The sequence below is a fragment of the Cellulomonas sp. P4_H12 genome (assembly GCF_056400905.1).
On the sequence record NZ_JBFUKJ010000013.1, the window covers coordinates 111308 to 152116 of the forward strand.

Annotated in this window: 41 protein-coding genes (1 of these 41 running past the window's edge); 36 read left to right on the top strand and 5 right to left on the bottom strand. The window is 73.0% G+C overall.

The features are described 5' to 3' along the window. The 4 genes in view from AC1DQC_RS09350 to ccsB are tightly spaced (at most 1 nt apart) and all read left to right on the top strand, a layout consistent with a single transcriptional unit that may run on beyond the window. Positions 1–275 carry the 3' end of a TlpA family protein disulfide reductase gene (locus AC1DQC_RS09350; protein WP_477050957.1) on the top strand. It extends 313 nt beyond the left edge of the window, so only the last 275 of its 588 coding nucleotides appear in the window; its start codon lies beyond the left edge, outside the window; it ends in the stop codon at positions 273–275. Beyond that, the gene (locus tag AC1DQC_RS09355) at positions 275–1078 is read left to right on the top strand and encodes a cytochrome c biogenesis CcdA family protein (protein ID WP_477050958.1); all 804 of its coding nucleotides are present in this window, start codon (positions 275–277) and stop codon (positions 1076–1078) included. Before AC1DQC_RS09350 ends, AC1DQC_RS09355 begins: the two co-directional genes overlap by 1 nt. Position 1079: 1 nt before the next feature. Next, positions 1080–2771: a cytochrome c biogenesis protein ResB gene (resB, locus tag AC1DQC_RS09360; RefSeq protein WP_477050959.1), complete on the top strand. Its 1692-nt coding sequence runs from the start codon at positions 1080–1082 to the stop codon at positions 2769–2771. Then, complete coding sequence (gene ccsB, locus AC1DQC_RS09365; protein WP_477050960.1) at positions 2768–3790, top strand: c-type cytochrome biogenesis protein CcsB; 1023 nt, start codon at positions 2768–2770, stop codon at positions 3788–3790. Before resB ends, ccsB begins: the two co-directional genes overlap by 4 nt. A 13-nt stretch (positions 3791–3803) precedes the next feature. On the opposite strand, the gene AC1DQC_RS09370 is transcribed toward ccsB, so the two are convergent. Continuing rightward, the gene (locus tag AC1DQC_RS09370) at positions 3804–4139 is read right to left on the bottom strand and encodes a PLDc N-terminal domain-containing protein (protein ID WP_477050961.1); all 336 of its coding nucleotides are present in this window, start codon (positions 4137–4139) and stop codon (positions 3804–3806) included. Between the two features lie 49 nt (positions 4140–4188). Here AC1DQC_RS09370 and AC1DQC_RS09375 point away from each other — a divergent pair, with 49 nt between their 5' ends. Then, positions 4189–4515: a DUF4229 domain-containing protein gene (locus AC1DQC_RS09375; RefSeq protein ID WP_477050962.1), complete on the top strand. Its 327-nt coding sequence runs from the start codon at positions 4189–4191 to the stop codon at positions 4513–4515. Here the strand turns inward: AC1DQC_RS09375 and AC1DQC_RS09380 are convergent. Together AC1DQC_RS09380 and menE are read right to left on the bottom strand one after the other, a co-directional pair. Next, positions 4465–5337, bottom strand: a complete 873-nt coding sequence (locus AC1DQC_RS09380) for a 1,4-dihydroxy-2-naphthoate polyprenyltransferase (protein ID WP_477050963.1) — start codon at positions 5335–5337, stop codon at positions 4465–4467. The two genes, AC1DQC_RS09375 and AC1DQC_RS09380, sit on opposite strands and share 51 nt — an antisense overlap. Continuing rightward, positions 5334–6485, bottom strand: a complete 1152-nt coding sequence (gene menE / locus AC1DQC_RS09385) for an o-succinylbenzoate--CoA ligase (RefSeq protein ID WP_477050964.1) — start codon at positions 6483–6485, stop codon at positions 5334–5336. The genes AC1DQC_RS09380 and menE overlap by 4 nt, the downstream gene beginning before the upstream one ends. A 93-nt stretch (positions 6486–6578) precedes the next feature. On the opposite strand from menE, the gene AC1DQC_RS09390 reads away from it, so the two are divergent. The 3 genes from AC1DQC_RS09390 (at position 6579) to AC1DQC_RS09400 (ending at position 9117) form a co-directional block, all read left to right on the top strand. Beyond that, on the top strand, positions 6579–7676 hold the full coding sequence (locus tag AC1DQC_RS09390) for a DUF3048 domain-containing protein (protein ID WP_477050965.1): 1098 nt from the start codon (positions 6579–6581) through the stop codon (positions 7674–7676). Between the two features lie 76 nt (positions 7677–7752). Continuing rightward, a complete protein-coding gene (locus AC1DQC_RS09395; protein WP_477050966.1) occupies positions 7753–8838 on the top strand; it encodes a DUF3048 domain-containing protein in 1086 nt (361 codons plus the stop codon). 120 nt (positions 8839–8958) lie between these two features. Beyond that, positions 8959–9117 carry a hypothetical protein gene (locus AC1DQC_RS09400; RefSeq protein ID WP_477050967.1) on the top strand — a complete coding sequence of 53 codons (159 nt, stop codon included), beginning with the start codon at positions 8959–8961 and terminating at the stop codon, positions 9115–9117. On the opposite strand, the gene AC1DQC_RS09405 is transcribed toward AC1DQC_RS09400, so the two are convergent. Beyond that, positions 9118–10086, bottom strand: a complete 969-nt coding sequence (locus tag AC1DQC_RS09405) for a 1,4-dihydroxy-2-naphthoyl-CoA synthase (protein WP_477050968.1) — start codon at positions 10084–10086, stop codon at positions 9118–9120. Between the two features lie 106 nt (positions 10087–10192). On the opposite strand from AC1DQC_RS09405, the gene AC1DQC_RS09410 reads away from it, so the two are divergent. The 5 genes from AC1DQC_RS09410 (at position 10193) to AC1DQC_RS09430 (ending at position 15657) form a co-directional block, all read left to right on the top strand. After that, positions 10193–10519: a DMT family transporter gene (locus AC1DQC_RS09410; RefSeq protein WP_477050969.1), complete on the top strand. Its 327-nt coding sequence runs from the start codon at positions 10193–10195 to the stop codon at positions 10517–10519. Further along, positions 10516–11064 carry a TetR/AcrR family transcriptional regulator gene (locus AC1DQC_RS09415; RefSeq protein WP_477050970.1) on the top strand — a complete coding sequence of 183 codons (549 nt, stop codon included), beginning with the start codon at positions 10516–10518 and terminating at the stop codon, positions 11062–11064. The genes AC1DQC_RS09410 and AC1DQC_RS09415 overlap by 4 nt, the downstream gene beginning before the upstream one ends. A 20-nt stretch (positions 11065–11084) precedes the next feature. Continuing rightward, positions 11085–12044: an o-succinylbenzoate synthase gene (locus AC1DQC_RS09420; RefSeq protein WP_477050971.1), complete on the top strand. Its 960-nt coding sequence runs from the start codon at positions 11085–11087 to the stop codon at positions 12042–12044. Then, on the top strand, positions 12044–13849 hold the full coding sequence (menD, locus tag AC1DQC_RS09425) for a 2-succinyl-5-enolpyruvyl-6-hydroxy-3-cyclohexene-1-carboxylic-acid synthase (RefSeq protein ID WP_477050972.1): 1806 nt from the start codon (positions 12044–12046) through the stop codon (positions 13847–13849). Before AC1DQC_RS09420 ends, menD begins: the two co-directional genes overlap by 1 nt. Positions 13850–13947: 98 nt before the next feature. Then, positions 13948–15657 (top strand): trypsin-like peptidase domain-containing protein, encoded by a 1710-nt coding sequence (locus AC1DQC_RS09430; protein ID WP_477050973.1) that lies wholly within the window; start codon positions 13948–13950, stop codon positions 15655–15657. A gap of 141 nt (positions 15658–15798) precedes the next feature. Here AC1DQC_RS09430 and AC1DQC_RS09435 read toward each other — a convergent pair whose 3' ends face one another. After that, the gene (locus AC1DQC_RS09435; protein WP_477050974.1) at positions 15799–17160 is read right to left on the bottom strand and encodes an isochorismate synthase; all 1362 of its coding nucleotides are present in this window, start codon (positions 17158–17160) and stop codon (positions 15799–15801) included. A gap of 72 nt (positions 17161–17232) precedes the next feature. Between AC1DQC_RS09435 and AC1DQC_RS09440 the strand changes: the two genes are divergently transcribed. The 23 genes from AC1DQC_RS09440 to AC1DQC_RS09550 all read left to right on the top strand — a co-directional run. After that, positions 17233–17931, top strand: coding sequence for a demethylmenaquinone methyltransferase (locus tag AC1DQC_RS09440; protein WP_477050975.1), 699 nt, complete (start codon positions 17233–17235; stop codon positions 17929–17931). A gap of 226 nt (positions 17932–18157) precedes the next feature. Then, positions 18158–18802 carry an alternate-type signal peptide domain-containing protein gene (locus AC1DQC_RS09445; protein WP_477050976.1) on the top strand — a complete coding sequence of 215 codons (645 nt, stop codon included), beginning with the start codon at positions 18158–18160 and terminating at the stop codon, positions 18800–18802. A gap of 30 nt (positions 18803–18832) precedes the next feature. Further along, positions 18833–19369: a hypothetical protein gene (locus tag AC1DQC_RS09450; protein ID WP_477050977.1), complete on the top strand. Its 537-nt coding sequence runs from the start codon at positions 18833–18835 to the stop codon at positions 19367–19369. A gap of 18 nt (positions 19370–19387) precedes the next feature. Further along, positions 19388–19954: a hypothetical protein gene (locus tag AC1DQC_RS09455; protein ID WP_477050978.1), complete on the top strand. Its 567-nt coding sequence runs from the start codon at positions 19388–19390 to the stop codon at positions 19952–19954. Then, a complete protein-coding gene (locus AC1DQC_RS09460) occupies positions 19951–20712 on the top strand; it encodes a signal peptidase I (protein ID WP_477050979.1) in 762 nt (253 codons plus the stop codon). The genes AC1DQC_RS09455 and AC1DQC_RS09460 overlap by 4 nt, the downstream gene beginning before the upstream one ends. A 29-nt stretch (positions 20713–20741) precedes the next feature. Further along, positions 20742–21428, top strand: coding sequence for a hypothetical protein (locus tag AC1DQC_RS09465; RefSeq protein WP_477050980.1), 687 nt, complete (start codon positions 20742–20744; stop codon positions 21426–21428). A gap of 223 nt (positions 21429–21651) precedes the next feature. Then, entirely contained in the window at positions 21652–22917 is a 1266-nt protein-coding gene (locus AC1DQC_RS09470; protein ID WP_477050981.1) for a geranylgeranyl reductase family protein, read from the top strand. Between the two features lie 34 nt (positions 22918–22951). Then, complete coding sequence (locus tag AC1DQC_RS09475) at positions 22952–23314, top strand: NADH-quinone oxidoreductase subunit A (RefSeq protein ID WP_477050982.1); 363 nt, start codon at positions 22952–22954, stop codon at positions 23312–23314. A gap of 24 nt (positions 23315–23338) precedes the next feature. Further along, complete coding sequence (locus tag AC1DQC_RS09480) at positions 23339–23890, top strand: NuoB/complex I 20 kDa subunit family protein (RefSeq protein ID WP_421743496.1); 552 nt, start codon at positions 23339–23341, stop codon at positions 23888–23890. Continuing rightward, positions 23887–24675 (top strand): NADH-quinone oxidoreductase subunit C, encoded by a 789-nt coding sequence (locus AC1DQC_RS09485; RefSeq protein ID WP_477050983.1) that lies wholly within the window; start codon positions 23887–23889, stop codon positions 24673–24675. The genes AC1DQC_RS09480 and AC1DQC_RS09485 overlap by 4 nt, the downstream gene beginning before the upstream one ends. Next, positions 24672–26021, top strand: a complete 1350-nt coding sequence (locus AC1DQC_RS09490; protein WP_477050984.1) for an NADH-quinone oxidoreductase subunit D — start codon at positions 24672–24674, stop codon at positions 26019–26021. The genes AC1DQC_RS09485 and AC1DQC_RS09490 overlap by 4 nt, the downstream gene beginning before the upstream one ends. Beyond that, positions 26021–26857 carry an NADH-quinone oxidoreductase subunit NuoE gene (gene nuoE, locus AC1DQC_RS09495; RefSeq protein ID WP_477050985.1) on the top strand — a complete coding sequence of 279 codons (837 nt, stop codon included), beginning with the start codon at positions 26021–26023 and terminating at the stop codon, positions 26855–26857. The genes AC1DQC_RS09490 and nuoE overlap by 1 nt, the downstream gene beginning before the upstream one ends. After that, on the top strand, positions 26857–28188 hold the full coding sequence (gene nuoF / locus AC1DQC_RS09500; RefSeq protein WP_477050986.1) for an NADH-quinone oxidoreductase subunit NuoF: 1332 nt from the start codon (positions 26857–26859) through the stop codon (positions 28186–28188). The genes nuoE and nuoF overlap by 1 nt, the downstream gene beginning before the upstream one ends. Next, entirely contained in the window at positions 28185–30773 is a 2589-nt protein-coding gene (locus AC1DQC_RS09505; RefSeq protein WP_477050987.1) for an NADH-quinone oxidoreductase subunit G, read from the top strand. The genes nuoF and AC1DQC_RS09505 overlap by 4 nt, the downstream gene beginning before the upstream one ends. Continuing rightward, positions 30770–32116: an NADH-quinone oxidoreductase subunit NuoH gene (nuoH, locus tag AC1DQC_RS09510; protein WP_477050988.1), complete on the top strand. Its 1347-nt coding sequence runs from the start codon at positions 30770–30772 to the stop codon at positions 32114–32116. Before AC1DQC_RS09505 ends, nuoH begins: the two co-directional genes overlap by 4 nt. After that, complete coding sequence (nuoI, locus tag AC1DQC_RS09515; RefSeq protein WP_477050989.1) at positions 32109–32972, top strand: NADH-quinone oxidoreductase subunit NuoI; 864 nt, start codon at positions 32109–32111, stop codon at positions 32970–32972. Before nuoH ends, nuoI begins: the two co-directional genes overlap by 8 nt. Further along, positions 32969–33907: an NADH-quinone oxidoreductase subunit J gene (locus AC1DQC_RS09520; protein ID WP_477050990.1), complete on the top strand. Its 939-nt coding sequence runs from the start codon at positions 32969–32971 to the stop codon at positions 33905–33907. The genes nuoI and AC1DQC_RS09520 overlap by 4 nt, the downstream gene beginning before the upstream one ends. Beyond that, the gene (gene nuoK, locus AC1DQC_RS09525; protein ID WP_477050991.1) at positions 33904–34203 is read left to right on the top strand and encodes an NADH-quinone oxidoreductase subunit NuoK; all 300 of its coding nucleotides are present in this window, start codon (positions 33904–33906) and stop codon (positions 34201–34203) included. The genes AC1DQC_RS09520 and nuoK overlap by 4 nt, the downstream gene beginning before the upstream one ends. 11 nt (positions 34204–34214) lie before the next feature. Further along, positions 34215–36200 carry an NADH-quinone oxidoreductase subunit L gene (gene nuoL / locus AC1DQC_RS09530; protein WP_477050992.1) on the top strand — a complete coding sequence of 662 codons (1986 nt, stop codon included), beginning with the start codon at positions 34215–34217 and terminating at the stop codon, positions 36198–36200. A 15-nt stretch (positions 36201–36215) separates the two neighbouring features. Further along, positions 36216–37763, top strand: coding sequence for an NADH-quinone oxidoreductase subunit M (locus AC1DQC_RS09535; RefSeq protein WP_477050993.1), 1548 nt, complete (start codon positions 36216–36218; stop codon positions 37761–37763). After that, the gene (nuoN, locus tag AC1DQC_RS09540) at positions 37760–39445 is read left to right on the top strand and encodes an NADH-quinone oxidoreductase subunit NuoN (RefSeq protein WP_477050994.1); all 1686 of its coding nucleotides are present in this window, start codon (positions 37760–37762) and stop codon (positions 39443–39445) included. The genes AC1DQC_RS09535 and nuoN overlap by 4 nt, the downstream gene beginning before the upstream one ends. 55 nt (positions 39446–39500) lie before the next feature. Next, positions 39501–40499 (top strand): polyprenyl synthetase family protein, encoded by a 999-nt coding sequence (locus AC1DQC_RS09545; RefSeq protein WP_477050999.1) that lies wholly within the window; start codon positions 39501–39503, stop codon positions 40497–40499. Between the two features lie 54 nt (positions 40500–40553). Beyond that, the coding region (locus tag AC1DQC_RS09550; RefSeq protein ID WP_477050995.1) for a zinc ribbon domain-containing protein at positions 40554–40809 on the top strand (256 nt) is incomplete at its 3' end.

The window sequence follows — 40809 nt, forward strand, 5'->3', positions numbered from 1 at the left end:
ACGGCGTGCAGGTGCTGGGCATCAACCGCACCGACGACGCCGGGACCGCGCAGGCGTTCGAGCGCCAGTTCTCCGTGCCGTACCCGAGCCTCGCGGACACCGACGGGACCGCCATCGCTGCCCTGCAGGGCACCGTGCCGGTGAACGCGGTGCCCACGACGGTCGTGCTCGACCGGTCGGGGAACGTGGCCGGCCGCATCCTCGGCCTGGCGGACCCGTCGACGCTGCGCTCGATGGTCGACGGGCTCCTGGCCGAGCCGGCCCCGACGCCGTGATGCTCGCGGACGCCGGCGACGCCTTCGGCCGGGCGGTGACCTCGGGCTCGCTGCTGCTGGCGATCCCCGTCGCGCTGGTCGCCGGGCTCGTGTCGTTCGCGTCGCCGTGCGTGCTGCCGCTGGTCCCGGCGTACGTCGGGTACCTGGGCGGCATGACCGGGAGCGCCGACCGCCTGGGCTCGCCGGCGGGCACCACGCTCGTCCGCACGGCCCCCGCGCGCAGCCGCGTGCTGCTCGGGGTCGGGCTGTTCGTCGCGGGCTTCACCGCCGTGTTCGTCGCGCTCGCCGCCCTCGCCGGGTCGCTGGGTGGCGTGCTCGTCGAGTACCAGGACCCGATCACCCGGGTGCTCGGCGTGGTCGTCATCGTGCTCGGCCTCGGGTTCCTGGGGCTCATCCCGTTCCTGCAGAACGAGAAGCGCGTCCACCTGGCGCCGCGCGCCGGCCTCTGGGGCGCGCCGCTGCTCGGCGTCACCTTCGGGCTCGGCTGGGTGCCGTGCATCGGCCCGACGCTCGCCGCGATCCTCACGCTGTCCCTCGACGGCGGCTCGGCCGGGCGCGGCGCCCTGCTCGCCGTCGCGTTCTGCGTCGGGCTGGGGCTGCCCTTCCTGCTCGTCGCGCTCGGCATCGAGAGCAGCACCGCGATGCTCGGCTTCCTGCGCCGGCACCGGCTCGCGATCATGCGCGTCGGCGGCGGGCTGCTGGTGGTCCTCGGCCTCGCCCTGGTCACCGGCGTCTGGGGCACCTGGTCGTCCTGGCTGCAGGGCGTCCTCGTCGGCGGCGACCCGTTCGTGCCGGTGGTGTGACATGAGCGTGCACCGCCCCGAGGGCCTCTCCGACGTCTTCATGGACCCGACCGAGGCGCCCGCCTCGCCGCCGCCGACCCTGCCGACGCTCGGGTTCGTCGGCTGGTCCCGCTGGGCCTGGCGGCAGCTGACCAGCATGCGGGTGGCGCTGCTGCTGCTCATGCTGCTGGCGGTCGCCGCCGTCCCCGGCACGGTGTGGCCGCAGCGCGCGCAGGACACCGCCAAGGTCGCGACGTATCTGACCGACCACCCGACCGTCGGGCCGTGGCTCGACCGGTTCGGGTTCTTCAACGTCTACTCGTCGGTCTGGTTCTCGGCGATCTACCTGCTGCTGTTCGTCTCGCTGGTCGGCTGCATCCTGCCGCGCACCAAGGTGCACCTCGCCGGTGTCCGCGGCCGCCCGCCGCGTGCGCCCCGCCGGTTCGGCCGGTTCCCGGCGCAGGGCTCCGGCGCCGCGTCCGTGCCGCCCGAGCGGGCTGCGCAGGATGCCGCGCATGTGCTGCGCGGCGGCTGGCGCTGGCTCCCGTTCGTCCCGACGTACCGCGTCGACACGCGTGACGAGGGCGGCTTCACGTGGTCGGTGTCGGGGGAGCGCGGCTACCTGCGCGAGACCGGCAACCTCGTCTTCCACCTCGCGCTCGTCGGGCTGCTCATCTCCGTGGCCACCGGGCAGGTGCTGCACTACCGCGGGCAGGCGATCGTGGTGCAGGGGCACGGGTTCGCCAACGCGCAGGTCGACTACGACACGTTCGAGCAGGGCACCGCCTACTCGCCGACGAGCCTGGTGCCGTTCACGCTGCGGCTCGACGACTTCGAGTCCCGCTTCGACCCGGACACCCTGCAGTCGCGCGACTTCACCGCGCACGTGACCCTGACCAACCCCGGCGAGTCCCCGGAGAAGAAGACCATCAAGGTCAACCACCCGCTCGACGCCGGCGGCGCCAAGGTCTACCTGCAGGGCAACGGCTACGCGCCGGACATCACCGTGCACGACGCCGCGGGCGAGGTCGCCTTCAGCGGTCCGACGCCGTTCCTGCCGCAGGACAACGTCTACACGTCGCGCGGCGTGCTCAAGGTCCCCGACGTCTCCGGCGACCAGGAGCAGATCGGCGTCGTCGGCTACCTGCTGCCCACGGCGCAGGAGGTCGGCGACGACCTCTACCGCTCCGTGGACCCCCAGCCGAACGAGCCCCTGCTCGTCCTGTCGGTCTGGCAGGGCAACCTCGGGCTCGACACCGGCGTGCCGCAGAACGTCTACCAGCTCGACGAGGCGCGGATGACGCAGGCCGTGGACGCCGACGGCAAGGCGATCACCCTGTACGTGCGACCCGGCGAGACCGTCGACCTGCCGAACGGCCTGGGCACGCTGACCTTCAACGACCTCCCGCGGTACGTCGCGCTCGACCTGCGCCACGACCCCGCGCTGCCGTTCGTGCTCGTCTTCGCGCTCCTGGCGTTCGCCGGGCTCGCCACCTCGCTGTTCGCGCCCCGTCGGCGCGTGTGGCTCCGGTTCGCGCCGGGCGCTCCCGACGGCGACGGCCGTACAGTGGTCACCGCGGCCGGCCTGGCGCGCGGCGACGACGTCGGGCTCCAGCCCGAGCTCGACCGGGTGCTCGCGGAGACGCTCGCCCGATCGCACGACAGACCCCCGGCCGCCCCCGGCGGCCACACCTCAGGAGAGGGCACGCCATGACCACCGGTGACCTGAGCACCTTGCTCGTCTGGGGTGCCGCGACCGCGTTCACCGTCGCGCTCGTCGCGTACAGCGTCGACCTCGCGCGCATCGTGGAGCACGCGCAGAAGCGCGTGCCCGAGGAGGTGCTCGTCGGGTCCGCGTCCACGCGCCCGGCCACCGCCGTCGGCGGGTCGGAGGACCAGCGCGCCCCCGGCCGCTCCGCGCGCGCCGAGGGCATCGCCCGGTCGACCACGCTGCTCGGCCTGGTGATGCTCTTCGCCGGCATCGTGCTGCGCGGCGTCGCCGCCGGTCGGTGGCCCACCGCCAACATGTACGAGTTCACGATCGTCGGCACGTTCGTCGCCGTGCTCGTCCTCACGCTCGTCCAGCGGCGCCGGGTCATCGCGTTCGTCGGCGTGCTCGTCATGGGCATGGCCGTGCTGGCCCTGGTGCTCGCGCTCAACGTGTTTTACATCCAGGCCGACCAGGTCCAGCCCGCGCTGCAGAGCTACTGGCTGATCCTGCACGTGGGCGTCGCCATCACCGCGACGGGCATCTTCACCGTCGCGTTCGCCGCGTCGGTGCTGCAGGTGCTGCGGAGCTACCGCGAGGAGGGTCTCGCCGTCTCCGACGCACCCGCGGTGGCCGTCGGCTCCGAAGGCCGCTCCGACGGGTTCCGACGGACCCTGGCCGGACCGCGGTTCGGCTGGCTCGAGCAGGTGCCCACGTCCCGCGAGCTCGAGGCCATGGCCTTCCGGCTCAACGCCATCGGCTTCGTCCTGTGGACGTTCACGCTCATCGGCGGCGCGATCTGGGCCGAGCACGCCTGGGGCCGCTACTGGGGCTGGGACCCCAAGGAGGTCGGCACGTTCGTCGCCTGGGTGACCTACGCCGCCTACCTGCACGCCCGCACCACCCGCGGCTGGAGCGGCCGCCGCGCCGCGTACTTCGTGTTCGTGGGCTACGCGGTCGTGCTCGCCAACTTCACGGTGGTCAACCTCGTCGTCTCGGGCAAGCACTCCTACTCGGGCATGTAGGCCTCGGGGCTCGTCAGGACGCGGGCGGGCCGTCGCTGGTCGAGCCGCCGTCGGCGCGCTTGCGGTCCTCGTCCAGACCGCGCAGGAAGTCCGGGTCGTCGTCGGGTCCCGCGGTGCGCTGACGTCGCGGAACGCCGCCCGTCGTCCCGCCGGCCTGGCCCGCGTAGGCCGTCCGTCGCGACCACCGGACGGCCAGCCACACGACCACGCCGACGAGCGGCACGAGCAGCACGAGCAGCACCCAGAGCGCCGGGTGCACGCCGAGGCGCTCGTCGTGGCTGCTCCGCACGATGTCGAACACGCAGTACACGGTCAGTCCGATGAGCAGCAGGACGGCCAGGTTCCTCACGTCGCCAGAGTACGTCGGCCGGAGCTGCGGGGTCGGCCTACCCTTGACCGTGCCTCTCGTCGTCTACTCGGTCCTGCGCCTCGCGCTCTTCGGCGTCTGCCTCGGTCTGCTCTGGTGGGCGGGCCTGCGCTCGTGGTTGGTGGCCGTCGTCGCCGCGCTCCTCGCGTGGGCGCTGTCCTACGTGCTGCTCAACGGCCCGCGCGACGCGGCCGCGCGCCAGCTGGCCGAGCGTGCCGAGCGCCGCCGGGACGCGGGCGACCGGCCCGTGCTGAGCAGGCGAGCCCAGGAGGACGCCGACGTCGAGGACGCGGCGGTCGACGCCGGTCTAGAGGGCGAGCCCGAGGCCGAGCAGCACGCCGAACGCGAGCTCGAGTAGCCCGGTGCCGGCGAGCACGGGGACCAGCGCGCGCCCGCGGGCGCCGAGCAGCACGGTGACCGCCAGCACGACCGCGGGCGCCAGCAGCAGGAGCACGAGCAGCGTCCAGACTGACGCGAACGCGCACACCACGCCGCCGAGCAGCACCGGCAGGATCACGAGGACCGCGTACACGCGGCGCGAGCGGTTCTCGCCGAGGCGCACCGCCAGCGTGCGCTTGCCGCCGAGCGCGTCGGTGGGGACGTCGCGCAGGTTGTTGGCCATGAGCAGGGCGCAGGCCAGCATGCCGACCGACACCGCACCCACCCAGGCGGGCCACGACAGCTCGTCGGCCTGCGTGTACGTGGTGCCGAGCACCGCGACGAGCCCGAAGAAGAGGAAGACGCCGACCTCGCCGAGCCCGCGGTAGCCGTACGGCCGCCTCCCGCCGGTGTAGCCCCAGGCCGCCAGGATCGCGGCGGCGCCGACGGCGAGCAGCCACCACTGGCCGGTGAGCACCACGAGCGCGAGGCCGAGCAGGGCGGCGACGCCGAACGACGCGAACGCGGCACCCTTGACGGTGCCCGGGCTCGCCGTGCCGGAGGCGGTCAGGCGCAGCGGGCCGACGCGGTCGACGTCCGTGCCGCGGATCCCGTCGGAGTAGTCGTTCGCGTAGTTCACCCCCACCTGCAGGGCGAGCGCGACGCCGAGCGCGAGCGCGGCCCGGCCGAGGTGGGCCTCGCCGAGCTGCGCGGCGGCACCGGTACCGACGAGCACCGGGGCAGCCGCCGCGGGCAGCGTGCGCGGTCGCGCACCCTGCACCCAGTCGCTGGCAGTCGTCACGTGGGGGTCCTCTCGAGGGAGCGGGCGGCGAGCCGTGCCGTCGCCCGACGGTCGATCTTGCCCGGCCCGCGCACGGGGAGCGAGTCCGTGACCACCAGGCGGCGCGGGGCGTGGGCCGCGCCGAGGCGGTCGGTGACGGCGCGGCGCGCGTCGTCGAGCGTGGGAGGTCGTGCGCCGGCGCGGGGGACGACGACCGCGACCACGGCCTGACCCCACTCCGGGTCGGGGACGCCGACCACGCAGACCTCGCCGACGCCGGGCAGCTCCGCGAGGACCTGCTCGACGGGCGCGGGCGCCACCTTGGTGCCGCCGGTGACGAGCACGTCGTCGGCGCGACCGAGCACCGTGAGCACGCCGGACGACCACCGCCCGAGGTCGGTGGTCCGCAGGTGCCGGACCCCGTCCACCTGCACGAACGCCTCGGCGTCGAGGTCCGGACGCCCCAGGTAGCCGTCCGCCAGCACGGGGCCGGACAGCAGGATCCGGCCCTCGTCGTCGAGGGACGCGCCCACCCCGGCGAGCGGCACCCCGTCGTACACGCAGCCGCCGCACGTCTCGGACATGCCGTACGTCGTCACGACGGGCACGCCCGCGGCCGCGGCGCGCGCGAGCAGCTCGTGCGGGGCCGCCGCGCCGCCGAGGAGCACGGCGTCGAATGTCGCGAGCGCGGCGGTCGCGACGGGGTCGTCCAGGAGCCKGACCAGCTGGGTCGGCACCAGCGACGTGTACCGGGGCACGTCGGTGCCGAGCTGGGCCGCGGCCGCCACGAACCCGGGCGGCCGGAACGGCCCGGGCTCCAGCACCACGGGCGACGTCCCGGCCAGCGCTGAGCGGACCAGCACCTGCAGGCCGGCGACGTGGTGGGTCGGCAGGGCGAGCAGCCACCGCCCGGGGCCCGCGAGCCGCTCGTGGGTGGCCGACGCCGACGCGCGCAGGGCGGTCGCGGAGAGCAGGACCGCGCGCGGCTCGCCGGTCGAGCCCGAGGTCCGCACCACGACCGCTACGTCGTCGCCGACGGCCGGGCCCGTCCCCGGGGCCGCGTCCTCCGGGACGGGGCAGACCGCAGGGCCCGTGCCGTCCAGCGCCGCGACGAGGGCCGGCAGAAGGTGGTCGGGCCCCGCGGGGACGTCACGCAGCGGCCGGATCACGCCCCCAGCGTAGGTCCGCGCAAGCGCGCGCCCGGCCGGGGACGGCGCGCGCAGCCCGTAGAGTGTCGCGCGGTTCGCACCCCAAGGAGCATCGTGTCGTCTGTTCTTGCCCTCCCGCCYGCCCGGCGTCGCCCCGTCGCCCTCCTCGCGTTGGCCACCGGTGCCGCCCTGCTGCTGGGCGCCTGCGGCGGGTCCGCTACGGCCGATCCGACGGCGTCGGCGCCCGTGACGCACGCGCCCGTGATCGAGGCGGCAAAGGGGGCTCCGCCGGCGCCCGTCATCGCGCCGCGCTGGCCCCTGACGGGAGTCACCGCGTCCGAGGTGGCCACCCGCCCGGGTCTCGCGGTGAAGATCGAGAACTCCGGCGAGGCCCGTCCCCAGACCGGCCTCGACCAGGCCGACATCGTCTGGGAGGAGGTCGTCGAGGGCGGCATCAGCCGCTTCGTGGCCGTCTACCAGTCTCAGGTGCCCGCGGAGGTCGGCCCGATCCGCTCGGTGCGACCGATGGACCCGGCGATCGTCGCGCCGATGCACGGGCTCATCGCGTTCTCCGGCGGGCAGCCGGGCTTCGTCCAGGCGCTGAAGAACGCCGGCGTCCAGACCATCAGCCAGGACGCCGGTGCCGCCGGGTTCTACCGCAAGAAGGGCGTCGCGCCCGCACCGCACAACGTCTACGGCACGCCGCAGGCCTTCTGGGACCAGGCGGACAGCGGCCACTCCGCGTCGCCCGCCCCGCAGTTCGTCATGGCCAAGCACCCCGAGCAGGCCAGTGCGGTCGTATCCGGTGGCGCCTCCACGACCGTCGCGGTCCGCCTCTCGGGCTACGCAAAGCCGACGTGGACCTGGGACGCAGGCACCGGCACGTGGCTGCGCGCCGAGGGTGCCACGCCCGCGACCGTCAGCTCGGGCGCCCGGATCGCCGCCACGAACGTGGTCACCCTCAAGGTCCGGCTGGTCAACTCCGGCACCGTCGACCCCGCCGGCAACCCAGTTCCCGAGACGGTGCTCGACGGCACGGGCGACGCCACGGTCTCGAGCGGCGGCCACACCGTCACGGGCACCTGGACGAAGACGGGCGAGAGCGCGGTCCTCACGCTAGCCACTCCCGACGGCGGCGTGCTGACGCTCGCGCCGGGCACCACCTGGGTCGAGCTGGTCCCGCAGGACTCGGGCTCGGTCACGATCGGCTGAGACGGCCTGTGCTCCCCGGCGGCGACGTCCGCGCATGGCAGCCTGGGTCCGTGCCGGACAGCGACGGGGGAACGCGATGACGACCACGACACGACGAGGGGCGCGCGGCGCAGCAGCCGCGCTGCTCGCCGGCCTGGCGCTGGCGGTCGCCGCCTGCAGCCCCAGCACGCCGGAGCCCGCGAGCTCGACGCCCCCGGCCGTCACCCACGGGCCGACGATCGCTCCCGACAAGGGCGGAGCACCGGCGCCGGCGGTGCCCCCGACCTGGCCGCTCACGGGCGTCGCCGGGGAACCCGCGGCTCGTCCGGCGCTCGCGGTGAAGATCGAGAACACCGCCGTCGCCCGACCGCAGACCGGCCTGGACCAGGCGGACGTGGTCTGGGAGACCATCGTCGAGTTCGACGTGTCCCGGCTGGTGGCGGTCTTCCACTCGCAGGTCCCCGACGAGGTCGGCCCCATCCGTTCGGTCCGCCCGATGGACCCCCTGATCCTTGCGCCCATGCACGGGCTGCTGGCCTTCTCGGGCGGCCAGCCGGGCATCCTCGACCTCGTTGCGGCCAGCGGCGTGCAGATGATCAGCCACGACGCGGGCGCCCCGGGGATGTACCGGACCAAGGACCGGGCGGCACCGCACAACGTGTACGGCACGCCGACCACCTTCTGGGGCCTCGCCGACGCGGACCACCAGGCGCCACCGGGCGAGCAGTTCACCATCGCGCGCACCGCGGACGGTGCCGCGGCGATCGTCGCAGGGACGCCGGCGAGCAYGCTCTCGTTCCAGCTGTCGGCGGCCTCGAGCCCGTCGTGGTCGTGGGACGCCGGCACCGGCACGTGGCTGCGCTCGGAGGGGACCGCGCCGGCGACCGCGCGGAGCGGTGCCCGGCTCTCCGCGGTGAACGTGGTGTCGCTGACGGCCGAGCACCCCACTAACACGGGGTTCGCCGCCCAGGGTGGCGCGCCGGTGCCCACCTACACGCTGGTCGGGTCCGGCGACGGCGTCGTCGCGACGGGCGGCAAGACGGTGCCCGTGCGCTGGCAGAAGGACTCCCAGGACGCGCCCCTGCGCCTGTTCACCGCCGACGGCAAGCCGGCGGACCTGGCGCCTGGCAACACCTGGGTCGAGCTGGTACCCGCCCGGTCGGGGTCGCTGACCATCGGCTGACCGCCCGCCGTTGTCCGTCCACGGGATGACGCCGGCGCGCGGGTTGGCCACCCCAGGTCGTGAGCAGGACGGTCCCCGCGACCGATGCCCCGTCCCGGGCGTCCGGGCGAGGCTGGACGCATGGCCACTCTCACGCACCACGACGCCACCGAGCACGACACCCGGTCGCTCGGCGCGGTCGTCGTCTCCGGTCTCGTTCTCGTCGCCCTGCTGGTCGGCGCGGCGGGCGTGCTCGGCGCCGTCGTCGACTTCGCCGGCTGGGCGCTCAGCTCGCGCTAGCTAGTACGCGTACGGGAAGCCCGACCAGTCGGGCTCCCGCCGCTGCAGGAACGCGTCGCGCCCCTCCACCGCCTCGTCGGTCATGTACGCCAGCCGCGTCGCCTCGCCGGCGAACACCTGCTGGCCGGCCAGCCCGTCGTCCGCCAGGTTGAACGCGAACTTGAGCATGCGGACGGCCTGCGGCGACTTCGTCGCGACGATCCGCGCGTACTCCAGCCCCGCCTCCTCGATCTGCGCGTGCTCGACCACGTCGTTGACGGCGCCCCAGGCCAGCGCCTGCTCGGCGGAGTACTCGCGGGCGAGGAAGAAGATCTCGCGGGCCCGCTTCTGGCCGACCTGTCGCGCCAGCAGGGCCGAGCCGTACCCGCCGTCGAACGAGCCGACGTTGGCGTCCGTCTGCATGAACCGGGCGTGCTCGCGGCTGGCGATGCTGAGGTCCGCGACCACGTGCAGGGAGTGCCCGCCGCCGGCTGCCCAGCCGTTGACCAGCGCGACGACGACCTTCGGCATGGTCCGGATAAGCCGCTGGACCTCGAGGATGTGCAGGCGCCCGGCGCGGGCCGGGTCCACGCCGTCGGCGGTCTCGCCCGACGCGTACTGGTAGCCCGACCGGCCGCGGATGCGCTGGTCGCCGCCGGAGCAGAACGCCCACACGCCGTCCTTGGGGCTCGGGCCGTTGCCGGTGAGCAGCACCGTGCCGACGTCGGAGGTCGTGCGCGCGTGGTCGAGCACGCGGTACAGCTCGTCGACGGTGTGCGGGCGGAACGCGTTGCGCACCTCGGGCCGGTCGAACGCGACCCGCACCACGGGCAGGTCGCGAGCGACCGCGCCGGCGGCCAGCTGGTCCGCCGACGGCCGCGCGAACCCCCGGTGGTACGTGAGGTCGGTGAGGTCCTCGAACCCGTCCACCGTGCGCCAGCGGCTCGGGTCGAACGTGTCGGAGACGGCGGCCGGCAGTTCAGGAGTCACGGCGGCAGCCTAGCCGCGTCCGATCATTCTGGTACGCTTGTACCAGAACGTGCGCGGGACGGCGGGGACTGCCACCCGGCGCGCACGCGGAGAGTGGTGCACCACCATGGCCTGGATCGTCCTCATCCTGTCCGGCATGCTCGAGGCCGGCTGGGCCCTGAGCCTCAAGGCGTCCGACGGGTTCAGCAAGCTCGGACCGAGCATCGCGTTCGTCGTCTTCGCGGTCGCGTCGCTGGGCGGGCTCAGCTGGGCGCTGAAGTCGCTGCCCGTCGGCGTCGCCTACGGGGTCTGGGTGGGCATCGGCGCCGCCCTCACGGCGGTGCTCGCCGTCGTCCTGTTCCACGAGACCGTCTCGGTGCTGAAGATCGTGTCGCTCGTGCTCATCGTCGCCGGTGTGGTCGGCTTGAACCTGTCGGGCGGGAGCCACGCGTGACGAGCAAGGGTGCGCGCCGCCGGGACGACCTCGCGCGGGCGGCCGCCGCGCTCGTGCTGCGCGAGGGGCCTGGTGCCCTCACCCACCGACGCGTCGCGCACGAGGCGGGTGCCTCGGTGTCCGCCACGACGTACTACTTCGGCTCGCTCGACGAGCTCGCCGCGGCCGCGGGCGCGGCCCTTGCTGAGGCGTGGGCCGACCACGCTCGCGCGGTGCTCGCGGCCGCTCCGACGAACCTCTCCGGGGACCGGGCGGCCGCGACTCTGGTCGACGCGGTCCTGCCGCCCGGCGACGACGCCCAGGTGCGCAACCAGTACGAGCACCTGCTCAGCGCGGGACGGCGCGCGGCTCTCGCGACCGCGTTCGCCGCGGGCCGTGCGGTCGTCGACGAGGTTCTGGAAAGCCTGGTCGCGCGTGTCGGGGCGCCGACCACCGCCCCCGTCACGATCGCGCTGGTCGACGGCGCCGTCGTCACGGCACTGACCGAGGGCCGGCCGGTGCGCGCCACGGCCGTCGCGCTCCTGCTCGCGGCGTGGGGCGAGTGAGCCGGACGTAGGCTGTCGGCGTGCCGAGCACCCCCGCTGACCTGCACATCTGGTCGCTCCCGCTGCGCACGCGGTTCCGCGGCCTGACCGTCCGGGACGGCGTGCTCCTGCGCGGCGATGCCGGCTGGGCCGAGTTCAGCCCGTTCTGGGACTACGACGCCGCGGAGTCCGCCGCCTGGTGGCGCGCCGCACGCGAGGCGGCCGACGAGGGATGGCCGCCCGCCCTGCGCACGCGGATCCCCGTCAACGTCACCGTGCCGGCGGTCGACGCCGCGACCGCCCACCGGATCGTGCGCGCGTCCGGCGGGTGCCGCACGGCCAAGGTCAAGGTCGCGGAGCCGGGCCAGTCGCTCGCCGACGAGATCGCCCGGCTGGAGGCCGTCCGCGACGCGCTCGGCCCCGACGGGGCCATCCGGGTCGACGCCAACGCGGCCTGGGACGTCGACACCGCCGCGGCCCGGCTGGCCGCTCTCGACCGGGCGGCCGGCGGGCTCGAGTACGCGGAGCAGCCCGTCCCGGGTGTCGACGACCTCGCCGCGCTGCGCCGGCGGACCCACGTGCCGATCGCCGCCGACGAGTCGATCCGGCGGGCGGAGGACCCTCTCGCCGTCGCGCGGGCGGCCGCCGCGGACATCGTGGTGCTCAAGGTCCAGCCGCTCGGCGGCGTGCGCGCGTGCCTCGAGCTGGCCGAGCGCATCGGGTTGCCGGTCGTCGTCTCGTCGGCCCTCGAGTCGTCGGTGGGACTCGCCGCCGGGATCGCGCTCGCTGCGGCGCTCCCGGAGCTGCCCTATGCGTGCGGGCTCGCGACGGCCCAGCTGTTCACGGCCGACCTGGTGACGGACCCGCTCTTGCCCGTCGACGGCGTCCTCGAGGTCCGCCGCCCCGAGCCGGACCCGGCCCTGCTGGCGGCCGCGGCCGGGTCTGACGAGCTCGTGGCGCGGTGGCGGGCGCGCATCGCCGTCGTCCGCGCTCAGGCATGATGACGAGCGTGACGACGCCGCCCGCCCTCGCCCCCGACCCGGCGACGGCTGCGGCCCGCGTGATCGTCCAGGCGCTCGCCGCCCTCGGGGTCGAGGACGTGGTGCTCGCGCCGGGCTCGCGCAGCGCGCCGCTCGCGTACGCGGTCGCCGACGCCGCGCGCCCGGACGGGCAGCGCCCGGCCGGCGCTCCCGTGCTGCGGCTGCACGTGCGGGTGGACGAGCGGTCCGCGGCGTTCCTCGCGCTCGGCCTGGCGAAGGCGTCGGGCGACCCCGCCCGCCCCGTCGCGGTCGTGACCACCTCGGGCACCGCCGTGGCGAACCTGCACCCGGCCGTCCTCGAGGCCCACCACAGCGGGCTGCCCCTGCTGCTGCTCACGGCCGACCGGCCGCACGAGCTGCGCGGGACCGGCGCGAACCAGACCACGGACCAGGTGGGCATCTTCGGCAGCGCGGTGCGGCTGGCCGTCGACGTGCCCGCCCCCGTCGGACTTGCCGACGAGGCCCGCAGCCTGCGCCGCCTCGTGTCCCGGGCCGTCGCGGCCGCGACCGGCGCCCGCACGGGCGACCCCGGGCCCGTCCACCTGGACCTCGCGTTCCGGGAGCCGTTGGTCCCGGGCGACGCGCCGTGGCCCGAGCCGTCGACCGCGGGACTCACGCACGTCCAGGCGCGGCTCACCACCGGCTCCGTCCCGGTGGTCGGTGAGCCGGTCGCGGCGCAGGCCCGCCGGGGCGGGGCGCCGACGGTGGTGGTCGCGGGGGACGGCGCGGGTCCGGCGGCTCGTCGCCTCGCCGAGGCGAACGGCTGGCCGCTGCTGGCCGAACCCTCCTCCGGTGCGCGCGGGGGGACCCACGCGATCGCCGCCTACCGGCTCCTGCTCGCGCACCCGAGCCTCGGCGGTGCGATCCGCCGTGCGGTGGTGCTGGGCCGCCCGACCCTCTCCCGGCCCGTGCAGCGGCTGCTCGCGCGCGAGGACGTCGAGGTCGTCGTCGTCGCGCCGCGCGGCGCCGAGTGGCCCGACGCCGCACGCAACGCCGGCGACGTGCTGCTCGAGGCGCCCGCCCGGATGCGGCAGGGCCGGATGGCGGCGCCGGCAGGCTGGCTCGACGCCTGGCGGACGGCGGACGCGGCGGCCGGTGCGGCCATCGACCGCGTGCTCGACGGTCTCGACGCGGGGCGGCGCTCGCGCAGCGGGACCCRCGTGACGGGACCGGCGCTGGCTCGCGCGGTCGCCCAGGTCAGCGGCGCCGACGACGCGCTCGTCGTCGGCTCGTCGAACCCCGTGCGCGACCTCGACCTGGTGGCCCGCTGGGACGCCCCGCCGGCCGTCCTGGCCAACCGGGGGCTCGCGGGCATCGACGGCACGGTCTCGACCGCAGTGGGCGTCGCCCTCGCGCTGCCGGACCGTCGGGTGCGGGCGCTGCTGGGGGACCTGACGTTCCTGCACGACGTCGGCGGCCTCCTGCGCGGGCCGCTCGAGCCGAGCCCGCACCTCCAGCTCGTCGTCGCCAACGACGACGGCGGATCCATCTTCTCGACGCTCGAACCGGGGGAGCCCGCCCGGGCCGACGTGTTCGAGCGCGTGTTCGGCACGCCCCACGGCGCCGACCTCGCCGCCCTGTGCGCGGGCTACGGCGTGCGGCACACGCGCGTGAGCGACGTCGACGGGCTGCTGCCCGCCCTGGCCGCGCCCGGTCCCGGGCTCAGCGTCGTGGAGGTCCGCGTGGACCGCGCCGGCCGCCGCGCCCTGGGGGAGCGGATCGCCGACGAGGTCGCCGCGGCGGTCCGCGTGGCGCTCCCCGACTGACGGATCCATCCGAAACTCGCAGGGAACTCCCAGGTTCTGCGAAGGGTCCCTCCAGCGCCGTCGGGTGTGATGGTCCACGACCAAGGAGGGCAATCCTGATGACCACCACACCTGAGAACGGCGCGAGCAACCAGCCGCCCGCTGCCGATCAGCACCCCCAGACGCACACGACCCAGCCGCTGCCGGTCCAGCCGACCCAGCCGCTGCCGGTCCAGCACACCCAGCCGCTGCCCGCCGCGCCGGCGCACCCCACCAACCCGTTCACGCCGCCGCACCCCGCCGCTCCGGCGGACCAGCGCGCCGCGTACGAGGCCGCCCAGCGTGCCGCTGCCCAGCAGGCCGCCGCGCAGCAGGCGGCGCAGATGGACCAGTTCGAGTCCGTCCGCCGCGCGCAGTGGGAGGCTGCTCAGCGCGCCGCCGCCCAGGACCCGGCGACCGCGCAGCAGGCTGCCTACCAGCCCGCCGCCGCGTACGCCGCCGCTCCGGCGCCCGCCGCGCCCCAGGGCTCCGTCCCCACGCAGCGCAAGCGCAACCTCTGGCTCCCGGTGACCTCGGCTGCCGCCGCCGCCGCGATCCTCGCCGCGGTCGCCACGGCCGGCCTGACGCACACGCTGTCCGACGACGCCGCGAACGGCAGCCACCCGGCGTCCCTCGCGACCATCGGCCAGTCCAGCAACGACACCGTCCCGGTCTCCGGCTCGACGAACGACGACCCCAACTGGGAGGCCGTCGCCAAGGCCGTGCAGCAGTCGGTCGTCGCCATCCAGGTCAGCACCGGCAACGGTGGCGGCGCGGAGGGCTCCGGCGTGATCGTCGACGACTCCGGCCACATCGTCACCAACAACCACGTCGTCGCCGGCGCGGACCCCGACAGCGTGCAGGTCACGCTGACCGACGGCCGCATCTTCAAGGCGACGATCGTCGGCACCGACGCGACCACCGACCTCGCCGTCATCAAGCTGACGGACGCGCCGGACGACCTCAAGCCCGCCGCGTTCGGCGACTCGTCGAAGGTCATCGTCGGCCAGCCCGTCATGGCCGTCGGCAACCCGCTCGGCCTCGCCAGCACGGTGACCACCGGCATCGTCTCCGCGGTCGACCGCCCCGTGTCCACGTCGGGCGAGAACAGCAGCGAGGCCACCGTCACCAACGCGATCCAGATCGACGCGGCCGTGAACCCCGGCAACTCGGGCGGCCCGCTGTTCGACGCGCAGGGCAAGGTCATCGGCATCAACTCCTCGATCGCCACCCTGTCGAGCGAGTCCGGCTCCATCGGCCTCGGCTTCGCCATCCCGGTCGACCTGGTGAAGAACATCGCCGCGCAGCTCGTCGACGACGGCACCGCCGAGCACGCCTTCCTCGGGGTGTCCCTGTCCGACGGCACCGCCACCGCCGACGGCGTCACCCGCCGCGGCGCGGTCGTGGAGTCGGTCAGCGACGGCTCGCCGGCCGCCGCGGCCAAGCTGCTGGAGAAGGACACGATCGTCGCGATCGACGGCAAGGCCGTCGGCGGCGCCGAGTCGCTCACCGCCTACGTGCGGGCGCTCCCGTCCGACACCAAGGTCACGCTGACCGTGGTCCGTGACGGCAAGGCGTCGGACGTCGACGTGACGCTCGCGGTCCGCAAGGAGTCGGCGTCGTCCGAGCAGGCTCCTCAGCAGCAGGCGCCGCAGCAGCAGGACCCGCAGCAGCAGGCTCCCGACCAGGGTCAGGGCCAGGGCGACTCCGGCTCGTCCGGCATCCCCGACGGGCTCAGCCCCGACCAGCTGTGGCAGTGGTTCCAGCAGCAGCAGGGTGGCCAGGGCTGATCACGGCCCACTGAACGCCGGCGGCCGCCGGGTCCCGTCCCCCCGAGGACCCCGGTCGCCGGCCACGCGGTCCGTCCCCGGACCGCTCCGCCTGCCCGGCCGACTCCCCTTCGGCCACGGCACGGCCCCTCGGCCGGGATGTCAGCTGGTGCTGGCGTCCCGGCCGAGCGCGTACCGCATGGGGACCAGCTTGGCCTCGGACTCCGCCAGCTCGGCGGGCGGGTCGGACGCGGCGACGACGCCGCAGCCCGCGAAGAGGCGCACGCGCCGCGGGTCGTCGGCGTCGACCTGCGCGGAGCGCAGCGCGATGCCCCACTCGCCGTCGCCGTCGGCGCCGAACCAGCCGACCGGTCCGGCATAGCGCGCCCGATCCATGCCCTCGATGCGGCGGATGAGCTCCCGCGCCGCGACGGTCGGGGTGCCGCACACGGCCGCGGTCGGGTGCAACGCCGCCGCCAGCGCCAGCGAGGACGGGTGCGCCGCGTCGCCCGAGGGCGCCGTCAGTACGCCGGTCACGTCGGACGCGAGGTGCAGGACGTTGGGCAGGTGGAGGACGAACGGCACGTCGGGGACGTTGATCGACGAGCAGAACGGCTCGAGCGCGTGCGCCACGGACGTCACCGCGTACTCGTGCTCCTCCAGGTCCTTCGACGAGTGCGCCAGGATCGCCGCGCGGGCCACGTCGGCCGCGTCGTCGCCGGTGCGCCGGATCGTCCCCGCGAGCACGCGCGAGGTGACCAGGCCCTTCTCCGAGCGGACCAGCAGCTCGGGCGTCGCGCCCAGCAGGCCGTCCACGCTGAACGTCCAGCACGAGGGGTACTGCGTCGCCAGGCGCTCCAGCGCCCACCGCACGTCCAGCGGGTGCTCGGTGCGCGCGTGCACGTCGCGCGCGAGCACGACCTTGTCCACGTCGCCGGCCTTGATCGCGGCGATCCCGCTCGCGACGACGTCGCGCCAGCCGTCGGCGCTCACGGCACCGTCGCTGTAGGCGACGTCACCGGGGTCGACGGGGGGCACGCGGGGGCCGACGACCTCCGCGAGGCGCGGAGCGGCGCGCAGCCGGGCACCCGTGGTGATGGTGGTGAGCCAGGTGCGGCCACCGCGGCGGCCGACCACGACGCGGGGCACGACGACGACGCCGCCGGCCGGGGACTCGTCGTCGAACGCGAACGAGCCGAAGGCGACCGGACCCGTGCCGGGCGCCTGCACCTCGTCGCGGACGATGGCCCGCGCGAGGACGTCGTGCCACGCCCGCTCGGCGTCGGCGAACCGGTCGGCACCGCCGACCTCGATGCGCAGGGTCTCGCCCCACGCGACCAGGCCGTCGCCGCGGCGCACCCACGCGAGCGGCGCCTGCGACGGCAGGAGCTCGAGCAGGTCGAGCGGGTCGGGGAGCTCCGTGGAGCCCACGCCGACGGGGGCGCCGAGCGCGTCCAACGCGACCGTGCGGACCACGAGCGGGTGCGGGACGGCGTCCCCGGGGGCGGAGGGCTGCGTGCTCATCCCTGCCAGCGTATGCCTGGAGAAGCCGCCCGCCCTGTCGTAGGGGCCCTGCGGACCTGCGACGATGGACACATGTCCCGCGCTTCCCTCGACAAGGACCCCCAGGACGTCGCCGCCATGTTCGACGCCGTGGCCCACCGCTACGACCGGACCAACGACGTCATCTCGCTCGGCCAGGACCGCGCGTGGCGCAAGGCCACGCTCAAGGCCCTCGACGCCCAGCCGGGGGAGACGGTGCTCGACCTCGCCGCCGGCACCGGCACGTCGTCGGAGCCGATGGCCGACGCCGGCGTGCACGTGGTCGCGTGCGACCTGTCCGTCGGGATGCTCGACGTGGGCAAGCGGCGCCGACCGGACCTGGCCTTCGTCGCCGGCGACGCGTTGCACCTGCCGTTCGCGGACGAGTCGTTCGACGCCGTGACCATGTCCTTCGGCCTGCGCAACGTGAAGGACGTCGACGCCGCCCTCGACGAGCTCCTGCGCGTCACCAAGCCGGGCGGCCGGCTGGTCGTCTGCGAGTTCTCCCGCCCCACGTTCAAGCCGTTCCGGGCGGTCTACCAGAACTACCTCATGCGGGCGCTGCCGCCGGTCGCGCGGGCCGTCTCCAAGGAGCCCGAAGCCTACGTCTACCTCGCCGAGTCGATCCGCGAGTGGCCCGACCAGCACGCGCTCGGCCTCCTGATCAAGCACGCCGGCTGGACCCACGTGGCGTACCGCAACCTCTCCGGCGGCATCGTCGCGCTGCACCGCGGGATCCGTCCCGCCAGCTGACGTCACCCTTTCGGCGCAACGTCGGGAGGGCGTGCTCGTCGCCTTCGACCGCGTCCGGATTGCACTCGTTCGGATGCTGGACTCCGAAGTGCGGGGGGTGGTAACCCCCGCATGACTCCAGTGCACGGGGCGAAGACCTTGGACTGTTGTTCAAGTCCTGCTGTGCCCCGCCGAGACTCCCCGAGCCGGTGGTGTAGCCGGCCCACGGCTACGGGAGGCATGGATCATGCGCAAGACGACGAAGGGCGCCATCGCTGTTGGCGCAGGTGTGGCACTGCTGCTGGGCGGCGCGGGGACGATGGCGGCGTGGAGCGTCTCCAAGAACCTCAGCGACCAGTCCGGCGTCACCGCCGGTAACCTGGACCTCACGCTCAATACGGCTGGTGCCAAGTGGTACTGGGGTCTCACCACGATCAACACGACCACGAACGCCGTGACGTGCAGCGGGCCCGACACGAACAACCAGATCACCGGCGGCATCGCGACCGTCAAGCTGGTTCCCGGCGACTGCGTGGTTTATGTCACTCCTGCCACGGTGGTCGCGAGCGGTAACCACCTCACGGCGAACCTTGCGGTGACCGGCACCGTCACGACGACTGACACGGTCCCTGCTTCGCCCCTCGCGGCGTCCCTCGACGTCAGCTCGACGGTGTCGATCCCGACGGCGACGACCGGCCTGAGCCTGACGGACTCGAAGACCATCAAGGTCGACTCGACGGCCGGTGCGATCAACGCGGTCGACAAGGTCAACGTCGCTGTCAAGGTCATCTTCAAGGGAGAGACCGCGAACCAGGTGGGCACCAACGGCGCGGTCACCCTGACGGGTGCCGCGGTCACGTTCAAGCAGTCGGCTCCGGCCGTCGCGCCCTGATCTGACGCCTGACCCACGTAGGGATCTGACGTGTTCGCACGCCTCCGTGCGCCGCTCGCCGTGGCGGTGGCCGTCGTGCTCCTCGTTCTGGGGGGCACGACGGCCTACGCCGCGTGGTCAGTCAGCCGTGCGCTGCCGACGACCAACGTGCAGGCGGGCACCTTCTCGGCAAACGTGGTCTGGACCTCCGCACCGAGCCTCGCTGACATGTACCCAGGCGAGAGCAGGGCGGGGACCATGACCATCTCGCGGCCTGTTGGCACCAATGGGAAGTGGGTCTACAGGGTCGGCGCACCCACGTTCGCCGTCGCGACCGGTGGCCCCCCGGCAGCGAGCGCGGCCGTTGTCGCCTCCCTCAGTGGAGCCGTCTACAACGGCGCCGCCTCCGGGTCGACGTGCTCTGGAACAGCCGTCACCCCAGGTGCGACCAGTGCGGTGATGGCGCTCAACGCGACGGTGACGCTCTGCGTGAAGGTCACGTTGGCCAGCACCGCTACGACCGCTGTACGTGGCGGGATCTCGACCCTGACGCTCCTGGTCACCGCCGAGAACCGACCGACCAACTAGCCCGACGAAGGACATCCGATGAACCGCACGCGCGAGGGGGCCGAGGCTGCGTCGGTCGCGCCTGTGCGGCGCCGCGCGCGGACGCCGGCAGGGCGTCTTGGCATTGCGATCGGCATTGCCGTGGCGCTGGTGCTCGGCGGTTCGGGTGCGGGCTGGGCGTTCTGGAGCGATGTCCGCCCGCTCACCGCCGCCGCGAGCGGGGTCACCATGGCCGCGCCGGTCGCAGGCTGCACGCCGCCGGCCAATCCTGTCGACGGCGCCGACTCGCCTGTGTCGATCTCCTGGAGTGCGGTGGCCGTGCCCGCGGGCGCGACCGTGTCGTACCTCCTCACTGTGGTCTCTGACGCAAACGTCACCCGGACGTTCACGCCTACCGCCGGAGCGACCAGCTTCAGCCTCCAGGCAAACCAGGTCGGCTCGACTCTCGCAGACAAGACTCGGCTGCAGACAATCACCGTGACGGCGACCGTCACGTTCGTCGGCGGCGCTCAGTGGACCCTGCCGAGCAACGTGATCGGGGCCCAGGGCGTTCGATACTTCATCTTTGGCTTCGGGACCAACTACGTGAACATGGAGTGCCGGTGACGCGCGCACTCGCCGCGCCGCGGCGCAACGTCCTGCGGTGGGTCGCGGCGGTCGCCTCGTCGTTGGCGCTTGCAGTGGTGGTTCTGCTTGCACTCGCCCTGATCGTGGTGCCGCTGGTTCTGGGGGCGACGCCGTACACGGTGCTCACCGGCTCCATGCAGCCGTCGATGCCACCGGGGACCCTCGTGGTGACCCGACCCACACCCGTCGAGAAGATCAGTATCGGCGACGTCGTGACCTACCAGCTGCGCTCGAACGAGCCCGAGGTCGTCACGCACCGCGTCGTCGGGCTCGGGTCGACGTCCGACGGCGAGCGCGCGTTCGTGACCCGCGGCGACGCGAACAACGTCGACGACGACCCGGTCCGCGCCGTGCAGGTGCGGGGGATCGTGGTCTATCACTTGCCCTACCTCGGTTATGTGAACACGTGGGTCGGCATCAACCGCCCCGGGTGGCTGCTCAAGACTGTCGCGGGAGCACTGATCCTGTACGGGCTCGTCCTCGTCAGCGGCGGTCTACGGGACCGGGTTCGGCGTCGGCGCGAGCCCGACGAGGTCGTCAGGGTCCCGATTGACGCTGGCCCCCCGGACCTCCAGCCGGGCACGGCCGTAGCCGTCCCGCTCGTGACTTCTGCCCGGCCCGCGCGAGTCGGCGCCGTGCGCCCACCCCTTTCCGTTCCCGTGGCCATCGTTGCTGTCGGTGTGGTGGTCGTCGGCGCCCTGGTCGTCGGTGGCAGGGCGGCGGGCCGGATCCGGTGAATATGCGCTCACGACACCTTCTGGCAACGATGTGCGTCGCTCTGCTCGCCGCGTTCGGTGTCGCGGCTGGCGCCGCGCCGGCGCAGGCCGCCGACGAGCTGCAGCTCTCCAGCGACGGGACGAACTGGTCGACGTCGCTCGGCGCGGCGCTGTTCGGGACGCCGCAGGTGATCGTGCCGGGAGACGTGGTGAGCTCGGCCCTCTGGGTGCGCAACGCGTCGGGCGACCCCGCTCGCGTCGACTTGCTCGTCGCGAGTGGTCTCGGTGTCACGCCCGGGACCCTCGCAGGCGACCTGTCGCTCACGATCGACGGCACGGCCGCCGCTGGTGGCAGCCGTTGGCACGGTCCGGTCCTGGCTCCCGGCGCGGCGACGCGGATCCCGCTCGTCGTCACGTTCGATGCCGCATCGCAGGTGACGAGCCGGCTCGCTGCGACCTCCGTGCTGGACGCGGCGATCCTCGTGCAGACGAGTGTCGGCCCAGACCCGGCCGAGAACCCGCCGACCGCCAGCCCGAGCGCTGCGCCAAGCTCGTCGGCATCGCCTACCAGCTCGGCTGGTTCGGTGAGTGCCGCGCGCCCGGCGGCCTCGGGGCCCGCAGGCCTGGCGCGCACCGGTGCCGACGTCGCGCGGGTCCTCGGCGTCTCGCTGGGCGCTATCGGTGTGGGGTTCCTGCTCCTCGTCGCGCGTCGCCGGTCGCGCCGCAGCGAGGACTGAGTCGGGCATTCGCCCAGGAGCGCCCGTTCGGGTGAACAATGGGCCTCGCCGCGCCTCCGCTCGGCGTCGTCGCGACGGCGAGAACCGGGCCGTCGACGGGCAGTTCAGGGCACGTTCTTCACCCGCCGCCGCGAGGTAAGGAGTGCCTTCGCAGACAGCCCAAGTGGTGCTGGTTACACTCGCCGGGAGCAGTACGTGAACAACGTCACAAGTGGGGTCACTGGTGGTGGATGCAACGGTCGATGACGCGGATGTCATCGTCGTGGGCGCGGGCCCGGCTGGGTCCGCCGCCGCGTTCCACTGTGCCTCCGCGGGCCTGGACGTGCTGCTGCTGGAGAAGTCCGAGTTCCCGCGGGACAAGGTCTGCGGCGACGGCCTGACGCCCCGCGCGGTGGCCGAGCTGGTGCGCATGGGCCTGCCGATCCGGGAGCAGGACGGCTGGATCCGGAACGTCGGCCTGCGGGTCATCGGTGGCGGCCACCGGCTCGAGCTCGCGTGGCCGGAGCTGTCCAGCTACCCGTCGTACGGGCTGGCCAAGTCCCGGATGTCGCTGGACCACACGCTCGCCGACCACGCGCGCGCGGCGGGCGCCAAGCTGCAGGAGCGCACCACCGTCACGGGTCCGGTGCGCGACGAGCGCTCGGGGCGGGTCGTCGGCGTGCACGCGAAGGTCGACGGCGAGACGGTGACCTACCGGGCGCCGGTGGTCATCGCCGCCGACGGGGTGTCCGCGCGGCTGGCCACGGGGATCGGCCTCGAGAAGCGCATGGACCGCCCGATGGGCGTCGCGGTCCGCACCTACTTCCGGACGCCGCGCCACGACGACCCGTGGATGGAGAGCCACCTCGAGCTCCGCGACGACGACGGCAACCTGATGCCCGGGTACGGCTGGATCTTCTCGCTCGGCGACGGCACGGCGAACGTGGGGCTCGGGTCGGTCGCGTCGACGGCCGCGCCGACGAAGGTCGACTACAAGAAGCTCTTCGCCACGTGGATGCGGCACGTGCCGGCCGACTGGGAGTTCACGCCCGACAACCAGGTGGGTCCGGTCAAGGGCGCAGCCCTGCCGATGGGGTTCAACCGCGGGCCGCTGTACAGCAACGGCCTGATGCTCGCGGGCGACTCGGCGGGGATGATCAGCCCGTTCAACGGCGAGGGCATCGCCTACGGGCTGCAGGCCGGCCGGGTCGCGGCCGACGCCATCTCCCAGGGGCTCGCGCGCGGCACGGCCGCCGGTCGCGAGCGCGCGTTCGCCACCTACCAGAGCCGCATGAAGGACGATCTCGGCGGCTACTACACGCTGGGCCGGGTGTTCGTCCGGCTGATCGAGCACCCCGAGGTCATGCGGGTGTGCACGCGGTACGGGCTGCCGCGGCCGCTCGTCATGAAGTTCGTGCTCAAGCTCCTGTCCGACTGCTACGAGCCGAAGGGCGGTGACCTGGTGGACCGGGTGATCGCCGGCCTGGCCCGGATCGCCCCGGCAGCATGAGCACCCCGACCACAACGAAGTGGAGTGACGTTCGATGAGCAACCCGTACGTCCCGCTGCTCTTCCTCATGGGCATCGCCGCCGTGCTCGCCCTCGGCGGCGTCGGCTCGAGCGTGATCCTGGGTCCGAAGCGCTACAACCGCGCCAAGCTCGAGGCGTACGAGTGCGGCATCGAGCCCACGCCGCACGCCATCGGCGGCGGCCGGTTCCCGATCAAGTACTACCTGGTCGCGATGACCTTCATCATCTTCGACATCGAGGTGGTCTTCCTCTACCCGTGGGCCGTGAGCTTCGCGGACCTGGCCCTGTTCGGGCTGGTCGCGATGCTGGGCTTCCTGGTGATCATCACGGTGCCGTTCGTCTACGAGTGGAAGCGCGGCGGGTTCGAGTGGGACTGAACGCTTTCACGAAGGAGTGTTGAGATGGGCATCGAAGAGGCACCGTCCGGGTTCCTGCTCACCACGGTCGAGGACCTGGTCGGGTACTTCCGCAAGGCGTCGCTGTGGCCGGTCACCTTCGGCCTGGCCTGCTGCGCGATCGAGATGATGGCGGCCGGCGCCAGCCGGTTCGACATCTCGCGGTTCGGCATGGAGGTGTTCCGCGCGTCCCCGCGCCAGGCGGACCTCATGATCGTGGCCGGCCGGGTCAGCCAGAAGATGGCGCCCGTGGTCCGCCAGGTCTACGACCAGATGAGCGAGCCCAAGTGGGTCCTCTCCATGGGCGTCTGCGCCAGCTCGGGCGGCATGTTCAACAACTACGCGATCGTGCAGGGCGTCGACCACATCATCCCCGTCGACATCTACCTGCCCGGCTGCCCGCCGCGGCCCGAGATGCTCATCAACGCGATCCTCGCGCTGCACGAGCAGATCGAGAACGAGCCGCTCGGCGGCAACCGTAAGGCGGCAGCCGCCGCCGCAGAGGCCGCCGCACTGGCCGCGACGCCGACGTCGCAGATGACGGGGCTGCTGAAGTGACGGACTCGACAACGGACGCCGCGGACGCCGCGAAGCCCGGCGACGCGACGACGGCTGCGCAGTCCACCAGCGAGGCCGCGCTCGAGGCCGGCTCGCAGAACATCCCGGTCGAGGGGCGGCACCAGATCGAGGTGGTCGACGTCCGGCGCGGCATGTTCGGCGCCACCGGCTCGGGCGACACCTCCGGCTACGGCGGGCTGGTCACGGCCATCGCGCTGCCCGGCCCGAGCGAGCGGCCGTACGGCGGCTGGTTCGACGAGGTCGTCGACATCCTCGTCGAGGTGCTCGACGAGTCCGGCACCACGTACGCGGCGGCCGTCGAGTCCGTCGTCGTCGACCGCGAGGAGCTCACGCTGCACGTGGCGCGCGAGCACATCGTCGAGGTCGCCCAGGTGCTCCGGGACGACCAGGACCTGCGGTTCGAGCTCAGCCTCGGCGTCTCCGGCGTGCACTACCCGCACGACGCCGGCCGCGAGCTGCACGCCGTCTACCACCTGGTCTCGGTGACCCACTCGCGCCGGCTGCGGCTCGAGGTCGCGGTCCCGGACTCCGACCCGCACCTGCCGTCGACCGTCTCGGTGTACCCGGCCAACGACTGGCACGAGCGCGAGACGTTCGACTTCTTCGGGATGATCTTCGACGGTCACCCGGGTCTGGCCCGCATCGAGATGCCCGACGACTGGCCGGGCCACCCGCAGCGCAAGGACTACCCCCTCGGGGGCATCCCGGTCGAGTACAAGGGCGCCACCGTGCCGCCCCCGGACCAGCGGAGGTCGTACCGATGACCACCCAGACACCCCGTTCCACCGCGCACGTGGTGGACAGCGACACCGAGGGCGTCCCCTCCTTCGAGGCGTCCGGCGGCGACTGGTCCGAGATCGCCGAGGAGGCCGCCCGCCTCGGCGAGGAGCGGATCGTCGTCAACATGGGCCCGCAGCACCCGTCGACCCACGGCGTGCTCCGGCTCATGCTCGAGATCGACGGCGAGACGGTGACCGAGGCCCGCGCAGGCATCGGCTACCTGCACACCGGCATCGAGAAGAACATGGAGTTCCGCACCTGGACCCAGGGCGTGACCTTCTGCACGCGCATGGACTACGTGGCGCCGCTGTTCCAGGAGGCCGCGTACTGCCTGGCGGTCGAGAAGCTGCTGGGCATCACGGACGACGTGCCCGAGCGCGCCACGGTCATCCGCGTGCTGATGATGGAGCTCAACCGGATCACGTCGCACCTGGTCTGCCTGGCCACCGGCGGCAACGAGCTGGGCGCGACGACGATCATGACGGTGGGCTTCACAGCCCGCGAGGAGATCCTCAAGGTCTTCGAGCTGATCTCCGGCCTGCGCATGAACCACGCGTACATCCGGCCCGGCGGCGTCGCGCAGGACATCCCGCCCGGCGCGATCGACACCATCCGCGAGGCACTGGTGCTGGTCCGCGGGTACTTCAAGCAGCTCGAAGACCTCATGCTGGCCAACCCGATCCTGCACCTGCGCCTCAAGGACGTCGGCTACCTCGGCCTCTCCGGCTGCATGGCCCTGGGCATCACGGGCCCCGTGCTGCGGTCGGCGGGCCTGCCGTACGACGTGCGCAAGCACAACCCGTACTGCGGCTACGAGACGTACGACTTCGAGGTCCCCGTGGCGCAGTCGGCGGACTCGTGGGGGCGCCTCGTGCTGCGGCTCGAGGAGTGCTACCAGTCGATGCGGATCGTCGAGCAGACGCTCGACCGCCTGCAGAAGATCGGGCCCGGACCGGTCATGGTCGCCGACAAGAAGGTGGCCTGGCCTGCGCAGATGGCCATCGGCTCGGACGGCATGGGCAACTCGCTGGACCACATCCGGGAGATCATGGGCACCTCGATGGAGGCCCTGATCCACCACTTCAAGCTGGTCACCGAGGGTTTCCGCGTGCCGGCCGGCCAGGTGTTCCAGACGGTCGAGCACCCCCGCGGTGAGCTCGGCGTGCACCTGGTGTCCGACGGCGGGACGCGCCCGTACCGTGCGCACTTCCGCGACCCCAGCTTCAACAACCTGCAGGCCACGTCGATCATGTGCGAGGGCGGGCAGGTCGCCGACGTCGTCGTCGCCGTCGCGTCGCTCGACCCGGTGCTGGGAGGGGTGGACCGCTGATGTCGATCGAGACCGGCAGGACCCACAGGACGGCGTACGACGCCGAGACGCACGCGCGCCTCACGGCMGACTCCGACGTGATCGTCGCCCGCTACCCGCAGGCGCGCTCGGCGCTGCTGCCGATGCTGCACCTCGTCCAGGCGGAGGACGGCTACGTCAGCCCGCGCGGGATCGCGTTCTGCGCGCAGCACCTGGGCCTGACCACGGCCGAGGTGTCCGCGGTCGCCACGTTCTACACGCAGTACAAGCGGCACCCGAACGGCACGTACACGGTGGGTGTCTGCACGAACACGCTCTGCGCGATCATGGGCGGCGACGCCATCTGGGAGGACCTGTCGGACCACCTCGGGGTGGGGCACGACGAGACGACCGACGACGGCGCCATCACGCTCGAGCGCATCGAGTGCAACGCGGCCTGCGACTACGCGCCCGTCGTGATGGTCAACTGGGAGTTCTTCGACAACCAGACGCCCGACAGCGCCCGGCAGCTGGCCGACGACCTGTCGGCGGGCAAGCCCGTGGTCCCGACGCGCGGCGCGGCGAGCGTGTGCTCGTTCAAGGAGATGTCGCGCGTGCTCGCCGGATTCGGTGACGGGCGTGCCGACGAGGGCGTCGGCGCGGGTGTGCCGACGCTGCGCGGCCTCGCGCTGGCCCGCGCGGAGGGCTGGACCGCCCCGGAGTTCCCCGAGGGCACGGTCGCCGCCGCCGGCGGTACGCACGAGCCGAAGGTCGGCGGCGAGCAGTCGAGCGCCCAGCGCCCCGTCACGACCCCGGGTGACGTCTCGCCGGCCGGCGAGCAGAAGAAGCAGTCCTCCGACGACGCGAAGGAGTCGTGATGGCGACGACCCTCACCCCGGTGCTCACGGACACGTGGGACGCCGACCGCTCGTGGTCGCTCGCGTCGTACGAGGACGCCGGCGGCTACCGCGGGCTGCGCCGCGCGCTGGGCATGCAGGCGGGCGACGTCGTGACCATGGTGAAGGACTCGGGCCTGCGCGGACGCGGGGGCGCCGGCTTCCCGACCGGCATGAAGTGGGGCTTCCTGCCGGCGCCGGACGGAGGCCCGCGCTACCTCGTGGTCAACGCCGACGAGTCGGAGCCGGGCACCTGCAAGGACATCCCCCTGATGATGGCCAGCCCGCAGCACCTCATCGAGGGCATGATCATCACCAGCTACGCGATCGGCTGCCACCACGCGTTCCTCTACGTCCGCGGCGAGGTGCTGCACGTCTACCGGCGCCTGCTGAACGCGATCGAGGAGGCCCGGGCCGCCGGCTACCTCGGCACCGACATCCTGGGGTCCGGGTTCGACCTCGAGATCACCCTGCACGCCGGCGCCGGTGCGTACATCTGCGGCGAGGAGACGGCGCTGCTCGACTCGCTCGAGGGCCTGCGCGGCCAGCCCCGGCTCAAGCCGCCGTTCCCCGCCGTCGCCGGCCTGTACGCGCGCCCGACCGTGGTGAACAACGTCGAGTCGATCGCGTCGGTGCCCGGCATCGTCGTCGGCGGCTCGGACTGGTTCAAGTCCATGGGCACCGAGCGCTCCACCGGGCACGGCCTGTTCTCGCTGTCGGGCCACGTCACGCGGCCCGGGCAGTACGAGGCGCCGCTGGGCATCACCCTGCGCGAGCTGCTGGACATGGCGGGCGGCATCCGCGAGGGCCACGAGCTGAAGTTCTGGACGCCGGGCGGGTCGTCGACGCCGATCTTCACGGCCGAGCACCTCGACGTGCCGCTGGACTACGAGTCGGTGGGCGCCGCGGGCTCGATGCTGGGCACCCGCGCGCTGCAGATCTTCGACGAGACGACGTCGGTGGTCCGGGCCGTCACGCGGTGGACCGAGTTCTACAAGCACGAGTCCTGCGGCAAGTGCACGCCGTGCCGCGAGGGGACGTACTGGCTGGTGCAGGTGCTGCAGCGGATCGAGGCCGGGCAGGGCACGCTCGCCGACATCGACCTGCTGCTGGACCTGTGCGACAACATCCTCGGCAAGGCGTTCTGCGCCCTCGGCGACGGCGCGACGAGCCCGATCACCTCGGCCGTGCAGTACTTCCGCGACGAGTTCGTCGCGGGGACCCACACGCCCGCGGACGTGCTGTTCCCGCCCGAGCTCAGCTCGCTGTTCGCCTACACGCCGAAGCCCAGTCTCGTAGGGGTGCACGCATGACGATCCTGTCCTCCGGGCCGACGACGTCCCTGGTCCCCGCCGCCCCGGTGCCGCCGCCGGCCGAGCCCACCGACACGGTGGCGTTCACCGTCGACGGCATCGAGACCGTGGTGCCCAAGGGCACGCTCGTCATCCGCGCCGCCGAGCAGCTGGGCATCCAGATCCCGCGGTTCTGCGACCACCCTCTGCTCGCCCCGGCCGGCGCCTGCCGCCAGTGCCTGGTCGAGGTCTGGGCGCCGGGCCGCGACGGCAAGCTGGCCAAGATGCCGAAGCCGCAGGCCAGCTGCACGCTCGAGGCCACGCCGGGCATGCAGGTCAAGACGCAGCACACGTCGCCGGAAGCCGACAAGGCCCAGCACGGCGTCATGGAGCTGCTGCTGGTCAACCACCCGCTCGACTGCCCCGTGTGCGACAAGGGCGGCGAGTGCCCCCTGCAGAACCAGGCGATGAGCAACGGCCGCGCGAGCACGCGGTTCGTCGACGTCAAGCGCACGTTCCCCAAGCCGATCGCCATCTCGACGCAGATCCTGCTCGACCGGGAGCGCTGCATCCTGTGCCAGCGCTGCACGCGGTTCTCCGAGGAGATCGCGGGCGACGTCTTCATCGACCTGCAGAAGCGTGGCGCCAACCAGCAGATCGGCACGTTCGACACGACCGTGCTCGGCTTCGCGGGCGAGGCCCCGCTGGGCGCCGCCGCGGAGGACGCCTCCGGGCGACCGTTCGCGTCCTACTTCTCCGGCAACACGGTGCAGATCTGCCCCGTCGGCGCCCTGACCAGCGCGGCGTACCGGTTCCGGTCGCGCCCGTTCGACCTGGTCTCCACGCCCGGCGTCGGCGAGCACGACTCGCAGGGGTCTGCCCTCCGCATCGACCACCGCCGCGGCGTCGTGCTGCGCCGGCTGGCGGGCGAGGACCCGGTGGTCAACCAGGAGTGGATCACCGACAAGGACCGCTTCGCCTTCACCTGGCAGTCCGCGCCGGACCGCATCACGACGCCGCTGGTCCGCAACGCCGACGGCGAGCTCGAGCCGGCCAGCTGGGTCGAGGCGCTCGACGTCGCCGCGGCCGGACTGCGTGCCGCGCAGCAGCCCGACGACCCGCGCGACACCGCGATCGGCGTCGCCGTCCTGCCCGGCGGCCGCCTCACGCTGGAGGACGCCTACGCGTACGGCAAGTTCGCGCGCGTCGCGCTCGGCACCAACGACGTCGACGGCCGCGCCCGCCCGCACTCGGCGGAGGAGGAGACCTTCCTCGGCCACCACGTCGCCGGCCGCACCCTCGAGGTGACGTTCGCCGACCTCGACCGCGCACCGGCCGTGCTGCTCGTCGGGCTCGAGGTCGAGGAGGAGGCGGGCATCGCCTTCCTGCGGCTGCGCGACTCCGTCGTCGCCCGCAAGACCCGCGTGCTGTCGGTAGCCGCGCTCGAGAGCCGCGGTCTCCAGCGGCTGTCGGGCACGCTGCTGCCGGCGGCCCCCGGCACCGAGGCCGAGATCCTCGACGGGATCGGGGTCGACGACGACCTCGCCGACGCCGCGGACCTGCTCGGCGCCGACGGCTCGCTCATCCTCGTCGGGGAGCGACTGGCGGGCGTGCCCGGCGGGTTCTCCGCGGCCGTCCGGCTTGCCCGGCGCACCGGCGCCCGGCTCGCCTGGGTCCCGCGGCGCGTGGGGGAGCGGTCCGCCGTCGAGGCCGGCCTGCTGCCGTCCTTGCTGCCCGGCGGCCGCCCGGTCGCCGACTCCGCCGCCCGCGTCGACCTCGCCGCGGCCTGGGGCGTCGAGCACCTGCCGTCCGAGCCCGGACGCTCGACCACCGAGATCCTCGCCGCCGCGCGCGCCGGGCGCCTCGGCGGCCTGGTCGTGGGCGGTCTCGAGCCGGCCGACCTGCCCGACCCGGCGATCGCCCGCGAGGCGCTCGACCGCGTCACGTTCCTGGTCTCGCTCGAGGTCCGGCAGTCCGAGGTGACCGAGCGGGCGGACGTCGTGCTTCCCGTCGCGCCGCCGACCGAGAAGTCCGGCACCTTCGTCACGTGGGAGGGGCGCCCGCGCCCGTTCCCGCAGGCACTCGTCTCGCACGCCCTGGCCGACCACCGCGTGCTGGACCGGCTGGCCGACGCCCTCGGTGTCGAGCTCGGGCTGCAGACGCTCGACGCGGTGCACGCCGAGCTCGACCAGCTGGGCGGCTGGGACGGCGCCCGCGTGGACGCGCCCGACGTGGCGGCCACCGAGCCGCCCGCCGTCGCGCCCGGCACGGCCGTGCTGGCCACCTGGCACCAGCTGCTCGACGGCGGACGCCTGCAGTCGGGCGAGCCGTACCTCGCCGGCACCGCGAAGCGCGCCGTCGCCCGCATCTCCGCGGGCACCGCGACGGCCGTCGGCGTGTCGGACGGCGGCACCATCGGTGTGTCGACGGACGCGGGCACGATCGTCCTGCCCGTCGTCGTCACGGACATGCCGGACCACGTCGTCTGGGTGCCGACGAACGCCGCGGGGCTCGGCATCCGCGACGCCCTGCACGCGGACGCCGGTGACATCGTCCGGCTGGCGCCCGCCGGGCGGCACCTGCAGACCGAGGAGGCGCGCGCATGAGGATCATCACCGACGCCGTCGCCCCCGTCACCGCCGACTTCAGCCAGGACACGTGGTGGATCTGGCTGATCAAGGCCGTCGCCATCGTCGTCTTCCTGCTGACCAGCGTGCTCATCGCGATCTGGTTCGAGCGCAAGGTCGTCGCCCGCATGCAGGTGCGGCCCGGGCCCAACGTGCACGGCCCGTTCGGCCTGCTGCAGTCGCTCGCCGACGCCATGAAGCTCCTGGTCAAGGAGGACATGACGGTCAAGGCGGCCGACAAGCTCGTCTACATCGTCGCGCCGATGATCGCGGTCTTCTGCTCGCTGCTCGTGTTCGCCGTCATCCCGTTCGGCCCGGAGGTCGACCTGTTCGGCGTCCTCACGCCGCTGCAGCTCACCGACTTCCCGGTGGCCGTGCTCTACATCCTCGCGTGCGCGTCGGTCGGGGTGTACGGCATCGTGCTCGGCGGCTGGTCCTCCGGGTCCACGTACCCGCTGTTGGGCTCGGTCCGCTCGACCGCCCAGGTCATCAGCTACGAGCTCGCCATGGGGCTGTCGCTGGTCAGCGTGTTCATCCTCGCCGGGTCGATGTCGACGTCGGGGATCGTCACGTCGCAGACCCAGGTCTGGTGGTTCCTGCCGCTGCTGCCCGCGTTCCTCATCTACCTCGTCTCCATGGTCGGGGAGACCAACCGCCTGCCGTTCGACCTCCCCGAGGCCGAGGGCGAGCTCGTGTCCGGGTACATGACCGAGTACTCGTCGATGAAGTTCGCGTGGTTCTTCCTTGCCGAGTACATCAACATGCTCAACGTCTCGGCCGTGGCCACCACGCTGTTCCTCGGCGGCTGGCGCGCTCCGTGGCCCATCTCGGCGATCAACGACGGGATGTTCAACCACGGCTGGTGGCCGGTGCTCTGGTTCCTGGCCAAGCTGTGGTTCTTCATGTTCGTGTTCGTCTGGATCCGCGGCTCGGTGCTGCGGTTCCGGTACGACCAGTTCATGAAGATCGGCTGGAAGGTGCTCATCCCCGCGGCGCTCGTCTGGGTGGTCTGCGTGGGTGCGGTGCAGGGCGTGCGGCAGTTCTCCGGCCTCGACCTGCGCTCCGTGCTGTTCGTGCTCGCCGGCATCGTCGTGGTCGGCCTCGTCGTCTCGTTCCTCATCCCCGAGAAGAAGACGCCGCCCGGACCGACGAGGCCACCCGGGCCACAGGTCTACGACCCGTACGCCGGCGGCTACCCCGTTCCGCCGCTGCCCGGACAGGTTCTCCCGCCGTCGCCGCGCAAGCAGCGCGCCGCCGCGAACGCCGCGGCTGCCGCCGACGCCGAGAAGCAGACGACCCCTCAGGAGGTGCACGGTGGTTGAGCCCCGCAAGCCCGACCCCCAGGGCAAGGGCGTGCCGGCCCGCAAGCCTGCGACGCCGACCGGGAAGCCGGTCCGCAAGCCCGCGCCGGCGACCGGCAAGCCCGCCGGCAAGGCCGTCGCCCCGCGCAAGCCCGCGGGGGAGGTCGCCGCGGTCGAGCCCGCCGGCTACACCTCGCTCGTCGAGCCGCGCGGACCTCTCGCGGAGCTCTTCGCACCGGTCGGCGGGTTCGGCGTGACGCTGTCGAACATGTTCCGGCCGACCGTCACCGAGCAGTACCCGTCGGAGAAGGTCCCCGCCAAGCCCCGGTACCACGGCCGTCACCAGCTCAACCGGTACGCGGACGGGCTCGAGAAGTGCATCGGCTGCGAGCTGTGCGCCTGGGCCTGCCCGGCGGACGCCATCTACGTCGAGGGCGCGGACAACACGCCGGACAACCAGCGCTCGCCGGGGGAGCGGTACGGCAGCGTCTACCAGATCAACTATCTGCGCTGCATCTTCTGCGGCCTGTGCATCGAGGCGTGCCCGACGCGCGCCCTGACCATGACCAACGAGTACGAGCTGGCCGGTCCGACCCGCGCGGGGATGATCTGGGAGAAGCAGGACCTGCTGGCCCCCCTGCGCAGCGGGATGCTGCAGGCGCCGCACCCCATGGTCGAGGGCACCACGGACACCGACTACTACCGCGGCGAGGTCACGGGCTCCACGCCCGCGCAGGTCGCGTGGGTCAAGGAGCACCGCCCGGACGACCCGACGCTGCCCGGCGGCGAGGGTGTCGACGCCGCCAACGTGCCCGGCCCGACGGCGGCGGTCATGGCCGCGACCGTGGCGGCCGCGACGAAGCAGGGCACCCGATGAGCGCGCTCGCCACGACGCTGCTCGAGTCGGGGGAGACCACGACGGCCGAGGCGGTGCTGTTCTGGACCCTCGGCCCGATCATGGTGCTCGCCGCGCTCGGGCTGCTGTTCGCGAAGAAGGCCGTGCACGCGGCCCTCGCCGTGGTCGTCGTGATGATCTCGCTGGCGTTCCTCTACGTCGCGCAGGACGCGGTGTTCCTCGGGGTGGTCCAGGTGGTCGTCTACACCGGCGCCGTGATGATGCTCTTCCTCTTCGTGCTCATGCTCGTCGGCGTCGACTCCTCGGACTCGCTGGTGGAGACCATCCGCGGGCAGCGCTGGATCGGCCTGCTGGCCGGCATCGGCCTGGGCGTGGTGCTGGTCGGCGTGGTCGGCCGCGCGACCTACGGCAAGGTGTTCGGGCTGGCGGGCGAGCTGTCGACCAACAACCCCACCGGCGTCGCGCACATCATCTTCGGCCAGTACGTGTTCGCCTTCGAGGTGGTCGGTGCCCTGCTGGTGACGGCGGCCCTCGGCGCGCTGGTGCTCACGCACCGTCAGCGGCTGACGCCGCGCGTCGGGCAGAAGGAGCGGGCCGACGCGCGCGTCGCGGCGGGCGCCATCCTCACCCCGCTGCCGGCCCCGGGCGTCTACGCCCGGCACAACGCCATGGACGTCCCGGCGCTCGGCCCGGACGGGCAGCCGCTGGAGATCTCCGTGCCGCGAGTGCTGCGCATCCGCGGCCAGGAGGCCGACGCGGAGGAGTTCGCCGCCCGCACCGAGCGCGTGCTTGCGGGCGCAGCGTCCGTCCGCGGCGGTACGGGCACACCTCCTCCGGCGGCGGACCCGGGTGGGTCCGTCGGCGCGACCAGCCTGGAGGCGGCGGTCAGCGACACCGGCCAGGACGGGCCGTCCACCGGTCCCGCCGGCGCCATCGGACAGGAGGAGGGCAAGTGAGCCTGACCCACTACCTGGTGCTGGCGGCGATCCTGTTCTCCATCGGCGCGACGACCGTCCTGCTGCGGCGCAACGCGATCATCGTGTTCATGGGCGTCGAGCTCATGCTCAACGCGTCCAACCTCTCGCTCGTCACGTTCTCCCGCATCCACGGCAACCTCACGGGTCAGGTCATGGCGTTCTTCGTCATGGTCGTGGCCGCCGCCGAGGTCGTCGTCGGGCTGGCGATCATCGTCGCCATCTTCCGCACCCGACGCTCGGCCTCGGTCGACGACATCAACCTGTTGAAGAGCTGAGGGGCCGGGACGTGCACACCCTGACAACTCTCGTGGCGAGCCTGCCCACGGACTCGATCACGCCGGCGACCACCACCGTGCGCGCCGGGGTCCTGCTGGTCGCCCCGCTGCTCGTCGGGCTCCCGCTGCTCAGTGCGGCGGTGCTGCTCCTGACCGGCCGCCGGTCGGACCGGTGGGGCCACTGGCTCGGCGTGCTGGCCTCGGCCGCCGCGTTCGTCGTCGCCGCCATCGTGTTCGTCGCGATGCTCCAGCGGCCCGAGGACTCGCGCGTGACGGACGTCCACCTGGGCACCTGGATCAACGCCGGGGCGTTCCAGGTCGACGCGGGCATGCGGCTCGACCCGCTCTCGCTGACGTTCGTGCTGCTGGTGACGTTCGTCGGCACCCTGATCCACATCTACGCCGTCGCGTACATGGCGCACGACGCCGACCGGCGGCGGTTCTTCGCGTACCTGAACCTGTTCGTCGCCGCGATGCTCATCCTCGTGCTGGCCGACAGCTACCTGCTGCTGTTCGTCGGCTGGGAGGGCGTCGGTCTCGCGTCGTACCTGCTCATCGGGTTCTGGAACCACAACACCGAGTACGCGGTCGCGGCCAAGAAGGCGTTCGTCGCCAACCGCATCGGCGACCTCGGCCTGATCATCGCGCTGGGCCTCATGTTCTCGGCGTTCGGCGCCGTCGACTTCGGCACCGTCCTCAGCGGAGTCGACGGCAGCATCAGCCAGGGCACGGCCACCGCGATCGGGCTCATGCTGCTGCTCGCCGCCTGCGGCAAGTCGGCGCAGTTCCCGCTGCAGTCCTGGCTCGGCGACGCCATGGCCGGCCCGACGCCGGTGTCCGCGCTCATCCACGCCGCGACCATGGTCACCGCCGGCGTCTACCTCATCGTGCGGTCGGCGCCGCTGTTCGACGCGGCGCCCACGGCCCAGCTGGTCGTGGTGATCGTCGGCGCGATCACGCTGCTGTTCGGGGCGATCGTCGGTTGCGCGAAGGACGACATCAAGAAGGCGCTGGCCGCCTCGACCATGTCGCAGATCGGCTACATGATCCTGGCCGCGGGCCTGGGGCCGGTCGGATACGCGTTCGCGATCTTCCACCTGCTCACGCACGGTTTCTTCAAGGCCGGGATGTTCCTCGGCGCCGGCTCGGTCATGCACGGCATGGACGACCAGGTGAACATGCGGCGCTTCGGTGGCCTCGCGCGGTACATGACGATCACGTGGCTCACGTTCATGGCCGGCTGGCTCGCCATCATCGGCATCCCGCCGTTCTCGGGGTTCTTCAGCAAGGACAAGATCATCGAGGCGGCGTTCGTGCCGGTCGACGGGTCGCCGTGGCGCGCGTGGGTCTTCGGCGGCATCACCATGCTGGCGGCCGGGATCACGGCGTTCTACATGTCGCGGCTGTTCTTCATGACGTTCGAGGGGGAGCGTCGCTGGTCCACCAAGCGCGACGGCAGCGCGCAGCACCCCCACGAGTCCCCGAAGCTCATGACGTGGCCGATGATCGTGCTGGCCGTCGGCTCGGTGGGGCTCGGGTTCTTCCTGAACATGGGCGACCGGTTCGTCGACTGGCTCGCACCGGTCCTCGGGGAGCCCGAGCACCACGAGCCGGTGCTGCCCGTCTGGGTGCTGACCGTCCTCACGCTCGGGCTCGTGCTCGTCGGCGTGGTCATCGCCTGGCGCCGGTACGCCATCTCGCACGTCCCCGTCGTCCCGCCCCTCGGCACGTCGCTCACCCGGGCGGCCCGCGTCGACCTCTACCAGGACACGGTCAACGACGTCGTGCTGGTCGAGCCCGGTCAGGCGCTCACGCGCTCGCTGGTGTACGCGGACCGCACCGTCATCGACGGCACCGTGACGGGCGTCGGGCTGTCCACGGTCCTGTTCGGCGGCTTCGTGCGCCGGCTGCAGACCGGGTTCGTCCGCTCGTACGCCGCGTCGATGCTGCTCGGGCTCGTCGTCCTCGTCGTCGTCGTCCTGGTCATCCAGAACTGAGGAGTGCACCCACCGATGTCGTCCTCCTTCCCCTGGCTGACCGCCCTCATCGTCGTGCCCCTCCTGGGCGCGGTGGCGCTGTGGGTGCTCCCTGCCAACCGCACGCGGGCCGTCGCGCTCGGCGTGACGCTGCTCGAGCTGGTCCTCGGCGTCCTGGCGCTGACCGCGTTCGACGTGGCCGACGCCGGCACCGTCCAGCTCACCGAGGTCCACGGCTGGATCCCCGCCTTCGGGGTGTCCTACGCGGTCGGCGTCGACGGCGTCGGGCTCTCGCTCGTGCTCATGTCGGTGCTGATCGTGCCGCTCGTCGTGCTTGCCGCCTGGCGTGAGCAGGGCAGCCTCACGGTCGCCACCGAGAACCTGCGGCGCTACCTCGCCCTCGTGCTCCTGCTCGAGGCGTTCATCGTCGCCGTGTTCTCGGCGCGGGACGTGTTCTTCTTCTACGTCCTGTTCGAGGCCATGCTCCTGCCGGTCTACTTCATGATCGGCATGTTCGGCGGGGCCCAGCGCCGGTACGCGGCCGTGAAGTTCCTGCTCTACTCGCTGACCGGCGGGCTCATCATGCTCGTCGCCGTCATCGCCCTGTACCTGCAGGGACCGGGCGGGCCGCAGGGCTTCCTCACGGACAACCTCACCGGGCTGACGCTCTCGTCGACCACCGAGAAGCTCATGTTCTGCGCGTTCTTCCTGGCGTTCGCCATCAAGGCGCCCATGTTCCCCGTGCACACCTGGCTGCCCGACGCCGCGCAGCAGGCACCCGCCGGGACGTCGACGCTGCTGGTCGGCGTGCTCGACAAGGTGGGCACCTTCGGGATGCTCACGCTCTGCCTGCCGCTGTTCCCGGCCGCCTCGCGCTGGGCCGCGCCCGTCATCATCGTGCTCGCCGTGGTCTCGATCCTGTACGGGGCGCTGCTCGCGATCGGGCAGAAGGACCTCATGCGGCTCATCGCCTACACGTCGGTGTCCCACTTCGGGTTCATCGTGCTCGGCATCTTCGCGTTCACGTCGACGTCGATCGCCGGATCGTCGTTCTACATGGTCAACCACGGGCTCTCCACCGCCGCGCTGTTCCTCATCGCCGGCTTCCTGGTTGCCCGGCGCGGCTCGCAGCAGATCGCCGACTTCGGCGGGCTGCAGAAGGTCGTGCCGGTCATGGCGGGCACGTTCCTGGTCGCCGGGCTCTCCGCCCTGGCGCTGCCCGGCCTGTCGACCTTCGTGAGCGAGTTCCTGGTGCTGGTCGGCACCTTCGCGCGGCACCCGGCTGCGTCGATCGTCGCGAGCCTCGGCGTGGTCCTGGCCGCGGTCTACGTGCTGTGGACCTACCAGCGCGTCTTCACGGGGCCCGTCCGGCCCGAGCTCGCGGACATGAAGGACCTGGTGTCCCGCGAGCGGTGGGTCGTCGCGCCGCTGCTCGGCCTCATGGTCGTCTTCGGGTTCGTCCCCGGGCCGGCGCTCGACCTGGTCCGCCCGCCCGCGACCGTCACGCTGGACCAGGTGGGCGTGCAGGACGTGCCCGTGGCCGCCACCTCGCACATCACTGACGACGAAGGGAGCGACCAGTGACCGACTTCACCGCACCCACCGTCGACTGGGCGGCACTGAGCCCGGTCGTCATCGTGCTGCTCGCCGCGGTCGTCGGCGTGCTCGTCGAGGCCTTCGTGCCCGCCCGCCTGCGCCGCACCGTGCAGCTGGGCCTCGCGCTCGTCGCCCTGTTCGGCGCCATCGTCGCGGTCGCCGCCCTGTGGAGCGGCGTCGAGAAGACGGGCGGCACGGTCGTGCTCGGCGGCTCGCTGCTGGTCGACGGGCCGACGCTGGTCCTGCAGGCCACCATCGCGCTGCTGGCCCTGCTCGCCCTGCTCATCGTCGCGGACCGCACCGAGACGGGGGAGGACGCCTTCGCGCCCAACGCCGCCGCGGTGCCTGGATCGGACTACGAGGAGCTCGCGCGCCGCAAGGGCGTGCAGCAGACGGAGATCTACCCGCTGCTGCTGTTCGCCACGGGAGGGATGCTCATCTTCCCCGCGGCGGGCGACTTCCTCACGCTGTTCGTCGCGCTCGAGGTGCTGTCCCTGCCGCTGTACCTGCTCACCGGCATGGCTCGTCGACGTCGCCTGCTCTCGCAGGAGGCGTCGATGAAGTACTTCCTCCTCGGCGCGTTCTCCTCGGCGCTGCTGCTCTTCGGCATCGTGCTGCTCTACGGCTACTCCGGCTCGCTGCGTTACTCCGACATCGCGAAGATGACGCAGAACCCGACCGGCCTCGACAGCCTGCTGCTCGTGGGCGCGGTGCTGGTTCTCTCGGGCCTGCTGTTCAAGGTGGGCGCCGTGCCGTTCCACACGTGGACGCCCGACGTGTACCAGGGCGCGCCGACGCCGATCACCGGATTCATGGCCGCGTGCACCAAGGTCGCGGCGTTCGGCGCCCTGCTGCGCGTGGTCTACACCGTGGTGCCCGGCCTGCACTGGGACCTCGGCGTGGTGCTGTGGACGGTCGCCATCCTCACCATGGTCGTCGGCACGGTGGCCGCCCTCGTGCAGACCGACATGAAGCGCGTGCTCGGGTACTCGTCGATCGCGCACGCCGGGTTCATCCTCACCGGCATCATCGCCCTCAACCAGGCCGGCATCGTCGCCGTGCTGTTCTACCTGCTCGTCTACGGCGCCGCGACGGTGGGAGCCTTCGGGATCGTCTGGCTCGTGCGCGAGCGCTCGGGCGAGGACGGCCCGATCCTCGGGGAAGCCACGCACCTGTCCCAGTGGGCGGGGCTGGGCCGCACCCACCCGCTGCTCGCGCTGACCTTCGCGCTGTTCCTGCTGTCGTTCGCGGGCATCCCGCTCACCGCCGGGTTCGCCGGGAAGTTCTCCGTGTTCTCCGCAGCCGTCGAGGGCGGCGCCTGGCCGCTCGCGCTCATCGGCGTGCTCGCGTCCTCGGTGGCGGTGTTCTTCTACGTGCGGATCATCGTGCTGATGTTCTTCACGCAGCCCGCGGGGGCCGACGACGAGTCCACGGAGGTGGCCGCACTGGCCCCCTCGGCCGAGGGCTTCGCGCTGGTCGGCGACGCGGCGGTCGCGGTCGAGGCCGTTCCCGTCGTGGACACGCGCGCGGCGGTCACCACCACCGTCGTGGGCACGGAGGGCTTCGCCGTGGTGGCGATCGCCGTCTGCGCCCTGATCACCATCGGCCTCGGTGTCGCCCCGTCGGGCGTGCTCGACCTCATCGGCAACGTCGCGACGTTCCTGCCGTGACGCCAGCCTGTCCGGCGGGATCGTCGCGCCGGGATAGGTTCGTGCCGTGACTTCGATGACGGCCTTCCCGCTGGCCGATGCAGACCTGGCCGACCGGTTGGCCGTGCGGCTCGCGCTGGTCGAGGAGCGCCTCCGGGACGCCGTGACCAACGTGGACCCGCTGGCCGACGACGCCTCGCGCCACCTGGTCAACGCCGGCGGCAAGCGGCTGCGGCCGCTGCTGACGCTGCTCGCCGCCGAGCTGGGCGACGGCTCGCGCCGCGAGGTGGTCGACGCCGCTGTCGTCGTCGAGCTCACCCACCTGGCCACGCTGTACCACGACGACGTGATGGACTCCGCGCCGCTGCGTCGCGGTGCCCCGGCGGCGCACGAGGTCTGGGGCAACTCCGTCGCCATCCTGACCGGCGACCTGCTGTTCGCCCGCGCGTCCGCCACGGTGGCCGGGCTCGGGCCTGACGCCGTCCGCATCCAGGCCGCCACGTTCGAGCGGCTCTGCCTCGGGCAGCTGCACGAGACCGTGGGCCCGCGGCCGGAGGACGACCGGGTCGCTCACTACCTGCAGGTGCTCGCCGACAAGACCGCCTCGCTGATCGCGACCTCCGCCCGGTTCGGGGCGATGTTCGCCGGGTGCGCCGCGGACGTCGTCGCGGTGGTCACCGGCTTCGGCGAGAAGATCGGCGTCGCCTTCCAGCTCGCCGACGACGTCATCGACCTCACCTCGGACGGCGACGTCACCGGCAAGACGCCCGGCACCGACCTGCGGGAGCGCGTGCCCACGATGCCCGCCCTGCTGCTGCGCGCCCGGGCGGCCGGCCCGCACGCCACCGACGCGGACCGCCACCTGGTCGCGCTGCTCGACGGCGACCTGTCCTCCGACGCCGACCTGGCGGCCGCCGTCGTCGCCCTCCGGGTGCACCCCGTGGTCGACGAGACGCGCGCGCGAGCCGTCGCGCTCGCGCAGGCCGCGGTGCGCGAGCTCGACCCGCTGCCCGCCGGACCGGTGAAGGACGCGCTGATCGCCTTCGCGGACGCCCTGGTGGACCGCGCGTCCTGATGGCCCCGACGTTCGGGTGAACACCCCTGCTCGCGCGGATCGGCTCGTGGCACCATGTCGGCGCGGGCCCGCACGGGGCACGCGACCCGGAGGTCCGCAGTGAGCACAGCAACGCACGAGTCGACCTGCCGCACGTGTGGTGCGGTGCTCGAGCCGGGCGCCGTGTTCTGCGCGGAGTGCGGTGCGCGCGTCGACGCCGCGCAGCCCGTCGTGCCGTCCCCGTACAGCGTCCCGACGCCCGCGGTCCGGCCGGCCCCGCCCGTCGGTGGTGTAGTTCGGCGGCGGCGCGCCGACGAGCCCAGAACGGACG

What these genes read in the sequence shown, in the direction of transcription:
- AC1DQC_RS09355 (WP_477050958.1), top strand. Translation starts at nt 275, where the DNA reads ATGCTCGCGGACGCCGGCGACGCCTTCGGCCGGGCGGTGACCTCGGGC.
- resB (WP_477050959.1), top strand. Translation starts at nt 1,080, where the DNA reads ATGAGCGTGCACCGCCCCGAGGGCCTCTCCGACGTCTTCATGGACCCG.
- ccsB (WP_477050960.1), top strand. Translation starts at nt 2,768, where the DNA reads ATGACCACCGGTGACCTGAGCACCTTGCTCGTCTGGGGTGCCGCGACC.
- AC1DQC_RS09400 (WP_477050967.1), top strand. Translation starts at nt 8,959, where the DNA reads ATGGCCACTCTCACGCACCACGACGCCACCGAGCACGACACCCGGTCG.
- AC1DQC_RS09410 (WP_477050969.1), top strand. Translation starts at nt 10,193, where the DNA reads ATGGCCTGGATCGTCCTCATCCTGTCCGGCATGCTCGAGGCCGGCTGG.
- AC1DQC_RS09430 (WP_477050973.1), top strand. Translation starts at nt 13,948, where the DNA reads ATGACCACCACACCTGAGAACGGCGCGAGCAACCAGCCGCCCGCTGCC.
- AC1DQC_RS09435 (WP_477050974.1), bottom strand. Translation starts at nt 17,160, where the DNA reads ATGAGCACGCAGCCCTCCGCCCCCGGGGACGCCGTCCCGCACCCGCTC.
- AC1DQC_RS09440 (WP_477050975.1), top strand. Translation starts at nt 17,233, where the DNA reads ATGTCCCGCGCTTCCCTCGACAAGGACCCCCAGGACGTCGCCGCCATG.
- AC1DQC_RS09445 (WP_477050976.1), top strand. Translation starts at nt 18,158, where the DNA reads ATGCGCAAGACGACGAAGGGCGCCATCGCTGTTGGCGCAGGTGTGGCA.
- AC1DQC_RS09455 (WP_477050978.1), top strand. Translation starts at nt 19,388, where the DNA reads ATGAACCGCACGCGCGAGGGGGCCGAGGCTGCGTCGGTCGCGCCTGTG.
- AC1DQC_RS09465 (WP_477050980.1), top strand. Translation starts at nt 20,742, where the DNA reads ATGTGCGTCGCTCTGCTCGCCGCGTTCGGTGTCGCGGCTGGCGCCGCG.
- AC1DQC_RS09475 (WP_477050982.1), top strand. Translation starts at nt 22,952, where the DNA reads ATGAGCAACCCGTACGTCCCGCTGCTCTTCCTCATGGGCATCGCCGCC.
- AC1DQC_RS09480 (WP_421743496.1), top strand. Translation starts at nt 23,339, where the DNA reads ATGGGCATCGAAGAGGCACCGTCCGGGTTCCTGCTCACCACGGTCGAG.
- AC1DQC_RS09490 (WP_477050984.1), top strand. Translation starts at nt 24,672, where the DNA reads ATGACCACCCAGACACCCCGTTCCACCGCGCACGTGGTGGACAGCGAC.
- nuoF (WP_477050986.1), top strand. Translation starts at nt 26,857, where the DNA reads ATGGCGACGACCCTCACCCCGGTGCTCACGGACACGTGGGACGCCGAC.
- AC1DQC_RS09505 (WP_477050987.1), top strand. Translation starts at nt 28,185, where the DNA reads ATGACGATCCTGTCCTCCGGGCCGACGACGTCCCTGGTCCCCGCCGCC.
- nuoH (WP_477050988.1), top strand. Translation starts at nt 30,770, where the DNA reads ATGAGGATCATCACCGACGCCGTCGCCCCCGTCACCGCCGACTTCAGC.
- AC1DQC_RS09520 (WP_477050990.1), top strand. Translation starts at nt 32,969, where the DNA reads ATGAGCGCGCTCGCCACGACGCTGCTCGAGTCGGGGGAGACCACGACG.
- AC1DQC_RS09535 (WP_477050993.1), top strand. Translation starts at nt 36,216, where the DNA reads ATGTCGTCCTCCTTCCCCTGGCTGACCGCCCTCATCGTCGTGCCCCTC.
- AC1DQC_RS09545 (WP_477050999.1), top strand. Translation starts at nt 39,501, where the DNA reads ATGACGGCCTTCCCGCTGGCCGATGCAGACCTGGCCGACCGGTTGGCC.